Origin of the sequence: Hydrogenophaga sp. (assembly GCF_011772445.1) — a bacterium.
Classification (GTDB): Bacteria; Pseudomonadota; Gammaproteobacteria; order Burkholderiales; family Burkholderiaceae_C; genus Hydrogenophaga.
The window spans coordinates 166359-224029 of sequence record NZ_WVZN01000017.1 but is presented as its reverse complement, the minus strand read 5'-3'; the positions used below and the strand labels follow the sequence as shown (position 1 = coordinate 224029).

The 57671-nt window shown below is 68.1% G+C and carries 51 protein-coding genes, 1 tRNA gene and 1 riboswitch (1 of these 53 only partly in view); of the genes, 29 read left to right on the top strand and 23 right to left on the bottom strand.

Translation table 11 applies throughout. The features are described from left to right. The first annotated feature begins 41 nt into the window (after positions 1-41). From GTO19_RS07895 to GTO19_RS07875, 5 genes are all read left to right on the top strand, one after another. A complete protein-coding gene (locus GTO19_RS07895; RefSeq protein ID WP_291025857.1) occupies positions 42-2087 on the top strand; it encodes a hypothetical protein in 2046 nt (681 codons plus the stop codon). A gap of 63 nt (positions 2088-2150) precedes the next feature. Beyond that, on the top strand, positions 2151-3473 hold the full coding sequence (locus GTO19_RS07890) for a hypothetical protein (RefSeq protein WP_291020051.1): 1323 nt from the start codon (positions 2151-2153) through the stop codon (positions 3471-3473). 113 nt (positions 3474-3586) lie between these two features. Beyond that, positions 3587-4453, top strand: a complete 867-nt coding sequence (gene hpnD, locus GTO19_RS07885; protein ID WP_291020048.1) for a presqualene diphosphate synthase HpnD — start codon at positions 3587-3589, stop codon at positions 4451-4453. Beyond that, positions 4450-5763 carry a hydroxysqualene dehydroxylase HpnE gene (gene hpnE, locus GTO19_RS07880; RefSeq protein ID WP_291020045.1) on the top strand — a complete coding sequence of 438 codons (1314 nt, stop codon included), beginning with the start codon at positions 4450-4452 and terminating at the stop codon, positions 5761-5763. The genes hpnD and hpnE overlap by 4 nt, the downstream gene beginning before the upstream one ends. A 160-nt stretch (positions 5764-5923) precedes the next feature. Further along, entirely contained in the window at positions 5924-6385 is a 462-nt protein-coding gene (locus GTO19_RS07875; protein WP_291020042.1) for an SH3 domain-containing protein, read from the top strand. Between the two features lie 19 nt (positions 6386-6404). On the opposite strand, the gene GTO19_RS07870 is transcribed toward GTO19_RS07875, so the two are convergent. Genes GTO19_RS07870 through GTO19_RS07860 form a run of 3 tightly spaced genes read right to left on the bottom strand, consistent with a single transcriptional unit; the run spans position 6405 to position 8259 of the window. After that, on the bottom strand, positions 6405-6836 hold the full coding sequence (locus GTO19_RS07870) for a GNAT family N-acetyltransferase (RefSeq protein ID WP_291020039.1): 432 nt from the start codon (positions 6834-6836) through the stop codon (positions 6405-6407). Between the two features lie 21 nt (positions 6837-6857). Next, on the bottom strand, positions 6858-7508 hold the full coding sequence (locus tag GTO19_RS07865) for a glutathione S-transferase family protein (protein ID WP_291020036.1): 651 nt from the start codon (positions 7506-7508) through the stop codon (positions 6858-6860). 13 nt (positions 7509-7521) lie between these two features. After that, positions 7522-8259: an HAD family hydrolase gene (locus GTO19_RS07860; RefSeq protein ID WP_291020033.1), complete on the bottom strand. Its 738-nt coding sequence runs from the start codon at positions 8257-8259 to the stop codon at positions 7522-7524. A 19-nt stretch (positions 8260-8278) separates the two neighbouring features. Between GTO19_RS07860 and hemH the strand changes: the two genes are divergently transcribed. Next, positions 8279-9367, top strand: a complete 1089-nt coding sequence (gene hemH / locus GTO19_RS07855; protein ID WP_291020030.1) for a ferrochelatase — start codon at positions 8279-8281, stop codon at positions 9365-9367. Positions 9368-9376: 9 nt separating this feature from the next. Here hemH and GTO19_RS07850 read toward each other — a convergent pair whose 3' ends face one another. From GTO19_RS07850 to GTO19_RS07805, 10 genes are all read right to left on the bottom strand, one after another. Continuing rightward, positions 9377-10240, bottom strand: coding sequence for an alpha/beta hydrolase (locus GTO19_RS07850; protein ID WP_291020027.1), 864 nt, complete (start codon positions 10238-10240; stop codon positions 9377-9379). Next, positions 10237-11334 (bottom strand): branched-chain amino acid ABC transporter permease, encoded by a 1098-nt coding sequence (locus GTO19_RS07845; RefSeq protein WP_291020025.1) that lies wholly within the window; start codon positions 11332-11334, stop codon positions 10237-10239. The genes GTO19_RS07850 and GTO19_RS07845 overlap by 4 nt, the downstream gene beginning before the upstream one ends. A 140-nt stretch (positions 11335-11474) precedes the next feature. Then, positions 11475-12452 (bottom strand): branched-chain amino acid ABC transporter permease, encoded by a 978-nt coding sequence (locus tag GTO19_RS07840; RefSeq protein ID WP_291020141.1) that lies wholly within the window; start codon positions 12450-12452, stop codon positions 11475-11477. A gap of 53 nt (positions 12453-12505) precedes the next feature. Then, complete coding sequence (locus tag GTO19_RS07835) at positions 12506-13243, bottom strand: ABC transporter ATP-binding protein (protein ID WP_291020023.1); 738 nt, start codon at positions 13241-13243, stop codon at positions 12506-12508. Continuing rightward, complete coding sequence (locus tag GTO19_RS07830) at positions 13240-14001, bottom strand: ABC transporter ATP-binding protein (RefSeq protein WP_291020022.1); 762 nt, start codon at positions 13999-14001, stop codon at positions 13240-13242. Before GTO19_RS07830 ends, GTO19_RS07835 begins: the two co-directional genes overlap by 4 nt. A gap of 34 nt (positions 14002-14035) precedes the next feature. Further along, positions 14036-15232: a substrate-binding domain-containing protein gene (locus GTO19_RS07825; protein ID WP_291020020.1), complete on the bottom strand. Its 1197-nt coding sequence runs from the start codon at positions 15230-15232 to the stop codon at positions 14036-14038. Positions 15233-15395: 163 nt separating this feature from the next. Then, complete coding sequence (locus tag GTO19_RS07820; RefSeq protein ID WP_291020019.1) at positions 15396-16883, bottom strand: sigma 54-interacting transcriptional regulator; 1488 nt, start codon at positions 16881-16883, stop codon at positions 15396-15398. 264 nt (positions 16884-17147) lie between these two features. After that, positions 17148-18656: a tripartite tricarboxylate transporter permease gene (locus GTO19_RS07815; protein ID WP_291020017.1), complete on the bottom strand. Its 1509-nt coding sequence runs from the start codon at positions 18654-18656 to the stop codon at positions 17148-17150. 1 nt (position 18657) lies between these two features. After that, entirely contained in the window at positions 18658-19179 is a 522-nt protein-coding gene (locus GTO19_RS07810) for a tripartite tricarboxylate transporter TctB family protein (protein ID WP_291020015.1), read from the bottom strand. 13 nt (positions 19180-19192) lie between these two features. Continuing rightward, the gene (locus GTO19_RS07805; protein ID WP_291020013.1) at positions 19193-20152 is read right to left on the bottom strand and encodes a tripartite tricarboxylate transporter substrate binding protein; all 960 of its coding nucleotides are present in this window, start codon (positions 20150-20152) and stop codon (positions 19193-19195) included. Between the two features lie 121 nt (positions 20153-20273). On the opposite strand from GTO19_RS07805, the gene GTO19_RS07800 reads away from it, so the two are divergent. The 3 genes from GTO19_RS07800 to GTO19_RS07790 are packed head-to-tail and all read left to right on the top strand — an operon-like array spanning position 20274 to position 22800. Beyond that, complete coding sequence (locus tag GTO19_RS07800) at positions 20274-20945, top strand: response regulator transcription factor (RefSeq protein ID WP_291020010.1); 672 nt, start codon at positions 20274-20276, stop codon at positions 20943-20945. Then, positions 20942-22372, top strand: a complete 1431-nt coding sequence (locus GTO19_RS07795; protein ID WP_291020007.1) for a sensor histidine kinase — start codon at positions 20942-20944, stop codon at positions 22370-22372. Before GTO19_RS07800 ends, GTO19_RS07795 begins: the two co-directional genes overlap by 4 nt. After that, on the top strand, positions 22369-22800 hold the full coding sequence (locus tag GTO19_RS07790; protein WP_291020005.1) for an RNA-binding S4 domain-containing protein: 432 nt from the start codon (positions 22369-22371) through the stop codon (positions 22798-22800). Before GTO19_RS07795 ends, GTO19_RS07790 begins: the two co-directional genes overlap by 4 nt. 25 nt (positions 22801-22825) lie before the next feature. Here GTO19_RS07790 and GTO19_RS07785 read toward each other — a convergent pair whose 3' ends face one another. From GTO19_RS07785 to cysS, 8 genes are all read right to left on the bottom strand, one after another. Next, the gene (locus GTO19_RS07785) at positions 22826-23464 is read right to left on the bottom strand and encodes a tetratricopeptide repeat protein (RefSeq protein WP_291020003.1); all 639 of its coding nucleotides are present in this window, start codon (positions 23462-23464) and stop codon (positions 22826-22828) included. A 146-nt stretch (positions 23465-23610) separates the two neighbouring features. Then, complete coding sequence (locus tag GTO19_RS07780; protein WP_291020001.1) at positions 23611-24507, bottom strand: EamA family transporter; 897 nt, start codon at positions 24505-24507, stop codon at positions 23611-23613. A gap of 80 nt (positions 24508-24587) precedes the next feature. Further along, positions 24588-24680 (bottom strand) — tRNA-Ser (locus GTO19_RS07775). A 45-nt stretch (positions 24681-24725) separates the two neighbouring features. After that, complete coding sequence (locus GTO19_RS07770) at positions 24726-26006, bottom strand: aspartate kinase (protein ID WP_291019999.1); 1281 nt, start codon at positions 26004-26006, stop codon at positions 24726-24728. Positions 26007-26099: 93 nt separating this feature from the next. Beyond that, positions 26100-27131, bottom strand: a complete 1032-nt coding sequence (gene tilS / locus GTO19_RS07765) for a tRNA lysidine(34) synthetase TilS (protein WP_291019997.1) — start codon at positions 27129-27131, stop codon at positions 26100-26102. Next, positions 27067-28053 carry an acetyl-CoA carboxylase carboxyltransferase subunit alpha gene (locus tag GTO19_RS07760; RefSeq protein ID WP_291019994.1) on the bottom strand — a complete coding sequence of 329 codons (987 nt, stop codon included), beginning with the start codon at positions 28051-28053 and terminating at the stop codon, positions 27067-27069. Before GTO19_RS07760 ends, tilS begins: the two co-directional genes overlap by 65 nt. 126 nt (positions 28054-28179) lie before the next feature. Then, complete coding sequence (locus tag GTO19_RS07755) at positions 28180-28809, bottom strand: DNA-3-methyladenine glycosylase 2 family protein (protein WP_291020138.1); 630 nt, start codon at positions 28807-28809, stop codon at positions 28180-28182. A gap of 8 nt (positions 28810-28817) precedes the next feature. Continuing rightward, complete coding sequence (cysS, locus tag GTO19_RS07750) at positions 28818-30200, bottom strand: cysteine--tRNA ligase (RefSeq protein ID WP_291019991.1); 1383 nt, start codon at positions 30198-30200, stop codon at positions 28818-28820. Positions 30201-30422: 222 nt separating this feature from the next. On the opposite strand from cysS, the gene GTO19_RS07745 reads away from it, so the two are divergent. Genes GTO19_RS07745 through GTO19_RS07725 form a run of 5 tightly spaced genes read left to right on the top strand, consistent with a single transcriptional unit; the run spans position 30423 to position 33777 of the window. Beyond that, a complete protein-coding gene (locus tag GTO19_RS07745; protein ID WP_291019989.1) occupies positions 30423-31004 on the top strand; it encodes a tetratricopeptide repeat protein in 582 nt (193 codons plus the stop codon). A gap of 10 nt (positions 31005-31014) precedes the next feature. Then, positions 31015-31605, top strand: coding sequence for a peptidylprolyl isomerase (locus GTO19_RS07740; protein ID WP_291019986.1), 591 nt, complete (start codon positions 31015-31017; stop codon positions 31603-31605). 2 nt (positions 31606-31607) lie between these two features. Next, positions 31608-32114: a peptidylprolyl isomerase gene (locus GTO19_RS07735; protein WP_291019983.1), complete on the top strand. Its 507-nt coding sequence runs from the start codon at positions 31608-31610 to the stop codon at positions 32112-32114. A gap of 17 nt (positions 32115-32131) precedes the next feature. Next, the gene (locus GTO19_RS07730) at positions 32132-32932 is read left to right on the top strand and encodes a UDP-2,3-diacylglucosamine diphosphatase (protein ID WP_291019981.1); all 801 of its coding nucleotides are present in this window, start codon (positions 32132-32134) and stop codon (positions 32930-32932) included. Next, positions 32929-33777 (top strand): zinc-dependent peptidase, encoded by an 849-nt coding sequence (locus GTO19_RS07725; RefSeq protein ID WP_291019978.1) that lies wholly within the window; start codon positions 32929-32931, stop codon positions 33775-33777. The genes GTO19_RS07730 and GTO19_RS07725 overlap by 4 nt, the downstream gene beginning before the upstream one ends. Here the strand turns inward: GTO19_RS07725 and GTO19_RS07720 are convergent. Further along, positions 33755-36391, bottom strand: coding sequence for a DUF349 domain-containing protein (locus GTO19_RS07720; protein ID WP_291019976.1), 2637 nt, complete (start codon positions 36389-36391; stop codon positions 33755-33757). The two genes, GTO19_RS07725 and GTO19_RS07720, sit on opposite strands and share 23 nt — an antisense overlap. Positions 36392-36483: 92 nt before the next feature. Then, the gene (locus GTO19_RS07715; RefSeq protein WP_291019973.1) at positions 36484-40113 is read right to left on the bottom strand and encodes a DUF748 domain-containing protein; all 3630 of its coding nucleotides are present in this window, start codon (positions 40111-40113) and stop codon (positions 36484-36486) included. Between the two features lie 727 nt (positions 40114-40840). On the opposite strand from GTO19_RS07715, the gene GTO19_RS07710 reads away from it, so the two are divergent. The 15 genes from GTO19_RS07710 to GTO19_RS07640 all read left to right on the top strand — a co-directional run. Continuing rightward, on the top strand, positions 40841-41722 hold the full coding sequence (locus GTO19_RS07710) for a lytic transglycosylase domain-containing protein (protein WP_291019970.1): 882 nt from the start codon (positions 40841-40843) through the stop codon (positions 41720-41722). A gap of 55 nt (positions 41723-41777) precedes the next feature. Then, positions 41778-41939: riboswitch (ZMP/ZTP riboswitch) on the top strand. 35 nt (positions 41940-41974) lie between these two features. Further along, positions 41975-43219 (top strand): serine hydroxymethyltransferase, encoded by a 1245-nt coding sequence (gene glyA, locus GTO19_RS07705; RefSeq protein ID WP_291019966.1) that lies wholly within the window; start codon positions 41975-41977, stop codon positions 43217-43219. Between the two features lie 16 nt (positions 43220-43235). Continuing rightward, positions 43236-43685 (top strand): transcriptional regulator NrdR, encoded by a 450-nt coding sequence (gene nrdR / locus GTO19_RS07700; protein ID WP_291019963.1) that lies wholly within the window; start codon positions 43236-43238, stop codon positions 43683-43685. 34 nt (positions 43686-43719) lie between these two features. Continuing rightward, positions 43720-44469, top strand: a complete 750-nt coding sequence (locus GTO19_RS07695) for a GspH/FimT family pseudopilin (protein ID WP_367243804.1) — start codon at positions 43720-43722, stop codon at positions 44467-44469. 17 nt (positions 44470-44486) lie between these two features. Beyond that, positions 44487-44978: a type IV pilus modification protein PilV gene (gene pilV / locus GTO19_RS07690; RefSeq protein WP_291025855.1), complete on the top strand. Its 492-nt coding sequence runs from the start codon at positions 44487-44489 to the stop codon at positions 44976-44978. Beyond that, on the top strand, positions 44975-46003 hold the full coding sequence (locus GTO19_RS07685; protein WP_291019952.1) for a PilW family protein: 1029 nt from the start codon (positions 44975-44977) through the stop codon (positions 46001-46003). The genes pilV (GTO19_RS07690) and GTO19_RS07685 overlap by 4 nt, the downstream gene beginning before the upstream one ends. Further along, the gene (locus tag GTO19_RS07680; protein ID WP_291019949.1) at positions 46003-46530 is read left to right on the top strand and encodes a PilX N-terminal domain-containing pilus assembly protein; all 528 of its coding nucleotides are present in this window, start codon (positions 46003-46005) and stop codon (positions 46528-46530) included. The genes GTO19_RS07685 and GTO19_RS07680 overlap by 1 nt, the downstream gene beginning before the upstream one ends. Before the next feature lie 23 nt (positions 46531-46553). Next, positions 46554-50990 carry a PilC/PilY family type IV pilus protein gene (locus GTO19_RS07675; protein ID WP_291019946.1) on the top strand — a complete coding sequence of 1479 codons (4437 nt, stop codon included), beginning with the start codon at positions 46554-46556 and terminating at the stop codon, positions 50988-50990. Positions 50991-50995: 5 nt separating this feature from the next. Further along, the gene (locus GTO19_RS07670) at positions 50996-51454 is read left to right on the top strand and encodes a type IV pilin protein (protein WP_291019943.1); all 459 of its coding nucleotides are present in this window, start codon (positions 50996-50998) and stop codon (positions 51452-51454) included. 10 nt (positions 51455-51464) lie between these two features. After that, on the top strand, positions 51465-52601 hold the full coding sequence (ribD, locus tag GTO19_RS07665; RefSeq protein ID WP_291019942.1) for a bifunctional diaminohydroxyphosphoribosylaminopyrimidine deaminase/5-amino-6-(5-phosphoribosylamino)uracil reductase RibD: 1137 nt from the start codon (positions 51465-51467) through the stop codon (positions 52599-52601). 130 nt (positions 52602-52731) lie between these two features. Further along, positions 52732-53301 carry a GspH/FimT family pseudopilin gene (locus GTO19_RS07660; protein ID WP_291019940.1) on the top strand — a complete coding sequence of 190 codons (570 nt, stop codon included), beginning with the start codon at positions 52732-52734 and terminating at the stop codon, positions 53299-53301. Between the two features lie 28 nt (positions 53302-53329). Next, positions 53330-53851, top strand: coding sequence for a type IV pilus modification protein PilV (pilV, locus tag GTO19_RS07655; protein ID WP_291019938.1), 522 nt, complete (start codon positions 53330-53332; stop codon positions 53849-53851). 59 nt (positions 53852-53910) lie between these two features. Next, complete coding sequence (locus tag GTO19_RS07650) at positions 53911-54840, top strand: PilW family protein (protein ID WP_291019936.1); 930 nt, start codon at positions 53911-53913, stop codon at positions 54838-54840. Further along, complete coding sequence (locus tag GTO19_RS07645; protein ID WP_291019934.1) at positions 54837-55400, top strand: hypothetical protein; 564 nt, start codon at positions 54837-54839, stop codon at positions 55398-55400. Before GTO19_RS07650 ends, GTO19_RS07645 begins: the two co-directional genes overlap by 4 nt. Beyond that, a protein-coding gene (locus tag GTO19_RS07640; protein ID WP_291019931.1) for a PilC/PilY family type IV pilus protein crosses the window boundary here: on the top strand, positions 55393-57671 show its 5' portion. Its footprint extends 1591 nt past the window's final position; the window shows 2279 of its 3870 coding nt (coding positions 1-2279); it begins with the start codon at positions 55393-55395; its stop codon lies off the right edge, out of view. The genes GTO19_RS07645 and GTO19_RS07640 overlap by 8 nt, the downstream gene beginning before the upstream one ends.

The window sequence follows — 57671 nt, the reverse complement described above, 5'->3', positions numbered from 1 at the left end:
TCCGGCCTCGGCAGACCCCGTCCCCGGGATTCATCGAGACCTTGAGCGGCCTTTTCGGCACCACGCAGCCGCCACCCGAGACAGGGCGCCAGGCCCACACCATCCAGCTCAACGACCAGTGGCTGCAGCAACTCGGCGCCGACACCGAGTCGCGCGCCATCGCATCGCAGCACCCACAACTGCAGCAAGCCATCTCCGCGTTGCGCGCTGCCGATCCCCCCGTGGTCGAGCTGCACACGGAGGACGGCGAAACCTCATGCACCTTCCTGGCACCTGGCCCCACGCGTGACACCCTGGAGCGCGTGGCCTGGATCGGCCAGACGCTGCTCCAGCTCAACGACCCCGCCGCCGCCCGACTGCTGGCCGCCGCCAGCGGCGCTGCCCGGCAAGGCTTCCCCGCGCGGGAAGTGGCCCTGCTGCGCGATTGCGGCCGGGCACTGCAGAACAGCAAGGCGAGCCTGCCGTTCAACGCCCTGATGGCGCTGTGCATGCGCACCGCCGAACTCATCGATCTGGGCTTCATGGACAAGGACGATGGACTGCTGTTCGAAGCGGCCGCCTGCCGCTCGCCGCAGGGCGCGGCCTATGGCCGCAACCTGTGCCTGCGGCGCCTGCGCTCGGAAGTCAAGGCGCTGTCGGAGCAACCCGCCGGCGAACGCCAGGCCGACACCATCGACCGCCTGGGCCGTGAGATCGATGAGCTGCACCGCCAATGCCGCACCCTGAACCAGCGGGAGCCGGCGCAAGCCGCCATCGAGCTCCTGACGGACCTCGTTGCGCTGGCGAAGGGCACGCCGGCGCAAGCCACGCTGTCCGCCACATGGGACCGCCTGATCGACACCCAGGCCCGGTTCTTCGACGCGCCCCTGGACGTCGCCTCCTGGTACCCGGACCTGCTCGGAGGCGGCGACCCCCAACTGGCCGCGCAGGCCTACCAGCAGCGCCTCGACGCATCTGCCGATCCCGCGGGACGCCACAAGGGGTTGTGCAACTGCCTGACCACCCTCGTGCAGCACGGACCCGATCGGCCCTGGTCGACCTGGGCGGCGCACCTGGCGTTCGCGGCGCAGGCCTTCCCGCAGCAGCACGACGCCCGCGTCGACGTCAGCCTCTGCCTGAACTGGGTGTGCGCCCAACCGGGTGACGCGGCCCAGCGGTTGGAGCGCCTGTGGGCCTGCATGGCCGCCGCGCCCAAGCCACACAAGACCCTGCGCCGCCAGGACACGGAACGCCTGCTGAAACTCATGCTGGACCTGCCGGCCGAGGCCTCCACCCAAGCCTTCACGACCTACATGGCCCTGGTCCACCCCAAGCTGAAAACGCGGGCGGAGCCCTTGTGGACGCTGCTGGACGCCCACCGGCAACTGACGGCAGGCGCCGCCCCCGGGAAGGTCCTGGAGACGCTGGTGACCCGCCTGAGCCAAGGCCAGCACCCCATGGCCCCCATGCCCGAGTGGGACTTCGTGGTGCGGCGCCTGATGGGCCGCCTGCTCGCGCGCGACAAAGGCATCGGCATGGCCAACTCCCCGGCCCTGCGCACCTTGCTCGTGCGCCACGCCGTGGCCTCGAAGGACCCACTGGCGGCGCTGGACAGCACCATCGAGCTGATGCGCACCCTGTGGAAATCGGTGCGAGACACGCCCGCGTCGGCCGGTGCCGGCACCGATGACACGCCCGGTTTTTGCATGGTGCTGCGCAGCCACCTGCAACATCGATTCGGCTTCGGCGGCCAGGACCCCGAAACGGCGGACGGCGAGAAACGGCATGCCGAGCAGTTGATGGACGCCTGCCTCCGCGTGTTCGAGGAGCCCTCGCATCCGGTGTCGGCAGTGCCCGCCGTCGATTCGACGCCGGCGTTTGCGGACGTCTATTCGGGCCTGGTGCGGGCTCGCCTCGCCCAGCGAACCCAGGGCAACAGCGCTCGCCAGTCCGTGGAACAGACCGTTGCACTGCTCAAAGCCACCCTCGGAGGCAAGGCGCTTCTGCAGATGCTCGACCGCCGCGACCCCGCCTGGCGCGACTACAGCGCGCGACTGCAGGACATGGTCGAAGCCCTGCAGGACGCGCAGGGCAACGACCAGCGCTGAGCCGTACGGGCTACCCGCTTGACGGCGGGGCCCCTGATCTTCTTCTTGATTTCCCTTACCCCCATGTGGCGTCCCAGTACATCCAAAACCATCCCCCCGGAAAGCAAATCGCTCCTCCCTCAAACGCCCCCCCGGAACCCATCGAAGGCCACGAAGGCCACGCCGCTGGGCGAAGTCGAACGCGTACGGCGCAACAACGAGTTCCTGAAAAAGGAACTGCGCGTCGAGGACGCCGACACGCTCGCCCTGGCGTCACAGGCCATGGAGCCGGTGCTCAGCGCGCTGCTCGACCCGGAACGGCCGGTCCTGCACGTGACATGCGAGGGGGACAATCGCTTCTACAGCGTCCTGGAAACGCAGCCCGAGGACCTGGACAGGCTGATGGCGCTGGGCCGATTCCTGCTCGAGCACAAGCAGCGGGCGGCCTTCTACGTGCTGACAACGAGCGTGATGCAGTTGCAGACTCGCCTCGACCACCCGCGCATGGGTGAACTCCTGCAGGTCTGTGGCGAGGCGATCCAACAGAGCGCACAGCCCAACGAATCCATTGTGCGAGCCGTCCGCGCCGTCGCCGTGCGGTGCGCGCAACGCAAGCTGGTGTCGCACGACGTGCTCGCCCTGTTCTTCCCCGGCATGCTGGCCGCTCGCAACAAGCTGCTGAGCGCACTCGGGGCGTCCGAGCAGCAATGCGAGCACGTGCAAGCTCACCTCGAACTGTGCAACGCGCTCGACGACCTGCTGTCCGCCAATCCGCCGCTTCTGGGGGTGTCCACGAACGACACGGGCGGGCAGGACTACGCCGTCCCGCGGGGCTCGGACACCAGCGGGTGCTTCGACCAGGCCATCTGGATCGCCTATCAGCTGCTGGACATGAAGCTGCCGAAGGCCGTCCACCTGTTCGCTGCCTTGAGCTGCGCCGCCATCAACCAGGGGGGCAGGGAAACCGACCTGCTCAAAGGCTTCGTCAAGGCGCTGCGGCAGGCGCCGGCCGGGTTCGCGCCCGAGCTGCTGATGCAATTGAGCCAGCGCGCGTGCGAACTGGCCGCCAGCGGAGCGCTGGACGCCGGGTGCCTGAGCGATTTCGAAGCCGCGGCCCAACACCAGGGCGCGCTCGATTGCCAGGTTCTCCTGTGCCGACGGCGCATCGAATTGGACCTTCATCGCCTGCAACGGCTGAAAGACCCGCAGCAACGCAACCAGCTCGCCAGCCGGCTCATGAGCGAGATCCTGGAAGCCCACGCGCTGATGCACCGGCACGACGCGACGAACCACGACGCCGTCAAGCTCATGGCGAGCCTGCTGGGCATCGGCGTGGAGCACCAGGCCCCGTGGCTGCACGTCGTGAACAACGCCCTCAAGGACTTGACCCAGCCCACACCCCATTGACGCGCCATGAGCGGCGCCGGGCAACGCGCATGCGTACACTCCCTGCACCCCATGAGCTCCGCACGGCCGCCCGAAGGAGCTCGCACCGCAGCGCGCTGCGCGAAGGTCCCACAGTGAGCCCGCAAGACTACGTCCAGCAGAAGGCCGCCGCCTCCGGCAGCAGCTTCTACTACGCCTTCCTCTTCCTGCCGCCCGAGCGGCGCGCCGCCATCACGGCGTTCTACGCCTTCTGCCGCGAGGTGGACGACGTGGTGGACGAGGTGAGCGACGCCGGGGTGGCGCAGACCAAACTGGCCTGGTGGCGCGGCGAGGTGGCGCAGGCCTGGGCGGGCCAGCCCAGCCACCCCGTCACGCAGGCGCTCATGCCGCTGGCCGGTGCCTACGGCATCGAGGCGCGCCACCTGCTGGGCGTCATCGACGGCTGCCAGATGGACCTGGAGCAGAGCCGCTACCTCGACTTCGCCAACCTGCAACGCTACTGCCACCTGGTGGCCGGCCTGGTGGGCGAAGTCGCCGCGCGCATCTTCGGCCAGACGCAGGAGCAGACCACCGCCTACGCCCACCGCATGGGCCTGGCCTTCCAGCTCACCAACATCATCCGCGACGTCGGCGAGGACGCGGTGCGTGGGCGCATCTACCTGCCCATCGACGAGCTGCAACGCTTCGACGTAAAGGCCCACGAGCTGCTGCGCCGCGGCACCGCGCCCGGCACCGACGCGGCCGACTTCGAGCGCCGCTTCACTGCGCTGATGGCCTTCCAGTGCGAACGCGCCCTGACCACCTACGACGAAGCCCTGGCCCTGCTGCCCGACGCCGACCGCCGCAGCCAGAAGCCCGGCCTGATGATGGCCAGCATCTACCGCACGCTGCTGCGCGAGATCGCCGCCGAACCGCTGCTGGTGCTCACCCGCCGCGTGAGCCTGACGCCGCTGCGCAAGTTCTGGCTCGCCTGGAAGGTGCAGGCGCTGGGGCGTTTGTGAACACCGCCCCGAGCGTCGCCATCGTCGGCGGCGGCTGGGCCGGCTGCGCCGCCGCCGTGGCCGCCGCGCAAGGCGGCGCGCGGGTCACGCTGGTCGAGATCACGCACACCCTGGGCGGGCGCGCGCGGCGCGTCGACATCGCCCACCCCGACGGCGCCCCGATGCCGCTGGACAACGGGCAACACATCCTCATCGGCGCCTACACCGCCACGCTGGCCTTCATGCGCGCCGTGGGCGTGGAGCCGCATGAGGCGCTGCTCGCCACGCCGCTGACGCTGCGCTTCGCCGACGGCCAGGGACTGGCCGTGCCGCCCTGGGCGGCGCGCTGGCCCGCGCCGCTGGACGCGCTGGCCGCCATGCTCACGGCGCGCGGCTGGCGGTGGGCCGATCGGCTCGCCCTGCTGCGCCGGTCGCTGCGATGGCGCGCGCGCGGCTTCGCCTGCGCTCCCGCCGACACGGTGGCCCAAGTCTGCGCCGGCCTGCCACCGCGCGTGATGGACGAACTGATCGAGCCGCTGTGCGTGTCGGCCCTGAACCTGCCGGCCGCACAGGCCAGCGGTGCCGTGTTCCTGCGCGTGCTGCGCGACGCGCTGTTCGGGCGCGGTGCGCCCGGCTATGCGCCGTCGGCGCTGCTGCTGCCGCGGCACGACCTGTCGGCCCTGGGCCCCGAGCCGGCCGCGCAATGGCTGCGCGAGCGCGGCCACACCGTTCAACCGGGCCGGCGCATCGAAGGCATCGAACGCCTCGACGACGGCGGCTGGCGCCTCAGCGGCGAGGGCCAGACGGCACGCTTCGACCGCGTGGTCTGGGCCACGCACCCGAGCGCCGCGGCCCAGGCGCTGCGCGAGATCGCCCCCACCTGGGCCCAGGCCGCGGCGGCGCTCGGCCACACCGCCATCACCACGGTCTACGCCCTCGGGCCACGCCACCACCCCCTGGCCGCGCCCATGCTCGCGCTGCGTGGCGGCCCCGCGCAATTCGTGTTCGACCGGGGCCAGCTGCGCGCGGCCGACGCCGGCGTGCTGGCCTTCGTGCTGAGCCACAGCGAGGGCGAACGCGAGGACCTGCAAGCCGCCACACTGGAGCAGGCGCGCGAGCAGCTCGGCCTGACGGGCCTGATCCCGCTGCGCAGCATCACCGAGCGACGCGCCACCTTCGCCTGCACGCCGGGGCTCACGCGCCCCCCGGGCGCGGTGGCGCCGGACCTGTGGGCCGCGGGCGATTTCATCGACGGCCCTTACCCCGCCACCATCGAAGGCGCGGTGCGCAGCGGGCAGGCCGCGGGTCTGGCCGCTGCGCAGCGCCGCTGAAATCGCGTGATTCTTGACGCAGGTCGGCCTCGCGGGCCGCCGCGCCCCTCGGCACACGGCGACGAGGCTGTTAACCTCTGACCTTCGGGGGAACCTGGGCCGCGCGAACGGCTCCCATCCCCTTTCGTTTTTCATGACCCGAGGAAAGGAGCCCATCGCCATGCCGGTCACCACCGTTGCACGATCCCTGTTCCGCGGCCTGTTCGCCCTGAGTCTGGGTGTGGCCGCCATCAGCGCCAATGCCCAGAACATGGTCAGCATCAGCGGCAGCACCGTGAACATGCGCGACGGTCCGGGCCTGAAAAGCACGGTGCTCTGGGAACTGCGGCGCGGCTTTCCGCTGCAGGTGACGGAGCGGCGTGGCGACTGGCTCGCGGTGAAGGACTTCGAAGGCGATACCGGCTGGGTGGCGCGCTCGCTCACCTCCGACGAGCCGTATCACATCGTGACCAGCAAGATCCTCAACGTGCGCAGCGGCCCCGGCACGAACAATGAGGTGGTGACGCAGGCCCAGTACGGCGAGTTGCTCAAGACCCTGGAGAAGCGCGACGACTGGGTGCGCGTGGAGCGCGAGACCGGCGAATCCGGCTGGGTGGCCGAGCGCCTGGTCTGGGGCTGGTGAGCCGCGCGCGGCCGAACGCTCAGTCCTCGCTGAGGTAACCGCGCTCCAGCTGCTGCTGCTGGTTGTCGAAGATGGCCATCGCCGTCTTCATGCGCAGGAAGCCGAACTGGCGGTAGAACGGCTCCTTGCCGGGCACGGCATAGAGAATGATCTTCTTGTGCCCGCGCGAGCGCTCCACCAGGTGCGCCACGATCTGCTTGCCCAGGCCCGTGCCCTGGTGGCCGGGCAGCACGGCGATGTCGCAGATGTAGGAGCAGTCCGCGCCGTCCGCCAGCGCGCGGCCGGCACCCACGAGGCGGCCGTCCTCGAACACGAAGCACTTGAACAGGCTGTTGCCGAACACCGTGCGCAACCGCTCGGGCGGCTTGTCGCCCAGCGGCGCCGCGCGGTAGAGCGCGGACAGCTCGTCCCAGTCGATGCCGTCGGTGCCTTCTCGCCAGTCGAGTGCCATGCCCGCCTCCTTGCGGTGGAATCAGCCGTTCTCGCGCAGCCGCAGGTAAGCCGGGCGCTCCATGCAGCGCCGCAGCCACTCGTGCATCACCGGGTGGGCGCCCAGCAAGGGCCGCGACACCCGCACCCAGTTGAGCACACTGGCCACGCAGAGGTCGGCGATGGTGAAGCGCCCCGCCGCGATCCAGGCATGGCCCGCCGCCCGTTGCTGCTTCAGGTGCGCCTCCAGCACGCGCAGCGGCACCGCCAGGCGCCGCTCGGCCGCCAGGGCCAGCTCGGGCTTGCGGCGCTCCTCGGGCATGGCGTGCAGGTGGGCCAGCACGGTGAGGGCGTCGCGCTCCACCTCGTTGACCACCCAGAACGACCAGCGCAGGGCCTCGGCCTCTTCGCGCGCGTTGGCGGGTGCGATGCCGCGCCCGTCGGGCCGGCCGTGCACGCGCGCCAGGTAAAGCGCGCAGGCCATGCTCTCCCACACCACGACCTCGCCCTCCGGGCGGCGGTCGATCAGCACGGGGATGTGGCCGTTGGGGTTGAGCTCGAGGAACCCCGGCGTGCGCGTGCTGCCGTCCAGGTAAGGCGTGGGCACGTGCTCGAAATCGAGGTCCAGCTCGACGGCCGCCCACAGCGCCCGCACGGCGCGTGAAGCGGGGATGCCGTGGATGGTGAGGCTCATGCGCCGTGCACCCTCAGGCCAGCTGGTTGCACAGCGTCATGAGGTCGGCCACGGTGGTCTGCGGCACCAGCGGTGCGTGGTCCCAGCCGTGGCCCTCTCGGTTGAGCCAGGCCACCTGCAGGCCGGCCACCAGCGCGCCCAGGGCGTCGAGCTGCTGGTCGTCGCCGATGTGCAGCACCTCGCCCGGGCGCACGCCGGCCGCGCTGGCGGCGGCGTGAAAGATGCGCGCGTCGGGCTTGGCCACACCGAACTCGCGCGCGCTGATGGCCGCGCGAAAGTGCTGGCCGAGGCCGATGCGGTGCACGTCCGCGTTGCCGTTGGACAAGGCCACCACCGGGTAGCGGCCAGCCAGCCATTCCAGTGCGGGCAAGGCGTCGTCGAACAGCTCCACGCGCTGGCGTTCGGCGAAGAAGACGTCGAAGGCCTCTTCCGCGAGTTCGGGGTTGTCGCCGCCCTTGATCAGCACGAAACGGATCGATTCGCGCCGCAGCGCGCTCAGGTCGTGCGAGAGGTCGGGTCGCTTGATCTGCAGGAAATGCCGCGCCTCACGCAGCGACTGCGGGTTGGCCGCGAGGATGGCGGCGGCGGGCGCGTGCTCGCGAAACCAGGCGAGCAGCGCGGCCTCGGCGCGTTCGATGGTGGGCCCGATCGGCCAGAGCGTGTCGTCGAGGTCGATGCTGATGGCGCGCACACGCGATGGGTCCAGCGTGGCGGCGCCGGACACGGGGTCCGAGCTCGGTGAGTCTTTCATGCTTGCGAGAGAATAGCGCATGCCCTTCGCCACCGAACCGCCCCACGTCCATGGCCGCACCGAGCGCACGGCGGTGATCTGGTGCAACCTGGGGACGCCCGACGAACCCAGCCCCGCCGCGCTGCGCCGCTACCTCGCCGAATTCCTCGGCGACCCACGCGTGGTCGAGATCCCGCGCCTGCTGTGGTGGCCCATCCTGCACGGCGTGATCCTGCGCGTGCGCCCGGCGAAGTCGGCCGCGAAATACAGAAGCGTGTGGATGCCCGAAGGCTCGCCACTGAAGGTGTGGACCGAGCGGCAGGCCAAGCGCCTGCTGGGTCACCTGGGCGAGCGCGGGCATTCGCTGCTGGTGCGATACGCCATGCGCTATGGCAACCCATCCATCGCCTCGGTGCTGGACGAGCTGAAGGCACAAGGCGCCACGCGCGTGCTGGTGCTGCCGGCCTACCCGCAATACAGCGGCACCACCACAGCCAGTGTGGTCGACGCCGTGAACGCCTGGAGCGCCAGGCAGCGCGCGCTGCCCGAACTGCGCTTCGTCAACCGCTACCACGACGACCCGGGCTACATCGAGGCGCTGGCCCGTTCGGTGCGCGAACACTGGCAAGCCCATGGCCAGGCCGAGCGGCTGGTGATGAGTTTCCACGGCGTGCCCGAGCGCACCTTGCACCTGGGCGACCCGTACCACTGCGAATGCCACAAGACCGGGCGCCTGCTGGCGCAGGCCCTGGGCCTGCCGCCCGATCGCTTCGTCCTCACCTTCCAAAGCCGCTTCGGCAAGGCGAAGTGGCTCGAGCCCTACACCGAGCCCACGCTGGTGAGACTCGCGGGCGATGGCGTGAAGAGCGTGGACCTCATCTGCCCCGGCTTCACCGGCGACTGCATCGAGACGCTGGAGGAGATCGACATGGAGGCGCGCGCGGCCTTCCTGAAGGCCGGCGGCGAGCGCTTCTCGTACATCCCCTGCCTCAACGACCGCGAAGAGTGGATCCGGGCGCTGGGCGACATCACGCTGCGGCACCTGCAGGGCTGGCCCACGGCGCCGGCCGACGAGGCCGGGCGCGCCGCCAGCCGCGAACGCGCGCTGGCCCTGGGCGCCAGGGACTGAGCCGCGCGTTCAGTGCCCCGCCAGGAAACGCTGCACCAGCTCCAATTGGTCCGGCACGTTGAGCGCGGGCGCGTGCCCGCAGCCGGGAATCGTCACCACCAGCGCGCGCGGGCCGCGGTCGCGCATGGCCTCGGCGGTCTCGGCCAGCAGCAGGTCGGAGTCGGCCCCGCGCAGGCACAGCACCGGCACGTCGATGCTGTCGAACACCGGCCACAGATCGTAGTCATGCGGGTGGTGCTCGAACTGCTGCGCCATGGCCGGGTCGTAGTGCGGCGTCACGCGGCCGTCGGGCAGGCGGCGCATGGAGCTTTCGCTGAGCAGGCGCCATTGCTTGTCGGGCAGGTGACCGTAGGGCTTGTAGACCTCGCGGAAGTACTGTTCCAGCTCGCGCATGGTGTCGAAGGCCGAGGGGCTGCCAGCGTAGCTGCGGATGCGCTGCACCGCCGCCGGCGCGAGCTGCGGGCCGATGTCGTTGAGCACGAGGCGCTCGATGCGCCCGCGCAGCGGCCCCGCCGCGCACACCATGCCGATAGCGCCGCCCATGGACGTGCCCACCCAGTGGAAGCGGTCCAGCGCGAGCTGATCGACCAGCGACTTCGCCAGCTTCGAATAGAAGTCGAGGCAGTACTCCGCCTTCGGATCGCGGCTCCACTGCGAGAGACCGCGCCCGATGGTGTCGGGGCAGATCACGCGCCAGCCCTGGGCGCACAGGTGCGCGGCCAGCGGGTCCATGTCGCGCCCGGTGCGCGCCAGACCGTGCCAGGCCACCACCACCGGGCCGCCGGCCTGCGCGGGCACCCAGTCCATGAAGTGGATCTCGCGCTCCTCGCAGGTGATGTAGCGCGAGCGCGGTTCGAGCGCGGCGAAGTTCATGTGGACTCCTTCGTGGCCCTGGCCAGTGCGCGCTCGCGCAGCTTGCCGACGACGCCCGTGGGGAAGTGGTAGACCGAGAGCACGAACAGCAGGCCCAGCCAGAGCAGCCAGCGATCGGGCGTGAGCAGCGCGGGCAGCAGCGGCAGGCCTTCGAACAGGCCGCCGAGCCAGCGCAGCAGGTCCTGCAGGTAGCTCTGCGCCACCAGGAAGACCACGCTGCCGATGATGGCGCCGTAGAGCGTACCCATGCCGCCGATGACGACGATGAGCAGGATGTCCAGCATGATCTCGAAGGACAGCGAGGTGTCCGGCCCGTTGTAGCGCAGCCAGAGCGCGAGCAGGCAGCCCGCCAGCGTGGCGAAGGACGCGGCGATCACGTTCGACAGCGTGCGGTACACCACCACGCGATAGCCCAGGGCCTCGGCGCGGAAGTCGTTCTCGCGAATGGCCTGCAGCACGCGGCCGAAGGGAGAGTTCACGATGCGCAGCATCACCAGGAACATGGCCACCACGCTGGTAAACAGCAGGTAGTAGGTGATGAAGCGGCCGTTGAGCGAGACCGGGCCGAAGGGGCCCTCGAAATCCTCCTCCATCAGCGCGAAGCCGGGCGACAGCAGCTCGGGCAGGCGGAAGGTCAGGCCGTCCTCGCCGCCGGTGATGTCGGACAGCTGCGAGGCCAGTGTGAGAAAGGCCGAGGCCACGGCCAGCGTGATCATGGCGAAGAAGATCGCCCGCACGCGCAGCGAGAACAGGCCGATGAGCAGCGACAGCAGCAACGAGAGCAGCAGCGCACCGACCGCGCCCACCACCAGCGCCCACCAGGTGGGGCCCATGGCATTGGCCGAGATGGCGATGCCGTACGCGCCGATGCCGAAGAACATGGTGTGCGCGAAGCTCACGATGCCGGTGTAGCCCAGCAGCAGGTCGAAGCTGACCACCAGCGCGATGAAGATCAGCACCTTGGCCGCGACGTTGAGCGCCTTCACGCCCGGAAACAGGAAGGGCGCGAAGGCCAGGCCCAGCACCAGCAGCACGAGCAGGATGGCGAGCCAGCGGCTGCGCGGGAGATCATGGGAGAGCAGACGGGACAACATGGTGGATCGAGCCTCTCAGGACCGAAGAACGGGGGCGAGTGCCAGGCCCGCCAGGCGCGGCAGCCGTGGAACCGGCTTTGCCGGGCCACAGGCTGCGCCCCCCTTCAGGGGGGTGACGCCGACGGCGGCGCGGGGGGTGTTCATCTGTTCGCGACGGGGTAGACACCCTGCGGCCGCCACAGCAGGATGGCGACCATGAGCGCGATGTTCGAGAACAGCGCCACCTTGGGCATGAGAAAGCCCGTGTAGTTGGCCATCAGGCCCACCAGCAGCGCGCCCACCAGCGCGCCCAGCGTGGAGCCCAGGCCGCCGATGATGATGACGATGAAGATCAGCACATTGACCTGCGCGCCCATCTGCGGCAGCACGGTCTGCTGGTACAGGCCCCACATCACGCCGCCCAGGCCGGCCAGTGCGCTGCCAGCCACGAACACGCCCACGAACAGGCGCTGGATGCGGTAGCCCAGGGACTCGACCATCTCGCGGTCCTGCACGCCGGCGCGAATGAGCAGGCCGACCTTGGTGCGGTTGAGCGTCCAGACCATGACGGCGAACACCGCGATGCCCACGGCCATGGCCAGCAGGCGGTACTTCTCGATCGACGCATCGCCGATGATGAAACTGCCGCGCAGGGTTTCGGGCAGCGGCAGCGCGAGCTGGCCCGGGCCCCAGATCACCTTGATCAGTTCCTCGCCGATGATCATGCCGCCCATGGTGATGAGGATCTGCTTCAGGTGCTGGCCGTAGACCGGGCGCACGATGAAGCGCTCGAACACCAGGCCGATGGCTCCGGCCACCAGCATGGCCACCAGCATCGCGGGCACCAGGGCCAGCAGGTTGAGCCAGAAGCTGTCGGCGATGGCGTAGGCGTTGAGGCCGCCGAACACACTGACGGCGACGAAGGCGCCCAGCGCGATGAACACGCCGTGGCCGAAGTTGAGCACGTCCATCAGGCCGAACACGAGCGTGAGGCCCGAGGCGATGATGAAGACGATGAGGCCCATGGCCAGGCCGGCCACGGTGAGCGTGAGCCAGGTCGAGCCGCTGCCCACGGCCGGCAGCGCCAGCGCGGCCAGCAACGGCACCAGGGCCACGGGCTTCCAGTCGAAGTCTTTCAGGGCCTGCCAGCGGGCGACGCTGCCGGTGGCGGGGGTGTTGATCACCGAGGTGTTCACTGATGCGCTCCCAGCGAGAGACCGAGCAGGCGCGACTGCAGCGCGACGTCCTCGGCGAGTTCGGCCATCGCGCCGCTGTGCACCACGCGGCCGTCGTCCATCACGGCCACCGTGTCGCCCAACTGGCGCGCGAAGTTGAAGTTCTGCTCGACGAGCAGGAGGGTCGTCTGCGCGGCCTTGAGCTCGCGGAAGGCCGCGATCATGTTCTGGATGATGGCCGGGGCCAGGCCCTTGCTCGGCTCGTCGATGAGCAGCAGCTGGCGCGGCTCGACGATGGCGCGCGAGACCGCGAGCATCTGCTTCTGCCCGCCCGAGAGCTTGCCCGCCGGGTGCAGCCAGAACTTCTTCATCGCGGGGAACATGTCGAAGATCCATTCCAGGCGCTTCGTGTCCACGTCGTCGATGGTGCGAGCGCCACGCGCGGCCAGCAGCATGTTTTCCTTCACGCTCAGGTCCGCGAAGATGCCCATGTTCTCGGGCACGTAGGCCACGCCGCTCTGCGCGATGTCCGGCGTCGCCCTGGCGGTGATGTCCTGGCCCGCGAGCGTGATGCGGCCCTGGCTGGCGTGCCACAGGCCCATGATGGTGCGCAGCGTCGTCGTCTTGCCGGCGCCATTGCGGCCCAGCAGCATGGTGAGCTGGTTGGCGGGCACCTGCAGGTCCACGCCGTGCAGGATGTGGTACGCGCCGATGTGCGTGTGCACGCCATCGAGCTGCAGCAGCGGCGCCGTCATGCCGTGGCCTCCTCTTCCGGGTTCACGCCCAGGTAGGCCTGCTGCACCACGGGCGAGGCAATCACCACGTCGGGTTCGCCGTCGGCCACCAGCTCGCCGTTGTGCAGCACGATGATGCGGTCCGAGAGCTCGCGCACCACGTCCATCTTGTGCTCCACCAGCAGGATGGTCTTGCTTTTGTCGGCCTTGAGGCCCCGGATCAGGTTGAGGATCACCGGCACCTCGTCCACGCTCATGCCGGCGGTGGGCTCGTCGAACATGTAGACCTTGGGGTCCAGGGCCATCAGGATGCCGACCTCCAGCTTGCGCTGGTCGCCGTGCGGCAGGCTGGCCGCGCGCGCCTCGGCCTTGTCGGCCAGGGCCACGGTCTCCAGGATGCGGTCGGCCTGCTCGATCAGGTCCTTGCGGTCGCTCCAGATGCGAAAGAAGTCCATGCCCGCGCCGGCGCGGGCCTGCACCGCCATGCGCACGTTCTCGCGCACGCTCAGTTGCGGAAACAGGTTGGTGAGCTGGAAGGCGCGCCCCAGGCCCGCACGCGTGCGCAGCGGTGCGCTCAGGTTCGTCAGTTCGCGCCCGTCCAGCGTCACCGTACCGGCGCTGGCCTTGATCTGCCCGGAGATCAGGTTGAAGTAGGTCGTCTTGCCCGCACCATTGGGGCCGACGATGGCGGTGAGCGTGCCCGGCGCAAACGCGCAGGAGACAGCGTTCACCGCCACGTGCCCGCCGAAGCGGACCGTGAGGTTCGAGGTTTGCAGCATGGGGGTTCGTGCGCCCGGCGGGCGCACGCCAGGTTCAGCGCTTGTTGCGGATCGGGATGTTCATGTCCGACGGCTTGATCTCTCGAACAAGCTCGGGCACGCCCCAGGCGAAGGCCGGGTCGGCCTTGATCCGGAAGTGGTACATGCTCTGCATGGCCTGGTGGTCTTCCTTGCGGAAGGTCATGGTGCCCTTGGGCGTGTCGAAGCTCATGCCCTCCATGGTCTGGATGAGCTTGTTGGTGTTGGTGTCGCCGTTGGTTTTCTTGAGCGCGGTCACCACGGCCATCGCGGCGCTGAAGCCACCGGCCGTGAAGAAGTCCGGCGGCTGCTTGAACTGGCGGTAGTGCTCCGACACCATGGCCTCGTTGATCGGGTTCTTGGGAATGCCGAAGTAGTAGTACAGCGCGCCCTCCATGCCCGGGAACTGCTTGTAGGCGACCATGGCCGGCAGGATGTTGCCGCCCGTGGCGAGCTTGATGCCGTAGCGCTTGTCCAGCTCCATCTCGGCGATCTTGGCGAAGGGCGTGGGTGCGCCCGACCACACGACCGAAATGAACTTGTTGCCGGGCTGGTCCTTGAGTTTGTCGACCAGGCGCAGCAGGCCGGCGGTGAAGTCCGTCGTGCCCACGGGCAGGTACTCCTCGTGGACGATCTTGGCCTTGGTGGTGAAGTCCTTGGCGGCCTTTACCGCGTCGCGGCCGAAGGCGTTGTCGTTGGCGAGCACGCCGATCACGTTGTTGGGAGCGTCCAGCGCCACGGCGTTCGCGGCGGCGTCCTGGCTGCTGTTGCGGCCGGTGCGGAAGATGTACTTGTTCCACTTGTCGCCGGTGATGGAGTCGGCCACGGCGGGCTCCACCAGCAGGATCTTGCGGTACTCCTCGGCCACGGGGAGCATGGCCAGGGCCACCGGGGAGGCGGTGGGGCCGATGGCGAGGTCGACCTTGTCGTCGGCGTAGGCCGCGGCCAGCAGGCTCTTGCCCACGTCGGGCTTGCCCTGATCGTCCTTCTCGATCACCACGATCTTCTTGCCCGCGACCGTCATGGTGCCGCCCGTGGCGTAGTTCAGGCCCATCATCAGGCCCGTGTGGGTCTGCTTGGCGTAGGCCTCCAGCGGGCCGGTCTTGCTGTGGATGTGGGCGATGCGGATCTCACCCTTGTTGGCTTGGGCAAAACCCAGGGTGGCCGTGCAGGCCAGGGCGATCACCGCCAGGCGGCGGGTGGTGTCGAACATGCTTGTCTCCTGATGGTTGCTGGCACAGCGCGTGGCGCCGTGCCACAGTGGTGCACATGCCGTGCCAGCTTGACAAGCCGTTGATCTGAAACGGTTTTCCTTTCCGGCGGGGGGCTATATGTCTGAATTTCAGACGCGCCCAAGCGATCCGACTGCCTGAAAATCAGGCAGTTGTCGGAAATTCCGACAAGCCCTCAAAAGACGCCAGGCGGTCGTACAGGCTCGCCCGCGAGATGCCCAGGAGTTTCGCCGCCGCGCTGCGGTTGCCGCCGGTGCGCGCCAGTGCCTGCGCGATGGCGCGGCGCTCGAGTTCGGCCACCTGCTCGGCCAGTGGGCGGGGGTCGATGTCGGGCGCGGGCGCGGGCGCGGTGGCGCGCGGCGCCTCGCGCACCGGCGCCAGCGCGGGCAGGCCCGCCTCGCGCAGCACCTCGTCCACCTGCGCGGGATCGATCAGCGGCGAGTCGCTGCGCAGCGCCAGTTGCTCCAGCACGTTGCGCAGCTCGCGGATGTTGCCGCGCCAGGGCTGGGCCGCGAGCAGTGCCTGGGCCTCGGCGCCGAACTCCAGCTGCGGCCCGCCGCCGCGCGCGGCGATGTCCTCGCACAGCGCTTCGATGAGCAGGGGCACGTCGCTCTGGCGTTCGCGCAGGGGCGGCACGCGGATGGGCAGCACGTTGAGGCGGTAGTACAGGTCCTCGCGGAAGCGCCCTTCCCTCACCATCTGCGGCAGGTCGCGCGAGGTGGCCGCCACCACGCGAACGTCGAAGGGCACGAGCTGGTTCGAGCCGAGCGGCTCGATCTCGCCTTCCTGCAGGGCGCGCAACAGCTTGACCTGCATGGCCATGGGCATGTCGCCCAGTTCGTCGAGGAACAGCGTGCCGCCATCGGCCAGCTTGAACTTGCCGTCGCGGCCTTTCTTGTCGGCGCCGGTGTAGGCGCCGGGCGCCACGCCGAAGAACTCGGCCTCCAGCAGGGTCTCCGGCACGGCGGCCATGTTCACGCTGACGAAGGGCCGGCCGGCGCGCGGCGAGGCGGCGTGAATGGCGTGCGCGAGCAGTTCCTTGCCGGTGCCGGTTTCGCCGAGCAGCAGCACCGGGCTGCCGGACTGCGCCGCGCGGCGCGCCTGCCGCTTGACCTCCACCGCGGCCGTGCTGGTGCCGACGAAGCTGGCGAAGGTGTATTTGCTGCGGCGCTGGTGCGCGAGTTCGCGGCGCGCGTCGTGCAGGTCCTGCTCGAGCCGGGCGAACTTGGTGATGAGGGGTTGCAGCGTGGTCTCGGGGTGGTCGAAGAGCACGATGCCGAGCACGCCGATGACCTCGCCGGCGTCGTCGCGCAGGGGAATGCGGGTGACGACGAAGGTGCCGGCGCGGTTGGTGAGCAGGTCGATGAGGATGGGCTTGCCGGTTTCCAGCACGCGGTGCATCTGGGTGTGCTGCACGACCTGGCTGACGGGCTGGCCGACGAAGTCTTCCTCGCGCTCGAAGCCCAGGGCGGGGAGGAAGCGGCGGTACTGGTCGTTGATCCAGACGACGCGGGCGTGCCGGTCCACCAGCAGCATGCCTTCGCTGGCGTTGGCGAAGAGGTCGAACATGGAGCGCGCGGCGAGCTCCAGGATGCTCTGCGCGTCGCGGGGCAGGCGGTCGTCGCGGGTCATGGGCGGGATGGTACCCGGGTGGGGTATGTTTTTTTGTCCCCCCGGGGGGCTTCTTCTCCGGAGGCTCCGGTCATCGGCGCTTGGGTGTCCGGCTCCGCGAATGTCCCCCGGAACGGATCGCTGACGCGCTCCGCTCCTCCTCCTTTATTTCGCTACGCCGGACACCCAATCACCGACGACCTCGTTGGCACTCGTCTGTTGGCACTCGAACCATGCCTTCGGCTCGCGGACGCTGGGTGCCCTGCGTAGCGAAATAANNNNAGCTCACGCGGAAGCCAACGCACGCCGTTGCCGCCGCGCCAGCAGCCTCGGCACCACCACCACCCCCATCACCGCGATCAGCAGCACCAGCGACATCGGCCGCTGCACGAAGATCAGCCAGTTGCCCTCGCCGATCGACAGCGCGTTGCGCAACTGCGCCTCCGCCAGCGGCCCCAGGATCAGGCCCACGATCACCGGCGCGGCGGGGAAGTCGAATCGGCGCATCAGCACCCCCAGCAGGCCGATCGCCAGCATCAGGTACAGGTCGAACGCGCTCTGGCGCATGCCGTACACGCCCACTGTCGCGAAGATCAGGATGCCCGCGTACAGCTGCGGACGCGGGATCTTCAGCAGCTTCACCCACAGGCCCACCAGCGGCAGGTTCAGCACCAGCAGCATCACGTTGCCGATGTAGAGCGAGGCGATCAGCGCCCACACCAGGGCGGACGAGGTCTGGAACAGCTGCGGTCCGGCGTTGATGCCGTAGTTCTGCAAGGCGGACAGCAGGATCGCCGCCGTCACCGAGGTGGGGATGCCCAGCGTCAGCAGCGGCACCAGCGTGGCCGTCACGGCCGCGTTGTTGGCCGCCTCAGGCCCCGCCACGCCCTCGATGGCACCTGTGGTGCCGAAGCTGGCCTTTTCGTCGTCCCTGGCCAGCTTGCGCTCCGTGGCGTAGCTCAGGAAGGTGGGGATTTCCGACCCGCCCGCCGGGATGGTGCCGAAGGGGAAACCGATCGCCGTGCCGCGCAGCCAGGCCGGCCAGGAACGGCGCCACTCGCCGCGCGTCATGTGCACCTTGGTCAGGCGGTTCATCGACGACTGCAGGCGGCCTTCGTAGAGCGCGTTGTAGAGCGCCTCGGTCACGGCGAACAGGCCCACCGCCACCAGCACCACCTCCACGCCGTCCATGAACTCCAGGATGCCCGCGGTGTAGCGCACCTGCGCGCTGATCTGGTCGATGCCGACGAGGCCGAACGAGAGGCCGAGGAAGAGCGCGGTGAGGCCACGCAGCGCGCTCTTTCCCAGCACCGCGCTCACGGTGGTGAAGGCCAGCAGCATGAGGCAGAAGTACTCGGGCGGGCCCAGGCGCACGGCGTATTCCGCCAGCGCGGGCGCGAACAGGGTGACGAGCACCGTACCGATGGTGCCGGCCACGAAGGAGCCGATGGCCGCCGTGGCCAGCGCGGCACCCGCGCGGCCGTTCTTGGCCATCTTGAAGCCTTCGAGCGCGGTCACCATGGTGCCGGTTTCACCGGGGGTGTTGAGCAGGATGGAGGTGGTGGACCCGCCGTACATCGCGCCGTAGTAGATGCCCGCGAAGAAGATCATCGAGGCCGTGGGCTCGACCTGCCCCGTGATGGGCAGCAGCATGGCCACCGTGACCGCGGGCCCCAGCCCCGGCAGAACGCCGATGGCGGTGCCCAAAGCGCAGCCGGCCAGCGCCCACAGCAGGTTGATCGGCGTGGCGGCGGTGGCGAAGCCGCCCATGAGTTGCGTCAGGATGTCGCCCATGTCAGATCCAGCCGCTGGCGCTGATGCCGGGCAAATTGACCGCCAGCACCTTGGTGAACACCCAGAACACAGGCGCCGAAATCAGCACGCCGGTGACGAGGTCGGTGAGCGTGGTGCGCGCGCCGCCGCCGGCGCGGCCCTCGCTCAGGCGCAGGCCGCGCACGGCCAGCGCGTAACACAGCGTGCAGCTCAGCACGAAGCCGATGGTGGTGATGAGCGCGGCGTTGGCGACGACGCCGCCCGCCACCCAGGCCAGCGCGCGCCAGTCACCGCGCTCGGCACCCGACGGCGGCTCCACGTCGCGCCAGCCGCCGTGCAGCGCCTGCCACAGCAGCAGGGCGCCGCAGGCGGCCATGGCCACGCACATCACCCAGGGCAGCACGTTCGGCCCCACGCCCGAGTAGCCGGTCGACGCGGGCAACTGCCAGGCGCCGACGGCCAGCACCACGGCCACGCCGAGCGCGCCCAGGGCGATGGCCACCTGCCCCGCGTCCACCGGCGCGGGCTGCTGAGAATCGCTCATGGCCGGGCCTGGCTCAGACCATGCCGGCGCGAACCATGGTCGCGCGCAGGCTGGAGAAGTCGCGGTCCACGAATTCCTCGAAGGCCTTGCCGGTCAGCAGCGCGGGCGTCCAGTTGTTCTTCTTCACCGACGCCGCCCAGGATTTGCTTTGCGTGGCCTTGACGACCATGGCGACCAGCGCATCGCGCTGCGCGGGCGTGATGCCGGCGGCACCGTACACACCGCGCCAGTTGCCGATCACCACGTCGATACCCTGCTCTTTCAGCGTGGGCACGTTGATGCCGTCCAGGCGCTTGTCCGAGGTGACGGCGATGGCGCGCATCTTGCCGCTTTCGATGTAGGGCTGGAACTCGCTGTAGCCGCTGCCGCCGACGGTGACGTTACCGCCGAGGATGGCCGCCACCGCTTCGCCGCCTCCACGGAACGGCACGTAGTTGATCTTGGCGGCGGGCACGCCCACGGCCTGCGCGATCTGCGCCGCCGCGATGTGTTCGGTGGCGCCGCGCGAGCCGCCGCCCCACTTGACGCTGCCGGGGTCCTTCTTGAGCTGCTCGACCACGTCCTTCATGGTCTTAAGCGGCGAGTCGGCCGGCAGCACGAAGACGTTGTATTCGGTGGTGAGGCGCGCGACGGGCGTGACCTGGGTGATGGACACCGGCGGCTTGCCGGTGATGATGCCGCCGAGCATGACGGCGCCCATCACCATGAGGGCGTTCGGGTCGCCCTTGCTGGCGTTGAAGAACTGGGCCAGTCCGATGGCGCCGGCCGCGCCGCCCTTGTTCTCATAGGTCACCGAAGATGCCACGCCCGCGTCGCGCAGGGCATCGCCGAGCGCGCGGCCGGTGCCATCCCAGCCGCCACCGGGGTTGGCGGGGATCATCATCTTGATGTTGGCGTTGGCCCATGCCGCGTTGGGCAGGGCGCCGGTGGCGGCGAGCGCGGCCAGGGATTTGATGAAGGTGTCGCGGCGCATGGACTTGTCTCCGTGGTTGTGGAATCGACGGAGCGAATGGTCGGCGCCCGGGCTGTCAGTTGGCTGTCGGTCGCCCTGGGAGAAACCCTGAGGCGCGAGCGTACCCATAATCGATGCCCCCATGAAGCTCCTGCTCGTCGAAGACAACACCACCATGCAGGCCACGCTGAGGCGTGCCTTCGAGCGGCGCGGCATCCAGGTGGTGACCTGCGACGACGGCGAGCGCGCGCTGCCGGTGTGGCGCGACACCCAGCCTGACGCCGTGCTGCTCGACCTGTCGCTGCCTGGCAAGGACGGGCTGGAGGTGCTCGCGCAGGCGCGAAGCAGCGGCCTCAAGACGCCGGTGATCATCCTCACCGCGCGTGGCACGGTAGGTGACCGCATCCTCGGCCTGAACACCGGCGCCGATGACTACCTGCCCAAGCCTTTCGACCTGGACGAGCTGGAGGCACGCGTGCGCGCCCTGGTGCGCCGCGCGGGCGACGCCGAGGCCTCCCCCGCCAGCGCCTGGTGCGGCATGGCCGTGGACCGTGAGAGCGGCGCCGTGTACCACCTGGGCCAGGCCCTGGAACTGCCGCCGCGCGAGCTCGCCCTGCTGCGCGCCGTGCTCGCGCGCCCGGGCCACGCCATCGCCAAGGAGCGCTTGTTCGAACTCGTCTTCCCCGGCGAGACCGACGTGCAGCCCGAGGCCATCGAGGTGGTGGCCTACCGCCTGCGCAAGAAGATCGCGCACACCGGCGCGCAGCTCGTCACGCTGCGCGGCCTGGGCTACCTCATCAAGGCCACCCCATGAAGCCGCGCGCGCTCTCGTTGCGCCGCACGCTGCTGCTGGGCATCCTGCTGCCAGTGTTCGGCTACGTGGTGTTCAACACCGTGGTGCTGTACCGTCAGGCCCTCGCCGCTGCCGACACGGCCTACGACCGCACCCTGCTGGCCACGGCCAAGTCGCTGGGCGAGCAGTTGCAGGTCACCGCGCAGAACGGCGAGGTGCACGTGCAGGCCACGGTGCTGTACTCCGCGCTGGAGGCCTTCGAAGCCGACAACCGCAGCCGACTCTTCTACCGCGTGAGCGGCTTCCGGGGCGAAATGGTCTCGGGCTTCGCCGACATGCCACCGCCTCGGCGCGACCTACCCTCGGACAACATCTACGCCGCGCTGGTGAGCTTCTACGACGACCGCTACCGCGACGTGCCCGTGCGCATGGCCGTGCTGCTGCAACCCGTGGCCGGCGTGCAGGGCCAGGGCATGGCCACCATCCAGGTGGCCGAGACGCTGGAGCTGCGCGAGACGCTCGCGCGCCAGATCCTGATCGACACGCTGTGGCGCCAGGCCGCGCTGCTGGCGGTGATCGCCTTCGTGGTGGTGCTGGTGGTGCAGCGCGCCACGCGCCCCGTGCGCGACATCAGCCGCGCGCTCGCCTCGCGCAGCGAGAACGACCTCTCGCCCCTGCCCGCGCAGGACGCGCCACGCGAACTGCTGCCGCTGCTGGACGCGACCAACCAGCACATGCAGCGGCTGTCGCAACTGCTGGAGCACCAGAAGCGTTTCGTGCGGGACACCTCGCACCAGTTGCGCACGCCGCTGGCGGTGCTGAAGACGCAGTTGCAGTCGGCGCGACGCGGCGACGTGGAGCCGCGGCAGGCGCTCGACGAGATCGCCCACACCGTGGACCGCGCGACCGAGCTGGCCAATCAGATGCTGGCCTTGGCCAAGGTCGAGCAGTTGCGCCAGGACCGCGACGTGCCCGTGAGCGACTGGGCCGCGGTGGTGCGCGCGGTGGCGCTGGACCTGTCGGCACTGATCGCGGAACGCTCGCTGGACTTCGCGCTCGACGTCAACGAGGCGGCGCCGGTGCGCGCGCACGAGTGGGCCCTGCGCGAGCTCACGCGCAACCTGCTGCACAACGCCATCAAGCACTCACCGCCCGGCGGTGCCTTACGCGTGGGGCTTTTGCACGACGAGCGCACGGCCGCACTGATCGTGCGCGACAGTGGCCCGGGCATCGCGCCCGCCTTGCGCGAGCGGCTGTTCCAGCCCTTCGCCACCGATCACCGCGCCGGCCCCAGCCTCTCGGGCTCGGGCCTCGGGCTTGCCATTTGCCGGGAGGTGGTGCAATCGCTGGACGGACAGATCGAACTGGACAACCGCATGGACGGCAGCAGCGTGCGCGGACTCGACGCCACGGTGCGCCTGCCCTTGGCCTCCACCACGACGACATGACGACGACCAAGACCGGACCCGAGCGCGTGCGCCTGGACAAATGGCTTTGGGCCGCGCGCTTCTTCAAGACCCGCGCCTTGAGCGCCGAGGCCATCGACAAGGGCCGCGTGAACGTCAACGGCCAAGCGGCCAAGGCCTCGCGCGAGCCGCGTGTGGGCGACACCATCGAGTTTCGCCAAGGCAAGGACCTGCGCGCGGTGATCGTGCGCGGATTGAGTTCGGTGCGCGGGCCGGCGCCGGTGGCGCAACAGCTTTACGAGGAAACGCCCGAGTCGGTGGCGCGCCGGCTGGCCAGCGCCGAGCAGCGCCGTCTGGCGCCTGAGCCTGCCTTGAGCCAGACGCAAGGACGGCCGACCAAACGCGACCGGCGCACGCTCAAGGACTGGGGCGACCGCTGGAGCGCGTCATTGGACGACGAGGCGAACTGAGCGGACCCGCGCAGGTGATCACGCGTCACTGAAACCAGATGCGCGCGCCGTCGGCGGGGTTCACGCTGGCCGCAGTCGGCCGGGCGAAGGACAACAGCATCGACAACTGCGCCGCCTCCGTGCAGTAGCGCTGGGCGGTTTCGCTGCGGCCTTGCGCGGCCATGCAGTACTCCAGCAACCTGAGCGTATGAACCCTCGCCTCAGGCTCCTCCAGGCGTTCCTGAATGTCCAGGGCTTGCTGCAGCATGGCCTCGGCCGAGTCGAACCGGCCGCGCCGAATGTCGACGACGGCGTGGGCCGACAGCGTGGCGCTCAGGTGCCGGATGTCGCCACACGCCTGCTGGATTCGTTGAGCCGTCGAGAGGGCGGCGAGCCCGCCTTCGACGTCCCCCTGCGCAATTCTCGCCAGGCCGAGGTGGAACTCGACATACGAAAGTCCCGGCGTCTCGACCTCGTCCTTCAGCAGGCTGCGCGCTCGCTCCAGCAAGGGCAAGGCGCGGGACAGCTCCCCTTGACCTACCAGGAGACCCCCCATGTTGCACAGCGCGGCGGCCAGGAGGCCCGGATCATCGGGCGGCGTCCCGCAAGCCGCGATGACGCCTTCGTAGTGTGCCGCCGCGCGCGCGAAGTCGCCTTGCTGTTCATGCAGGAGGCCGGCGCGCAACTCGGCGATCGCCTGCCGGGTCTTGTGAGGGAGCGACGCGGCGTCGGGATCGAGGTTCTGCTAGGGGTCGGACATGTGCGGCGGGCCTGCTGGCCGGTGGTTGCCACGTCCCGTGGCAGCACCCCACGCCGCGGTTCCCCGCGCCCTCAAGCCTTGCGCAGGCCCAGCCACATCACCGTGGCCACCACGATCAGGCCACCGGCCACCTGTATCGCCGCGATCGACTGCCCCAGGAACACCCAGGCCAGCACCAGCGCGAAGATGGGTTCGATGTTCATGATGGCCGAGTTGCCCACCACGCCCAGGCGCGGCAGCACGGTGAACATGATGGTGAAGGCCGTGCCGTAGAGGAAGGTCAGGCCCAACAGGCCCCACCAGCCCGGCAGGGCGTCCGGGAAATGCAGCCCGCCTTGCGTGGCGCTCGCGGCCAGCGCGATCACGGCGACGATGCCCATGGTGGTGGCCGTGCGCAGGCGGCCGTCGAGGTCCCCCGCCTCGTGCTGCGTGAGCACCAATGCCAGACCGAAGCTGGCCGCCGCCGCGAGCGCGAAGCCCACGCCCACGCCGATGCGCGCCCAGTGCCCGCCCGCGCCCAGGCCCGAGGCCGCGCCCGACACGTCGAGCGCCAAGGCCAGGCCCAGCAGCATCAGGGGCATGGCCTTCAACAGGTGCGGCGCGGGCCTCTGGCCGTACACGATGCGCGCCCACATCGCCGTCCACAGCGGGTAGGTGTTGAAGGCCAGCAGCGCCAGCGCCACCGGCAGGCGCGCCACGGCGGCGTACAGGCACAGACTCTGCACGCCCACCAGCAGGCCAATCGCGGGCAGGGCCTTGCGATGGCGCGCCGTGAGCTGGAAGGGCACGCGGTAAAAGAGCAGGATGGCCGTCACCACCAGCGCCGTGACGCCGCTGCGGAAGGTCACGGCAGTGGCCACGGTGACGCCGTGGTCGAAGGCCAGGCGCGCGGCCACGTGGTTGGCGCCCATCATGAAGGCAATGAGCAACAGGGTGGCGAACGCGGTGCGCGACAGGCTTTTCGACATGTGAAGGTCCGGCGAATCGGCCAAACGAATCGGCAAAAACAAAAGGCGCCCCGCGGGGCGCCTTTGTCGATGGAAACATCTGGCGGAGTGAGAGGGATTCGAACCCTCGATGAGGCTCTACACCCCATACTCCCTTAGCAGGGGAGCACCTTCGGCCACTCGGTCATCACTCCGCGAAACCCGCATTATGCCCCAAAGCATGTGCGGGCCAGCCCCTCTCAGGCGCTGATCGTGTCGGCGGTCTGGTCGAGATCGAACTCGCGGTGCAGGGCGCGCACGGCCAGCTCCATGTACTTCTCGTCGATGACCACCGAGATCTTGATCTCGGAGGTGGAGATCATCTGGATGTTGATGCCCTCGTTGCTGAGGCAGCGGAACATGCGGCTGGCCACGCCCACGTGGCTGCGCATGCCGATGCCCACGATGCTGACCTTGCAGATGCGGTTGTCGCCCACCACGTCGGCCGCGCCGAGCGCGGGCACCACCTGCGCCTTGAGCAGATCGAGCGTCTTCTGGTAGTCGTTGCGGTGCACCGTGAAGCTGAAGTCGGTCTTGCCGTCCTTGCTCAGGTTCTGGATGATGACGTCGACCTCGATGTTGGCGTCGGCCACCGCGCCCAGGATCTGCGCGGCGATGCCGGGCTTGTCGGGCACGCCGAGCACCGAGACCTTGGCCTCGTCGCGGTTGAACGCAATGCCGGAAACGACGGCTTGTTCCATTTGTTCGTCTTCCTCAAAAGTGATCAGGGTGCCGGAGGCGGCTTCTTCGGCGAGGTCGATGTCCCAGGGCGTGAAGCTCGAGAGCACGCGAAGCGGCACCTGGTACTTGCCGGCGAATTCCACCGAGCGGATCTGCAGCACCTTGGAGCCCAGGCTGGCCATCTCCAGCATCTCCTCGAAGCTCACGCGCAGCAGGCGGCGCGCCTCGGGCACCACGCGCGGGTCGGTGGTGTAGACGCCATCGACGTCGGTGTAGATCTGGCACTCGTCGGCTTTGAGCGCCGCGGCCACGGCCACGGCCGAGGTGTCGGTGCCGCCGCGACCCAGCGTGGTGATGTTGCCGTCGTCGTCGATGCCCTGGAAGCCGGTGACGATGACCACCTTGCCGGCGTTCAGGTCGGCGCGCACGCGGGCGTCGTCGATGGATTCGATGCGGGCCTTGGTGTAGGCGTCATTGGTCTTGATGGGCACCTGCCAGCCGGCGTAGCTCACGGCTTCCATGCCTTCGGCCTGCAGCGCAATGGCCAGCAACGCGGACGAGGCCTGCTCACCGGTGGCGGCCAGCATGTCGAGCTCGCGGCCGTAGGCCTTGCCTTGCTTCGACGGCGCCAGTTCCTTGGCGAGGCCCAGCAGGCGGTTGGTTTCGCCGCTCATGGCGCTGGGCACCACCACCATCTGGTGACCGGCCTTGTGCCATTTGGCGACGCGACGCGCGACGTTGCGGATGCGTTCGGTCGACCCCATGGAGGTGCCGCCGTACTTGTGAACGATGAGGGCCATTTGGAATGGAGAAGGGACGCGGCGCGTCGGGTCCTTCAGGGCTTCATCGGGGCGCGCGCCGCACAGCCACCGGGGCCGGGCAAAACCGCGGGATTATACCGAGGGGGTGTAGGCCAGGCACCCGCCCTCGCGCAGCACGAAGCCGCCGGCCACCTTGAGGCGGATGGCGTGGCCGCGCGTGCGGCAGGCCTGGACCTGATCGAGCAGTTCGTCGAGCTGCGCGGTGCTGGGCGCCACGCCGTGCGCGCGGCGCAACCAGTGCCGCAGCGCGTTGGCCTGCCGGTCGCGCGAGAGGGCCTGCAGCGCGGCGATGCGCGGCGGCTCGCCGGTGGCGAGCAGGTCGATCGCGGCCAGTTCGTCGAGCAATCGCTGCGCCTGCGCGGCGTGCGCGGCGCTGCGCGCGAGCGCGGCGCGGTAGCCCGGGAAAGCGCGCGCCCAGGCTGGCATCAACTGCGCGCGGATGCGGTTGCGTGTGAAGCGCTCGTCGCCGTTGCTGGGGTCGTCGACGAAGCGCTGGTCGCGCGCGATCAGGGCTTCGCGCAGGCTGTGCGCGGGCACGCCGAGCCACGGGCGGCCAAAGCGCTGACCGTGGCGCTCGAAGGCCTCGGGCATGGCGGCCAGGCCGGGCAGGCCCGCGCCGCGCGAGAGCGCAAGCAGCACGGTCTCGGCCTGGTCGTCGCCGTGTTGCGCCACCAGCACCCAGCCGATGCCCTGCCCTTTCGCCAGTTCGGCCAGTGCGGCGTAGCGCGCGAGCCGGGCCGCATCTTCGGGGCTCTGGCCGGTGCCGTGCCGGGCGTTCACCCGCGCCACGCACATGGGCAGGCCCAACGAAGACGCGAGTTCGCGCACGCAGGCCTCGAAATCGTCGGCGGCGTCCTGCAGGCCGTGGTGCACATGCAGCGCCACGCAGCGCCCCGGCCAGCGCGCGTGCGCGGCCAGCAGCAAGGCCACCGAGTCGGCCCCGCCGCTGCAGGCGATGCCGATCGGTGCGCTGTCCTGATCGGTGAAATGCCGCGCCGCCCAGCCGCCGAGCTCATCGGCACCGGGCCATCCGTTCGCCTCAGCGACGGTCTTTGACGTCGGCCTTGGTGTCGGTGAAGCGGCCATAGCCGTCGAGGCGCGCATGGCGGCGCTCCAGCAGTTCCTTCACCTTGAGGTCGGCCACCTGGCGGTAGGCGTCGGCCAGGGCGCGCTTGAGGAAGGCGGCCATCTGCTTGTGGTCGCGGTGCGCGCCGCCCACGGGCTCGTTGACGATCTTGTCGACCAGGCCCAGGGCCTTGAGTCGGTGCGCGGTGATGCCCAGGGCCTCGGCCGCATCGCTCGCACGCTCGCTGGTCTTCCAGAGGATGGAGGCGCAGCCCTCGGGGCTGATCACCGAATAGACCGAGTACTGCAGCATCAGCACCTGGTCGGCCACGGCGATGGCCAGGGCGCCACCGGAGCCGCCCTCGCCGATGATGGTGGAGATGATGGGCACCTCGAGTTGCGCCATCTCGAAGATGTTGCGGCCAATGGCCTCGGACTGGCCGCGCTCCTCGGCATCGATGCCGGGGTAGGCGCCGGGCGTGTCGACGAAGGTGAACACCGGCAGCTTGAACTTCTCGGCCAGCTTCATCAGGCGCAATGCCTTGCGGTAGCCCTCGGGCTTGGTCATGCCGAAGTTGCGCAGACCGCGCTCCTTCGTGTCGCGGCCCTTCTGGTGGCCGATGACCATGCAGGGCTGGCCATTGAAGCGCGCCATGCCTCCCACGATGGAGAGGTCGTCCGCGAAGTGGCGGTCACCGTGCAGCTCGACGAAGTGCGTGAAGATCTCGCGCACGTAGTCCAGCGTATAAGGCCTGTCGGCGTGGCGCGCGATCTTGGTGATCTGCCAGGGCGACAGGCTGCTGTAGATGTCCTTGGTGAGCTGAAGGCTCTTGGAGGCCAGCTTGTCGATCTCTTCCGAGATGTCGACCGCGGACTCGGTCTGCACGTAACGCAGTTCCTCGATCTTGGATTCGAGTTCCGCGATCGGTTGCTCGAAGTCGAGAAAGTTCTTCTTGGCCAAGACAGGCTCCTTAACTGAGATCCGCTGCGCGCTCCAGGGACTGGCCCAGGGCGCCGCGGATCCGGCTTTGCCGGTCCGCTGACGCCGCCCCCTTGAGGGGGTCGCGCGCAGCGCGGCGGGGGTGACTCAATAACTGACGGGGAGCGGATCGAGCGACCGCCAAATATACCAAGTGGCCACGCTGCAGAACGGGGCCCAGGACCCGGCAACTTCCCGGATCTCGCTGCGGCTGACGGGTTCACCCGAAAAGTAAGCCTGACTGATGCCCGTCTGCAAGCCGATGTCGTCCAGCGGTAGCACATTGGGCCTCATCAGATGGAAGATGAGGAACATCTCTGCCGTCCAGCGGCCGATGCCGCGGATCGCTACGAGCTCGGCAATGATGGCCTCGTCGTCCATGCCGGGCCAGTCGCTCACGCGCACGCGCTTGTCGGCGAAGTGCAGTGCCAGATCAACCAGGTACTCGACCTTGCGCGCGGACAGGCCGGATGCGCGCATGTCGTCCACCTTGAGCTTGAGCACCTGTGCAGGCGTCATCTTGCGCGTGAGGCTTTCGAAGCGGTCCCACACGGACTGCGCGGCCTTCACCGAGATCTGCTGGCCCACGATGCTGCGCGCCAGCGTGACGAAGGCGTCACCGCGCGACTGCAGGCACACGTCGGGGTGGCGCGGGATGAGTTTCTTCATCACGCGGTCGCGCTTCATCAGGTGCTTGCAGGCGTCCTGCCAATACTCGGGTTCGACGGCAGGCGGCATCTCGCTCATCACGCGCGCTCCCACGTGGTGCCGGCGGCGCTGTCCTTGAGCACGACGCCCAGGGACTGAAGCTCCTGGCGAATGCGATCGGCTTCGGCGAAGTCCTTCGCGCGCTTGGCCGCAGCACGCGCCTCGATGCGCTCGGCGATGGCGGGTTCGTCGAGCGCATCGCCCGCGCCACCGCCCTGCAGGTAACTGGCCGGGTCGCTCTGCAGCAGACCCAGCACACCGCCCAGCGCGCGCAGAAGACCGGCCTGGCGCGGGTCCTTGCCGCGGTTGAGTTCACTCGCCAGATCGAACAGCACGCTCAGGGCCACCGGCGTGTTGAAGTCGTCGTCCATCGCGGCCCTGAAGCGCGCGGCGAAGGGTTCGCTCCAGTCGATGGCGACGTCCGCCGCCTGCACCGCCGACAGCGCGGTGTACAGCCGCTTGAGCGCGGCGCGCGCGTCGTCCAGGTGCGCGTCGCTGTGGTTGAGCGGGCTGCGGTAGTGGGCCCGCAGCATGAAGAAGCGCACCGTCTCGGCGTCGTACTTCTGCAGCACCTCGCGAATGGTGAAGAAGTTGCCCAGGCTCTTGGACATCTTCTCGTTGTCGACGTTGACGAAGCCGTTGTGCATCCACACCCGGGCCAGCGGCACGCCGTTGGCGCCTTCGCTCTGCGCGATCTCGTTCTCGTGGTGCGGGAACTGCAGGTCGGCGCCGCCGCCGTGGATGTCGAAGGTCTCGCCCAGCAGCGCGCACGACATGGCCGAGCACTCGATGTGCCAGCCCGGGCGGCCACGGCCGTAGGGCGAATCCCACTGCGCGTCGGCGGGCTCTTCGGGCTTGGCGGCCTTCCACAGCACGAAGTCCAGCGGGTCGTCCTTGCCCTGGGCCACGGCCACGCGCTCGCCCGCGTGCAGCTCATCGATCGTCTTGCCGGAGAGCTTGCCGTAACCGGGGAAGCGCCGCACCGCGTAGTTCACGTCGCCGTCGCCGCTGCGGTAGGCCAGGCCCTTGCCTTCCAGCGTGCGCACGATGTCGAGCATCTGCGGCACGTAGTCGGTGGCGCGCGGGTCGTGCGTGGGCCGCGCGATGCCCAGCGCGTCGAAGTCCTCGTACATCGCGGCGATCATGCGGTCGGTAAGCGCGCGAACCGACTCGCCGTTCTGCACGGCGCGACGGATGATCTTGTCGTCGATGTCGGTGATGTTGCGCACGTAGGTGACGCGGTACCCACTGGCTTCGAGCCAGCGGCGGGCGACGTCGAAGGCGATGTTGGAGCGCGCGTGGCCCACGTGGCACAGGTCGTAGACCGTGATGCCGCAGACATACATGCGCACGTGGCCGGGCTCGATGGGCGCGAAAGGCTCGAGCCGGCGCGTCAGGGTGTTGTGGATATTCAGGGTCATCGCAAGGCGCAGGACGGGTGCGGTGCCGACCGCCTCGAGCCGCGTCCACAAGCGCGGCGCCTCGCGGGTCCGGCGCCCCGCAGGCACGGTCTGATGCGACCGGCTCGCCGGTACCCCTCAGATACAATGCGCCAGTATATCGACGCCCATCCCGCGCTCGCACGCGCCAGTGGGCGCCACTGGTCGGGCACCCGCTTCGCCCGGCGCATCCCATGAGGTTCCATGTCCCACCGAGCTTCACCGCCGGACCGCGCCGTCCTCGTCTTTTCCCGCTTCCTCGCCCGCGCCCTGCTGGCCGGCCTGGTGGTGGCGTCACCCGGGCTGGCGCAGGCCCAGTCGCCCAGCATCCCTTCGCCCTCGGCCTACGATGAGGTCTCGCGCCTCATGCGCGCCAACCAGCTCGATCAGGCGCTCGCTCGCGCACAGGACTACCTGCGCACCAACCCGCGCGATCCGCAGATGCGCTTCCTGATGGGCGTGGCGCAGAACCAGAAGGGCGACAGCGCCGCCGCGCTGGAAACCTTCACGAGCCTCACGCAAGAGAACCCCGAACTGCCCGAGCCGCACAACAACCTGGCCGTGCTGCACGCCGCAGCCGGCCGATACGACGAGGCCCGCGTGGCGCTGGAGGCGGCGCTGCGCGCCAACCCGGCCTATGCGGTCGCGCTCGAGAACCTGGGCGACGTGTACGCGCGCCTGGCGGAACGCGCGTGGCAACGCGCCCAGTCGCTCGACGCCCGAAACCCGCGCCTCGCCCCCAAACTCAAGGCCGTGCAAGGCCTGCTCGACACCCCCACCCGCTGAGGATCTCTCCATGACGCTGCAACGCCGCGCCCTCGCCCGCCTGGCCACTGGCCTCGCCACTTCCCTGGCACTTTCCCTCCCGTTGGCCGCGCATGCGCAAGACAAGGCGCCGCGTGTGCGCCTGGCCACCTCGCTCGGCGACATCGTGGTCGAACTCGACGCCGCCAAGGCACCGAAGACGGTCGAGAACTTCCTGCAGTACGTCAACGACAGGCATTACGACGGCACGGTGTTCCACCGCGTGATCGGCAACTTCATGATCCAGGGCGGCGGCTTCGGCGCCGACATGCAGCAGAAGGCCACGCGCGCACCCATTCCGCTCGAGGCCTCGAACGGCCTGAAGAACGACCGCGGCACCATCGCCATGGCGCGCACGACCGACCCGAACTCCGCCACCGCGCAGTTCTTCATCAACGTGGTCGACAACGCGGGGCTGAACGCCCCCTCGCCGGATGGCCACGGCTACACCGTGTTCGGCAAGGTCGTTGCCGGCATGGACGTCGTCGACAAGATCCGCGCGGTGCCGGTCGGCAACCGCGGCATGCACCAGAACGTCCCCCAGACCCCCGTCACCATCGTCAAAGCCAGCCTGGAGAAATGAACATGGCCAATCCGCAAGTCGAACTGCACATCGCCGGCATGGGCGTCATCACGCTCGAACTCGATGCCGAGAAAGCGCCGCAGTCCACCGCCAACTTCCTGGCCTACGTGAACAAGGGTCACTACAACAACACCGTGTTCCACCGCGTGATCCCCGGCTTCATGGTCCAGGGCGGCGGCTTCGAGCCGGGGATGAACCAGAAGCCCACCGACGCGCCGATCCAGAACGAGGCCAACAACGGCCTGAAGAACGACGTGTACACCGTTGCCATGGCCCGCACCAGCGACCCGCACTCGGCCACCGCGCAGTTCTTCATCAACGTCGCCAACAACGGCTTTCTCAACCACACCGCGCCCAGCGCGCAGGGCTGGGGCTACGCGGTGTTCGGCAAGGTGGTCGCGGGCACCGAAGTCGTCAAGCAGATCGAGGGCCTGCCCACGGGCCGCCGCGGCTTCCACGACGACGTGCCGAAGACCGACGTCGTGATCGAAAAAGCCGTGGCCCTCTGACCCACGCTCCGCCACGCATGACCGAGCGCTTCCCCGAGCTGGTGGCGCCCGCGCCGTGGCGCTCGGTCGAGCTGATCTCTGACCTGCACCTGCAAGCGGGCGACGCCGCCACCCATGGCGCGTGGCTCGCCTACCTGGCGCGCACGCCGCGCCCCGACGCGCTCTTCATCCTGGGCGACCTGTTCGAGGTCTGGGTCGGTGACGACCTGCTCGCCGACGGCGGCGACGACGACCCCGACCGCCATTTCTGGCGCGGTTGCGCGCGAGCGCTGCGCAACTTCTCCGCGCACACGCCCACCTTCTTCATCGCCGGCAACCGGGATTTCCTGCTCGGCCCCGAGGGCCTGAGCGCCTGCGGCATGACCGGACTGCACGACCCGACCGTGCTGGTGTTCGGTGGCCGGCGCTGGCTGCTGAGCCACGGCGACGCGCTGTGCCTGGCGGACACCGACTACCAGGCCTTTCGCGCCCAGGTGCGCAGCACCGACTGGCAACGCGACTTCCTCTCGCGCCCCCTGGCAGAGCGCCAGGACATGGCGCGCGAGCTTCGCGCGCGCAGCGAAGCACGCAAGCGCACGCTCGGCCCCGACCCCAGCCTGTGGGCCGACGTTGACGGCGCGGCCGCGAGCGACTGGCTTGCGCGCGCCGACGCCGCCACGCTCATCCACGGCCACACCCACCGCCCCGGCGAACACGCACTGGGTCAGGGGCGCCAACGCATCGTGCTCAGCGACTGGCACGCCGGCGCCCGGCCGCCGCGTGCCGAGGCGCTGCGCCTGAGCGCTGACGGCGGCGCGCGACGGGTCGCTCTGGCATGAGCTGGTTCGCCTCCCTGCGGCGCCGCTGGCGCCGCCCCGCCGTCGTGCCGGACACCCTGTGGCGGGACACACTCGCGGCATTGCCCTTCCTCGCCTCACTGGACGGCGCCGAACTCACCCGCTTGCGCGTTCTCTGCCAGCACTTCCTGGCCGAGAAGGAGTTCAGTGGCGCCAACGGACTCGCGGTCACCGACGCCATGGCCCTGTCCATCGCCGCCCAGGCCTGCCGGCCGCTGCTGCGGATGCACGGGCCGCACGGTCGTGCGGTGCGGCACTTGCCCGACCTGCTCGACTGGTACGACGATTTCGTCGGCATCGTGCTGCAACCGGGCGCGGTGCTCGCCCGCCGCGAGGTGCGCGACCACGCGGGCGTGGTGCACGAATACACCGAAGCCCTGGCCGGCGAGGCCATGGACGGCGGCCCGCTGATGCTGAGCTGGGAGGACGTGGCCAGTGCGGGCGAACGCGCCGCGATCGGCCACAACGTGGTGATCCACGAGTTCGTGCACAAGATGGACATGCGCGAACTGCAGGTGGGCGAACACCCCCAGGGCGCGCCCACCCTGCCCGCTGGCTTCCTGGGCACCCGCGATCCGCGGGAGGCGCGAGCGCACTGGCAACGCGTGATGAAAGGCGCCTACGAAGGCTTTCGAGAGGCCGTGGCCATGGCCGAGCGCTTTGGCGGCGAGCCGCCCTGGCTGGACGACTACGCGGCCAAGGACCCGGCCGAGTTCTTCGCTGTGACCTGCGAGGCCTACTTCGTCAGCCGCGAGCGCTTCGGGCAGGAGTTCCCCGCCCTCCTCGCGCTCTACGACGGCTTCTTCAACGCTTCAGCAGCGCCTTGAGCGTGGCCTGCAGGCGCCGCGCCGATTTCTCGTCGTGCGCGCCCGCGAACACCTGGGCCACGTCTTGCGCCCACGTCTCGGCCGGCGACGGCGCGTTGCGGCGCGTGAGCAACTGCAGTTGCAGCAGGCGACGCTCGCTGAGGTGCTCGGCTGGCGTGGGAGCCTCGGCGGCGATCTCCAGGCGCAGCAGCGCCTCGGCGGACGGCTGGCCCGCGGGCTGCCCCAGCGCCGCGGCCCAGGCCGAGCGCTGAGCGGGCGCGACGCGTCCACCCAGGGCCTGCGCGGCGGGCAGTTGCCCGGCGTCGCGCGCCTGCCAGGCCTCGAGCAACTGCGTGAGCACCTCGCCATGGGCCTGCTCGGCCAGGCGGCGCAGGCTGGCCTGCGCCGCTTCCAGGGCCTGGCGCTGGGCACGGAAAGCGGTGTCGCCCAGGCGGGGACCGCGCGGCTCGCGGTCGTCGCGGAAATCGCGGCGATCCCGTCCGCCATCGCGACCATCGCGCCCACCCCGGGCGTCGGGACGGCCGGGTCGGCCATCGCGCCGGGCGTCGCGGGGCGCGGGTTCGCTCTTCTTCGCGCCGGGGCGGTCGTCGCCGCGCATGGCGACGAGCTTGCGCGGCGCGGCCGCGGGAGCGGGTGCGGCCGGCGCAGCCTCGCTGCCTTCGGCCGCGGCCGGCGCACCTTCGGCACCCTCCGCAACCGTGGGCGCAGGTGCCGCAGCGGGCGGCGCCGCGCGCCCCGCCGCTTCCAGCGCGGCCATGGCCGCGCGGATGCGCTGCGCATCGCCCGACTGCGTGGCCGCCTCGAGTTCACGCGACGCGTCCAGCACGCGCTGATCGACCGCGCTGACGGCGCTGGCCTGCTGCTGGCGCTCGTTCGTCTTGCGTTCGAACGCGGCGTCGATGGGCGAGCGGAAGGCTTCCCACAACTTCTGTTCCTGTTTGCGATCGAGCGGCACGGCGTGCGCCTCGGCCTGCCAGCGCTGCTGCAGGGCCTTGACGGCGTCGATGCGCAGCGGCTGCGCCTGAGACAGCGCGCCCGCCTCGTCGATCAGTGCCTTGCGGCGCGCCACGCTCTCGGCCTGCGCAGCCTCCAGGCGCGCATGCGCCTGGTGCATCGCGTCCTTCCAGATCGGCTGCACCTCGGCAAAGGCCTTTTCGCTCAGGTGGCCCGCCTGACGCCAGCGCTCGGAAAAAGCGTGCAGTTCGCGCAACTGGGCTTTCCAGTCGCTGCTCTGGGCGTGCGCCTCGGTCCAGGCCTTCAGCTCGTCGATGATGGCCTGGCGCTGGGCGCGCGTGGCCTCACTTTGCTGACGCACCTGCGCGAGCCAGGCCTCCACACCCTTGTGCGCCTCGGTGCATGCCTCGTCGAAGCGCTTCCACAGGGCATGGTTCGGCGCGCCGCCCTGGTCGGTGGTCTTCCACTGTTCGCGCAACTGGCGGATGGCTTCCTGCAGCTTGCGCCCCGTGGGCCGCTGGCCCTCGGGCGCCTGAGTGAGCGCCTCGGCCCTGGCCACGAGTTCCTCACGCAGTTGATCGGCGCGCCAGCGCTGCCAGCCTTCGAGTTCGCCGGCTTGCGACAGCACGGCGTGCGCACGCGCCTCCAGGGCCTGACCGATGAGGCGGCCATGCTGCTTGAGCAGTTGACGCAACTCGGCCGCTGCCTTGGGCGTGGCCTTGCCGTGGCCCTGGGCCACCTCCGCCTCCAGCGCCGCCACGGCCTTCTCGATGTCGGCGCCTGCGCGCTCACGGCGCGCCTGCTGCGCGTGCTGCGCCTGCTCATTGGCAGCCTGCTGCTCGGCGGGAGGCACCCCGCGCGCGGTGCGCAGCTCGTCGGCCCACACGGGCACGGCCGGCAGGGGCGCGCTGGCGTCGGTGTCCGCCGCCACGGCCTGGGCCAGCGCGGCCTCGAACGCGTCCCACACCAGTTGCAGTTGCTGGCGCGAGGCCTCGAGCATGGGCGGGAACTTGGCTTCGACGCTGGCCCATTGCGCGTCTTGCGTAAGCCCGCCGATCTGCTGCTGCCACTGCGCCACATCGGCACGCAGCGCGTCGGCGGCCTGCTGGGCGTCGCGCCAGGGTTTGGTGGAGAGCACCTCGATGCGCTGGGCGATGAGCACCGCGGCCTCGCGCTCGACCTGCACCGCGTGCTGCAGGTCTTCGATGGCCTTGATGCGCTCGGCCAGTTGCTGGCGCAGCGTGGCCAGCGGTTCGCGCGACAGCGGTGCACCCGCGCGGGCGGCATCGCGCTGCCAGGCCAGGGCGTCGGCCAGGTTCAGGCGTGAGGCGCTGAGCAGGGCTTCGGCCTTGGCGGCCCACTCGGCTCCCGCCTGCTCCTGCGACTTCTGGCGCTTCAGTTCGTCGAGTTTCTCTTTCAGCGGCTTGGCCGCGCCGCGGTCGCGTTGGCTCAGTTCCTTGAACACCTCGCTCATGTGCTCGGCCGAGGGGCTGGTGGCGAGCCAGTCACGCACGCGCGCGGCGCGCTCGCCGGCGTTCGTGGCGGAGAAGACGCCGCCGGTGAGCGCGTCCAGGGGATGGGCGTTGGCGGATTTGGGGCTGGATGGGGTGTTCACGGCGGGCTGGGGGGCAGGCGTCTGACGCGGAGGAAACAGCGACATGTGGATGGGCAGCGGCAGCGCGGCGTGGCGCGCGGCAAAACGCGTATTGTCGCCGCAGCCACGCGGGAATGTGCGCCCTCGGGTCCGTCGCCCTATCGCGGTGCGAGCTGAAGCTCCGCCTGCGGTTGCCAATTCCCGCCGCTGCGTGCGGTCTTGGGCGCTCCCAGGAACAGGCGGTCCTCGGGCAGACGTTGGCTCGCCAGAAAGTCCTTCACCGCCATGGCGCGCGCCACGGCAAGGTCGCGCATGGTGTCGGCCGTGGGCGCCTGGGCGGCCAGCAGCAGCGATTCCATTTCCTCCTGGGGAATGTCCTTGGCCAGGCCGACGAAGTTGCGCGGTTTGGGAATGTCGGCGCGGCGGTAGACCTCGCGCAGCAGCTCGGGCCGCTCCTGAGCGCTCACGTTCACCTGCTGGGGTACCTCGCCACCGGCGCGCGCCAGGCGGCGGCGCTTTTCGGCCTGCAGCAACGCGTCCAGACGCGCGCGCTGCCAGCCGGCGCGCTCGGCTTCGAGGTCGCTGTGCCCCACGATGGTGACGCGCAACGCCGGCCGGTTCTCCAGCGCCTTGGCCAGCGATTCCAGCTTCGTCCGCTGCGCGTCGGCCAGCTCGACGCGACCAGGCGCGAAGTCCACCTGGCTGGCGTCGGCGCCGCCACCGGAAAAGGCGCTGGCGATGAGCGAGAACGGCGCGGTGATGGCCTTGCCGATGAGGTTGACGATGACCCTCACGATCACAGGACCGAGGCGAAACTGCGGGTCATTGAGCGAACCGCTGATGGGCAGGTTGATGTCGATGACGCCCGAGCGGTCGGCCAGCAGGGCCACCGCGAGCTTGACCGGCAGGTTGGCCGGGCTGTCAGGCACGCGCTCGCCGAAAGCGAGCTGGTTGAGGACGATCTGGTTGTTGGCCGTGAGTTGGCCATTGGGTTCGACGCGGTACGCCACGTCCACGCTGAGCTTGCCGCGTTCGATGCCGTAGCCCGCGTACTTCACGCTGTAGGGCGACAGCGGCGGCAGCTCCAGGTCGCGCACCACGCCCTTGATGTCCAGCGCCAGCGGCTGGGCCAGTGGGTTGATCTGGCCATTGACGTCCAGCGTGGCGGTGCCTTCCGCACGGCCCTTGAGCGAAAGGGTGGCCATCTCGGGCGGCTGGCCTGGCGCGGCCGGCGCGCTGGAGAAGGCGCTGAGCGAGCCCGTGACCTCGCTGAGGTTGGCGCTGTAATTGGGGCGCACGAAGCGGTCGGAGAACAGCACGCGGCCGTTGACCAGGCTGATGGGGCCGACGCGGATGTCGGGCGCGGGGCCGGAGGCCGGCGTGATCGCAGCGGTGGTGGTAGCGGGCGCGGCGGTGGGGCCGGCGGCTGGCGCGGCGCCGGTCTCGGCCGCCTCGCCCGGCGCGGGCCTGATCAAATCCTGCAGGTTGAAACGGCCGTTCTCGTCAATGGCGATGCGCGCGTAGTAATCACTCAGCACCGTTTCGGCCACGTTCACCGACAGCGCCTGGTTGGGCGCGCTGCGCACCCGCAGGCCACGCACCTGCAGCGATTCCCACTGCAGCAGTTCCTCTCCGGGGGCCAGCGTGTTGGCGCGGAAGTCCTCCACCGCCACGTCGACGGCGGCCTCCACGCGTGGGCCGTTGGCGGACAGCCCCAGATCGATGTCACCGCGCACGCTGGTGTCGGCGCGCAGCAGCTCCAGGTTGAGCCGGTCGGCGAGGTAAGGCTCCAGCGCGTGCACGGGAAAGCGCTCCACCCGCACGCGGCTGCGCCAGCGCAGATCCGGACCGGCCCCTCCGGCACCCGGCAGGCGCAGGCGCCCATCGGCCGATACGGTGCCGCTGACCGGCGTTTCGCCATCGGACACGCGCAGTTTCAGGCTCAGCGGCATCTCGGGCGCGCGCTCGCCCGGCGCCTGCAGGTCCTGCAGGCGGACGTCGAAACGGTCGAGATTGAGCCGCACCGGGCGCACGCCGGCTTCGTCGAGGAAGCGCACGCCTCCACCTTGCAGGCGCAGGTCGGCGACTCGCCAGTTCCAGGGCGCCGCCTCGGTGTCGGCGGACGCCTCGGTCGCCGACGATTTCATCCAGCGCTGCGCCATCCATTGACCGCGCGCATCGCGGTGCACGTCGAGCTGGGGCTTGTCCAGGGCCACCAGACCCAGGTCGGCGCTGCGCTTCGCCAGGTCCACGTTCAGGTCGGTCAAGCGCAGGCTGTCCAGCCGGGCCAGTGGGCGTTTCGCCGGGCCAAGGCGCAACTTGTCCACCACCAGTTCGGTCGCCTGCAGGCTGAGCCGGTCGGCCTCTCCCGAGGCGCCGCGTGCCCAGTCCAGCACCAGCGCGGCGCGAGCCGTGCCATCGAGTTCCGGTTCGAGCACCGACGCCAGGTAAGGCGCGGCCAGCCGCAAGCCCCAGGCGTCGAGCGCCGCACGCAGCTGGGCGCGCTCGCCCGCGAATTCGCCCTCGGCCTTGAACGTGGCGTCTCCCACCGCGGCCGCGAGCCGGATGCGCGCGGGCTCGGTAACCGGCCAGGCGATCGGCGCCACCGTGAGCGAGTCGATGCGCAGATCCTGCTCGGCCCGCGGCTTGACCGAGTCGTCGCGCCAGCGCACGACCGCGTCGCTCAGGTCGACACCCTGCACGGTCACTTGCCAAGCCGCCTGCGGGGTTGACGGCGCAGGCGGCGCGGTGTCGCTCGGGCTGGCGGGCGGGGTTTGCACACGCGCGGCCAGACGCTGGAGGTTGATCAGCCCCTGCGCGTCGCGCCGCAGGTCCAGCTCGGGCCCCTGCCAGCGCACCGCGCCCAGGGCGACGCGCCGGCGCAGCGGATCCACGCGCTGCAGGGCGACGTCCAGGCGCGGCGACGACAGCAGGGGCGGCCCATCGGTTTCGTCGAGCCGCAGGTTCGACACACCCGCGCTGCCCGACACCACCAGGGTCGGTTCGGCCTGCTGCTCAAAGTCGAGCGTGAGGTCGAGGTGCAAGGCGCCAGTGGCCGGCCGCACCGGCAAGGCCTTCGGCCAATACGGCAGGTAAGGGGCCAGGTCCAGCGCGGGAATCCGCACGCGTGCGCGCGTCTGGCGATCCTCGGCGAAGGGGGTCGTGGCCGCCTGGCTGTCAAAGGCGCTCCCGTTGAGCGTGAAGGCCAGCCGCGGCTCCGTCACCACCTCCCGACGCGAGCCCAGGCTGCTCAGGAACGGCACCGTCAGTTGCAGCGCGTCGAGCCGGTGGGTGACGCCCACCGGCTCGTCCACCACGCTGGCCTGCCCGTTCACGAGCTCGATATTGAACACGGCGAAGCGCGCCGGGCCCTCGTCCGGCTCGGCCCGGGCCTCGGTCGGCGCCAGGCGGGCCACGATGTCATCGAAGTCCCATCGGCCTTCGCCTTGGTGACGCAGCGCGAGTTGCGGCGTGTCGACGCGCAAGGCATCGATCACCGGCGCCAGCCGCAAGAGGGATTGCAGCTCTGCATCTATATAGAGCTGCCGCACGGACAGCAGCGCGCCGCTGCCGGTGGCATCGGCGACCCGCAAGCCGTCGACCCACAATTCCAGCGACCAGGGGTGCAGTCGCACCTGCTCCACCGTCACGGCGCGGCCCAAGCGCTCGCTGCCCTGCTTCTCCAGTTGCCACTTGAGCAGGGGCGGTATGCCCAGCCAGGCCAGACCCCAGAGCACCACCAGGCCACCCAGTGCCCACGCCAGCCACCGCCCGAGGCGGGAACGCAAGGCCCTGTGGGGCGCGGAAGGCGGTGTGTCCGTTGCCGTATCGACCATGCGCGCAGTGTCGCGCAAGCCAGGTCGAGTCGCGTGACAGGCCCCCAGAAACAAGAAACCCCGGCAGGAAGACCTGCCGGGGTTGACGGCGGGCAATGAAGCACTTGCCGTCGGGGTGGGTGGTGGGAGGGTGATGTCCCGCCAGCCAGGGAGCAAGAGATTGCCCCCAAGGGAGGCCGTTCGATGGATCGCCACCGAGTCGGCTGATGCCGGACTTCAAGACCGGCGGGATGGAGCGTACGACGCGCCCGCAATCGAATCAAGGCGCAGACGTCGCCCCACCATGGAACTTTTCAATCGGGGTCCACCACCCCATTCCGGGGCCTCAAAACCCCGTTTTGCAGCATGAAAGGCGGCAAGATGCCGACAAACGGCAGACCAGGGCCCACCACGCGCAAACCCGCGTGGCCATTGGGGCGCCTCGGCGGCGCGTCGATTTCGACACACTTGCTCACAGTTTTATATTACTAATTATTCTGCAAACAGCGTTCAAAACCATTGACTGGCTATTAACGTCTCCCTACCATCCGCCCACTTTTGCCCATGCGAGGGTAAACCCGACGCTGCCCACCCGGGCTCACTCAAGGCACCAAGCGCTCCGCGCTGCCATCGAGAGCAACCCCAACGAGCGTCTGCGCCGATCCCACGAACGGCGCCGACGAACAGCAAGGAGCGATCCATGAGGACCAACTCGCCGACGCCGCAGAAGAGCACGACCAGTGCCCTGGCCTCGTCCCTGAACAACGCCGCGAACGACGTGTACCGCGGCTTCATCCACACCACGCAAAACAGCCTCGCCCTGCTGGGCACGCTGGCGGCGGTGGTGCTGCTCGTCTTCGGCATGCGTGCCGACCTGCGCGCCAGCGGCGAGGAACGCCTGCTGAGTTGGCTGCTGCAGCGCCAGGAAGCGCAGCAGCTGGTCGAGCGCGAGGTGGACGTAGAACCCACCGCGATCGACCGGGTGACCGTGGCCAACCTGCGCGACCTGACCGACCAGCAGGCCAAGGTGACGCAGTGGCTCAGCCGCAAGTACCGCGTGGCGCCCGAGCCCTTGGGTGCGCTGGTGGCCGAGGCCTATCTGATCGGCGAGCGCACCCGCCTCGACCCGACCCTGCTGCTGGCCGTGATGGCCATCGAATCGCGCTTCAACCCCTTCGCGCAGAGTCCCGTGGGCGCCCAGGGCCTGATGCAGGTGCTGACCCGTGTCCACACCGACAAGTACGAGGACTTCGGCGGCGAACTCGCGGCCTTCGACCCGCTGTCGAACCTGCGCGTGGGCGCGCGCGTGCTGGAAGACGCCGTCAAGCGCTCCGGCTCGCTCGAAGGTGGCCTGCGCCTGTACGTGGGCGCCGTCTCCACGGACGGCAGTTGGTACATCAACCGCGTGATGGCCGAGCACCTGCGCATCCAGCGCGTGGCCCAGGGCAAGCCGCTCAAGCACTTCGACACGCCGCCGCCGGTGCGCGCCATCCCGGTCAACGCCCCGGCACCGGGCAGCGAGGTCGAGGCCGAGGTGCGGCCCAACGCCGCCACGCCGCCGGTCACGGCCATCCCGTCCTGACAGTCTGCCGCGCACGGCAGCGAGGGGGCTCCGGCGGCCACCGCTCGGCTAAACTAACGCGGTGCGCGACTGGCGATAGGCGGCCATCCGATCGAGGAATCGGCCGCTGACGTGGACACCCGACCGCCCTTTCCGGGCGGCTGCCGGGACAACCACTGGGAAGCGCACCGCCCGTGCCGGCAGGCCGGGCGTTCAGCCGTTCGCCTGGGCAGCCCTTGTCACGCGCAAGGTTCCTCGTCATTCAGGACTGCCATGTACGACCGCCGCACCCTCATCGAACAGACCGACCCCGAGCTGTTCGCCGCCATCCAGGCCGAGAACGCCCGCCAGGAACACCACATCGAGCTCATCGCGAGCGAGAACTACGCCAGCCCGGCCGTGATGGAGGCGCAGGGCACCCTGCTCACCAACAAGTACGCCGAGGGCTACCCCGGCAAGCGCTACTACGGCGGCTGCGAGTTCGTCGACGTGGCCGAGCAGCTCGCCATCGACCGCGCCAAGCAGCTCTTCGGTGCCGACGCCGCCAACGTACAGCCGCACTGCGGCGCCTCCGCCAACGAAGGCGTCTTCCTCGCGTTCCTCAAGCCGGGCGACACCATCATGGGCATGAGCCTGGCCGAGGGCGGACACCTTACCCACGGCATGGCGCTCAACATGAGCGGCAAGTGGTTCAACGTCGTCTCGTACGGCCTCAACGCCCGGGAAGAGATCGACTACGACGCGATGGAGCGCAAGGCCCACGAGACCAAGCCCAAGCTGATCATCGCCGGCGCCTCCGCCTACAGCCTGCGCATCGACTTCGCGCGCTTCGCCAAGGTGGCCAAAGACGTGGGCGCCATCTTCATGGTGGACATGGCGCACTACGCCGGCCTGATCGCAGCGGGCGTCTATCCCAATCCGGTGCCGCACGCCGACGTCGTGACCTCCACCACCCACAAGACCCTGCGCGGCCCGCGCGGCGGCTTCATCCTGATGAAGGCAGAGCACGAGAAGGCCATCAACAGCGCCATCTTCCCGGGCCTGCAGGGCGGCCCGCTGATGCACGTGATCGCCGCCAAGGCGGTGGCCTTCAAGGAGGCGCTCTCGCCCGAATTCAAGGTCTACCAGCAACAGGTGGCCAAGAATGCCCAGATCGTGGCCGAGACGCTCACTCAGCGTGGCCTGCGCATCGTCAGCGGGCGCACCGAGAGCCACGTCATGCTGGTCGACCTGCGCGCCAAGGGCATCACCGGCAAGGAAGCTGAGGCCGTGCTGGGCCAGGCGCACATGACGATCAACAAGAACGCCATCCCCAACGACCCCGAGAAGCCGATGGTGACCAGCGGTGTGCGCATCGGCACCCCGGCCATGACCACGCGCGGCTTCAAGGATGAAGAAGCACGCCTCACCGCCAACCTCGTGGCAGACGTGCTCGACAACCCGCGCGACCCGGCCAACATCGCAGCTGTGCGCGAGAAGGTCAACGCCCTGACCGCGCGCTTCCCGGTCTACCGCTGAACCAGGAGCGGCGGCGATGCGGTGCCCCTTCTGCGGCCATCTCGAGACCCAGGTCGTCGAGACCCGCGTCTCGGAAGACGCCGACTTCATCCGCCGCCGCCGCCGCTGCGGTCACTGCGAGAAGCGCTTCACCACCTACGAGCGGCCTGACGTCAGCTTCCCCATGGTGGTGAAGAAGGATGGTCGCCGCGTGGAGTTCGTGCCCGACAAGCTGCGGGCCTCCATCGCGCTGGCGCTGCGCAAGCGCCCGGTGAGCATCGAGCAGGTCGATGCGGCGATCGAGCGCATCGAGGAAAAGCTGCTGAACCTGGGCGCGCGCGAGGTGCCGGCCAATCGCATCGGGGAGATGGTGATGCGCGAGTTGAAGAAGCTCGACAAGGTGGCGTATATCCGGTTTGCCAGCGTGTACCGGAGTTTTGAGGATATTGACGAGTTCAGGGCGTTGGTGGATGAGGTGAAGCGGTGACGACGAGGTGGTTCGCCCCTGCGCCGGTTGGTGGATGTGCCGATGCTTCCTTTTCGAGCGGAGCGGAAATACTAAAAATGGCGTATTGCTCTTCCTGAGGCTTGCAAACCGTTCGTCTCGCTTATTTGGCACTTCGGCGCCTTTGGCCAGTGGTTTGAAGCGCCCCGCCGACAATCCGGGCGTGAAACATTCGCTAACCAGACGCCCCCCGAACCGCCCCGAGGCGCGGGGTTTTTCGCTGATCGAGCTCATGGTCACCGTGGCCGTGCTGGCGATTATTTTGGCGATCGCCGTGCCAGGGTTTCAATCATTCATTGCCTCCAGTCGCTTAACGACAGTGACCAATGACTTCGTCGGGGCGCTGACGTTTACCCGCAGCGAAGCCATTCGCCGCGGCGGGCGGGTCACCCTGTGCAAGAGCACCGATGGCGCGACCTGTACCGACGCGGGGAGCTGGCAACAAGGCTGGATCGCTTTCGTCGACGTGACGCGGGCCGGCGCCAGCGCTGAGGTCGACGCCGGGGAAACCATCGTGGCCCACTTCAACGCAGCGCCCACCGGCATGAGCGTCGTGGGCGACGCTGCCTTGGCCAACTTCGTCTCGTTCGCCGCTGATGGCACGTCCCGGACCCTGGCGGGTGCCGCGCAGGGAGGCCGCATCCGGGTATGCACCTCGGCGACGGCACTGGGCAATGACCGTCGCGCGCGCGACATCACCATTACGCCGTCGGGCCGCATCAGTTCCACGACTCCGGCGAACGTCGACGCGGCTTGTCCTCTCTGATCACCATGACGAACCCCATGGCATCCTCTTCGCAATTGCGGCGGCGATCACAGTCGGGCGTAGGCCTGATCGAGGTCCTGGTGGCCGTGCTGATCCTGGCCCTTGGCCTGCTGGGCATGGCGGGGCTGCAAGCCAACGCGCTCAAGACCAACCAGAGCGCCTATGCGCGCAGCCAGGCAGTGATGCTGAGCTACTACATGCTCGACGCAATGAGGGCCGACCGCACCGCCGCCACTTCGCAGCAGTACAACACTGGGTCGGCCGGGGGCGACGGAGTCATCGAACCTGCTTGCAGCGCCGGTGTGTTCAATCAGCCCACCCTGGTTGACAACAATCGCCGTGAGTGGCTTTTGAGCCTGCGAGACAATCTGGGAGATGCCGACACAACCTGCGGCGCCATCTTCTGCGGTGCCGGTGCCGCCAATGAATGCATTATCCAGATCACCTGGGACGACTCGCGAGCGGGTGGCCTAGGCCAACAGCGCATTGAAACCAGGAGCCGGCTGTGAAGGGCCCAGCGTCTTTGCACCGGCGCGTCACCGGCTTCAGCCTCGTGGAGCTCATGGTCGCCCTGGCCCTGGGGCTGTTTCTCATCGGCGGCATCCTCAACATCTTCCTGACCAACCAGCAAACCTTCCGCACGAACGACAACCTCGCCAGACTTCAAGAAAACGCCCGGCTGGCGTTTGAGTTGACGGCACGCGAAATCCGGCTAGCGGGGGGCAATGTCTGCGGCGCCACGCCGATCGGCAACGTGCTGAACAACAGCGCCACTCAGTGGTCATCCAACTGGGACGCGGGGCCCATTCGGGGGTTCGACGGCAATCAGGTCGCCACGGATATCGTGGCGACGGGCAATGGCGCCACACAGCGCGTCGATGGCACCGACGCCATCGTGGTGCTGACAGGCGCGATGGACACCGGGGTGATGCTGGCCAACCACGATGCGGCGACCGCTGTCGTACAGGCAGGAACCGCCGACCACGGCCTGCAAACGGGTGAAATCGTGATGGTGTGCGATCCGCAGACCGCAGTAATCGCTCAGATCACCGCAGCCAACAGTGGCACAAATGCCAATTTGACGTTTGCCGCAGGCGCTCCCCCGCCCGCTCCGGGCAACTGCACCATCGGCCTGGGCTTCCCCACGGTCTGCGGCGGAACCGGCACCACCAAGACATTTTCGCCCGGGGGCTTCATCAATCGACTGACCGCGTCCTTCTGGTACGTGGGCAACAGGGCCGACGGCGGGCGCTCGCTGTACCGGATGAATGCCGCGGGCGCGTCCGAGGAAGTCGCCGAGGGCGTCACCGATATGCAGATCAACTATCTTCTGCGCAACACAGCGTCCGGCGCCCTGGGCACTGAGTGGGTGGATGCGAGCGCCATCACCGACTGGACCGTGTCGGCCCCTCAGCAGGTTGTCGCCGTCCGCGCGCGTTTGGTGTTCCAGACCGCTCAAAGCGTCGGAACCGATCAACAACCGCTTCAACGCGAACTCCTCCAGGTGATCAGCGTGCGTAACCGGAGCCTTTGATGAGGCAAGTCTTGCAACCACGTGCCTCCTTTCGCCCGGGCCGCAGGCGGCAGCAAGGCATTGCCCTGGTCATCGCGTTGGTGCTACTGGTCATCATGTCGCTGGTCGGCCTCAATGGACTGCGGTCGGTCACGCTGGAAGAACGGATGACCGCGCACACCTATGACCGCAGCCTGTCGTTCCAAGCCGCCGAGGCGGCCTTGCGCGACGCAGAAGCCTTTGTGGAAGCCAACAAGCCTTCCCCGGCCAGCGGCTGCAACAATGGCATATGCGCCGCCCCTGTGCCGACCGCAACGCCCCGTTGGCTCGACGCTTCCTTCAATAGCTGGCGCTCGGCGGGCGCCGTCGCCAGCGGCTCCGTCACCATCACGCCGCAGTATTTTGTGGAATACCTCGGAAACACCTTCGAGTGCTTCCCTGGCTCCAGCGTGCTAATGACCTGCCGCCGCTACCGCATCACGGCGCGCAGCAACGCGGGGGCCGACAGGGCCGCTGTCATGCTGCAGTCGATTTACGCGACAGATTGAAGTCCGCGCACAGGGAGAACCCCATGTCGACCCAGACCCATCTCAACCGAACCGCGAAGTGGTTGGCCCTCTCAGCCATCATAGGATCGCAACTCACCATAGCGGCCCACGCGCTCAACTGGCCCAACACCCCGCTCAGTGCCACGGTTGGCGCTACGCCCATGGCGATGCTGATCGCCGGGCGCGACCACAAGCTGTTCTACGAGGCCTACAACGACGCATCTGACATCGATGGCAATGGCGCCATTGATGTGCGTTTCAAGCCCTCTATCAATTACTACGGACTGTTCGACTCGACACTCTGCTACACCTACTTGGGCAACAGCAGCAGCTATTCCATCGGCAGCGCCGCCGAAGTCGCCACGGAAAACGCGGAAATGTTCCAGCCTACGTCCCAGGCCGGGGCAGTAGGCACCACCAACTTCGGCAAGTGCACCGGGGCGGCGGAATGGTCGGGCAACTGGCTGAACTACGTCACCACCAGCCGCATTGACGCCCTGCGCAAGGTGCTCTATGGCGGCTTCCGCGATGTCGACAGCACCACGCAGACCGTTCTGCGCCGCGCCTACATCCCACAAGACGCGCACAGCTGGGGCAAGGAATACCACAGCGTCTCGACCGACGGCTACGACATTCGGGAATACACGCCGCTGGATCTGCCCACGAGCAGCAACAGGCGGCATTTCTTCGGCAACCTGACGGGCAACATCGACCGCAGTTGCGCGACATTGAACAACTGCAGCAACCTGCCTCCTTTGCTGCGCATCCGTCGCAACGTCGGCGGCGACAAGCGCATCTGGGAATGGGCCTCGAAAGAGCGCCCGGTGCTGGCTGACGAACTGTCTTCGGGCAGCTTCCCCAATGGCACCGGAGCAGAAGAGAACTTTACCGTTCGTGCCGAGGTCTGCACCACGGCATTTCACAACGAGTGCAAACGCTATCCCAATGGGTCATACAAGCCCATTGGTCTCCTTCACGAATATGGCGAAAACAACGCCATGCTCTTCGGCTTGATGACAGGCAGCTACGACCGGCATATGTCGGGCGGGCGCCTTCGCAAGGTGGTGTCCTCTTTTGCCAACGAGGTCAATGCCAACACCGGCCAGCTCTTGAGCGGCTCGGCGCCGATCGTCGACACGTTCAACCGCTTGCGCATTCGTGGGTTCAACCAGAGCAGCAGCAGCAACGAGTACTGGAAGTCGAGCCCTTATACCGACTCGGCCAAGGCGCCGACGGAAGGACAATTGGTGGATTGGGGCAATCCGATCGGCGAAATGCTGTTGGAGAGCGCGCGTTACTTTGCCGGATCCGGGTCCCCGCTGCCCGCGTTCGATCCCAGCGGTAGCAGCAACCGCACGCACGACACCGCGGTGGGGCTGAGCAGTGCGACATGGGATGACCCCTATCAGAACCGCCCATATTGCTCTCGAGCAAACTTCCTCGTCATCTCGGACATCAACCCGTCTTTTGATTCGGACCAAATGTCCGGTTCGACGTTTGCCAACGCTGCGCCACCAAGCCTCGGCACCGCGGGCAATCTCGCCTCGCTGAACGCCGCGACCTACGCAGGCTTCATCACCGGCATCGAAGCGGCCAGCGCCACATCCAGCATCACGGGCTTGCGGTTCATCGGCGAATCGAACAGCGTCTACGACTCCGCCCCCACGGCCAAAAATGTGACTTCGATGGCCAACATCCGGGGCCTGGCCCCGGAGGAGCCCACCAAACAGGGCAGCTACTACTCGGCGGCGGTGGCCTACTGGGCAAAGACGTCCGGCGTACGCAACCTGCCCAAGCCGAACGACGTCAACCCCCACAAGGTCACTGTCGACTCGTACGTCATCGCGCTGAGTTCGCCGTTGCCAAACTTTGAAATTCCCCTGCCCAACGGGCGCAAGATCTCCTTTGTCCCGTTCGCCAAATCTGTCGGCGGCTCAGGCATCGTGGCGACCAAGGGCGCCTATCAACCCACAAACCAGATCGTGGACTTCTACGTGGAGCAGATCGCCAACTCCACCGGCACAAGTGGCAGCGACTACAACGCCGCAGTCAATGGAGGCCGCTTCCAAGCGACCTTCCAGATCAACTTTGAAGACGTCGAGCAGGGTGGTGACCACGACATGGACGCCATTGCCCGCTACGTCATCAGGGCCAATGCCGACAACACGCTGACCGTCACCGTGACCGCCACCTACCAAGCCGGTGGCATACAGCAGAACATGGGTTACGTCGTTTCTGGCACCACCAAGGACGGCGTCTACCTGGTGGTCCGGGATGAAACCAACTCGCCGGCCTATTTCCTCAACGTGCCGCCAGGTCGGGAACCGGGCTACTGCAACGTGAGCTCCATGCCCGCCGATTGCGGCTCTCTGCCGGGCCTGGGCGTCGCCAGCACCTTTACCTTCACTCCCGGGGCCTCCGGGGCAAGCCTGTTGAAGGGTCCGTTGTGGTACCTGGCCAAGTACGGAGGCTACACGCCCGAGGACGACTCCACCAACCTCGGCCCGAACCGACGGTCCGAGTGGACGAACAGTCCCACAAGCGACCTCAACCCGACACCCAAGACTTATTTCCTCGTACAGAACCCCGGCACGCTGAAGGACCAACTGCGCGTCGCACTGGAGAACATCGGTGCCAGCAAGGGGAGCGGCAGCGGCGTCATCGCAAACAGCACCTCGTTGTCACTGGATACGTTCGTGTTCCAGGCCACCTTCAACCCTGAAGGCTGGTCCGGCGATCTGGTGGCCTACCAGGCGTCGAACGATGGGGTAAGCAATCAAACGTCGTGGAATGCAGCGAGCAGGATTCCGCCTGCAAACAGCCGCCGCATCGTCTACAACTCCGACATTAGCGGTCCCAACAAAGGGAAAGTCTTCCTTTGGGCCAATCTTTCTCCGGCAGAGAAGGCACTGTTCAACAATTCTGAGAGCCTGTTCAACTTCGTACGCGGCGACCAGACGAATGAAATCGGAAGGGGCGGTGCAGCAATCTATCGCAGCCGCGGAACGACGGTTCTGGGTGACGTTGCGCACTCCTCCCCCGCCTACAGTTCGTCGACAGAAACCGTATTTGTCGGCGCCAATGACGGGATGTTGCACGCCTTCCACGCGCCCAAATCCATCGTAGGGGCCACGCCCCCGGCAGGCACGGAACTCTTCGGCTACATCCCCAGCTCCGTCATGCCGCGCCTCAAAGACCTGGCCAACACCTCCTACACCGCCAACCATCAATACTACGTCGACGGGGACATCGCCCTCACGCCCAAACGGCTGCCATCGGACCGCGTCTACCTCGTCGGATTGTTGGGCAGAGGCGGCAAAGGGCTGTTCGGTCTGGATGTCACCGATCCCGCAAACTTCGGCCCAGCGGACGTGAAGTGGGAGTACTTCAACGCGACAGACAACGACCTGGGTTACATGTTGGGACGGCCCATCGTGACCCGCACCAACAACGACCGCCTGGTGGCCCTGGTGGGCAATGGCTACAACAGCGCCAACGGCTCCGCCGCCCTGTATGCATTTGATGTGGCCACCGGCGAAGTCATCCGAAAGATCGTCACGCCCGTAACGGGCTCCAATGGCTTGGCGACCCCTGGCCTCTTTGACCAGAACAACGATGGCATCACCGACCTCGTCTACGCCGGCGACCTGTTCGGCAATGTGTGGAAGTTCGATCTGAGTTCGGCCAACCCCGCCGACTGGGGCGTGGCCAACAATTCAGCCCCGGTCTTTGTGGCGAGGGATTCCTCCAACCGACTCCAACCCATCACGGCGCCCATGACGGTCATGGTCAACCCCGTGCAATCGGACGCGAACTTCGGCCAGCGGTTCGTCTTCTTCGGCACCGGCAAATACATCGAAGGCGGGGACCCGGTCAATACCGACACCCAGACCTGGTACAGCTTCATCGATCGAGGCATGGCCGTTGGCGGGCGGGCCAACATGACGCAAAGAACGGTGCTCATCAGCAGCACGTTCAGCGGAAGGAAGGTGCGGGCCTTCAGTGCTTCGAGTGCGGGCGACATGACCAACCGGGATGGCTGCTACATCGATCTCCCCGAGCGCGGGGAACGCATGGTGTCGGCCTCGCAAGCCTACAAGCTGGCCGAATGGACGCTCGTCGGCAGCAGCATCATTCCGGACGCCAGCAACCTTTGCGAGCCCGGTGGCAATGGCTACCTGAACGCCATCAATCCGTTCACCTGCGCTCGCTTGAGCCTGCCATTCTTCGACATCAACGAATCCAACGGATTCAACGACGACGTCATCCGGTTGCCCGACGGCACCTCGGTGTATATCGGATCGGTTGACTTGGGCGTGGGCATGCCGGGGCAGGCGCTGCTGATCGGGGACCGCCTCGTGGTTGGGGGCTCCAAAGGCACCGTCGAAGACGTCAAGGTGAACACAGGCATCGTGGCTCAAAAAGGCCGCTTGTCATGGCGTGAAATCATCCGGGACTGAGCCGCATGAAACCGATACATCCCCTGCCTCGACGTGTCCGTGGCTTTACCTTGATTGAACTGATGATTGTGGTGGCGATCGTGGCCATTCTGGCCTCGGTCGCCTATCCCAGCTATCAGTCCTATGTGCAAAAGACCCGGCGTGCGGCGGCGGCAGGCTGCATGATGGAACTGGCGCAATGGATGGAGCGCAACTACACCACGTGCCTGCGGTACGACATGACCGGCGCGAATTGCGGCACGGCAGTGACGACGGCCCAGTTGCCCGCGCTCAGTTGTAGAACCGACCTGGGCACTACGTACACGCTGCAGTTCGCTCCGGGTTTTCCCACCACCACCGCTTTCACGCTGGAGGCGATCCCAGGCGCCGCCCAGGCCGGAGACACCCGATGTGGCACCCTGCGATTGGACCAAACGGGCGGCAAGACCGTCAGCGGAGCCGGAGGTCGGGCAGCCTGCTGGTAGGCTTGCCCACATGAATGCTCATTGGACGAAGAGCCTTTTTCTCTCGGAACGGAGTCTGCTCCTCTCGAACCCAAACCCGCGTGTCGGCTGTGTGTTGGTGGCCTCCGGGGACCGCGTAATTGGCGAGGGCCACACTCAGCAAGCCGGCGCCCCGCACGCTGAGGTGATGGCCTTGCGCGACGCCCGCGCTCGTGGCGAGTCCGTGGCGGGCGCCACCGCCTATGTCACGCTGGAACCTTGCTCCCACTTTGGCCGCACCCCGCCATGCTGCGATGCCTTGATCGCAGCGCAGGTGTCGCGCGTCGTCGTGGCGACGACCGACCCCAACCCCCGCGTGGCAGGCCAGGGGCTCGAGCGCCTGCGCGCCGCGGGCGTCCAGGTCGATCTGCTCCCCACCGACCACCCCGCCGCCATCCGCAGCCGCGAACTCAACATCGGTTTCTTCAGCCGCATGATCCGAGGCACGCCCTGGGTCCGCATGAAGGTCGCCGCCTCGCTCGACGGCATCACGGCCTTGCCCAACGGACAAAGCCAATGGATCACGAGCGAGGCCGCCCGCGAAGACGGGCATCGGTGGCGCGCGCGGGCCTGCGCCGTGTTGACGGGCGCAGGCACCGTGCTGGAAGACAATCCCCGCCTCGATGCACGACTGCCTGGTCTCGTGCGGCAACCGCATCTGGCCGTGATCGACAGTCGCCTGGATACGCCGCCCACGGCGCGGCTCTTTGAACCACCCCATGGAGGCCTGCCGCGCAACCTGTGGTTCTTCCATGCCGATCCTGCCGAATCGCGCGCCAAGGCGCTGCAACAGCGCGGCGCCCACACCATCCCCCTGCCCGGAGAGAAAGGCAAAGTCGACCTTGGCGCAGCGCTGCGCGAGCTGGCTCTGCGCGAGGTGAACGAGTTGCACGTCGAGGCCGGAGCCAAGCTCAATGCCTCGCTGCTGCGAGAAGCTTGGGTGGACGAACTCCTGGTGTACCTGGCGCCCCGCCTGCTCGGGCAGGGCGCGGGCATGGCACCCCTCGGCCCGCTGGAGCGCCTCGCCGATGGCGTCGCCCTCCGGTGGCTGGACAGCCAAGCGATTGGCGCGGACCTGCGGCTGCGCGCCAGGGTCGAAGGGCGCGACGCGTTTCTCACGAACCTCTGATTGCCCCAAGGCGACCGCTCAGGCCAGATCTACTTCAAACAGAGTAGGACTTTGTTCTACATCCGTTTGACCAAACAGCCCATCGCTGAGCAGGGGCGCTTGCCTCCCCAGGACTGAACCATCGCGGGCCATGACCCGCTCTCAGGGCGTCCTGCCCAACCATCCATCCGTTTCACACCACGCTCGCCACCGAGGTGCGACAGGCCACGGCCTCGCCCTGATCGAGCTGCTGACGGCTATCGCCCTCCTGGCCATCCTTCTCGGCATCGGCATACCTTCGTTCACTGGCTTGCTGCAGCGCTGGCGTACCGACGCCACCATCGAGAGTCTGACGGCGGACGTACGCCTGGCCCGCTCCACCGCCACCCGCACCTCCCGCCCGGTGGTGATGTGCCCCCGGGCCGCGGACGGCACGTGCAGCGCAGGGGACGACTGGTCCATGGGCTGGATGGTGTTCTCCGACACCAACGGCAACGACGCCCTGGACACTGGCGAGCCGGTGATCCGGGAGCGCCAGGCGCCGACAGGCATTGCGTCAATGGCGGACGACAACAGGCCCGCACTGCTGACGTTCAGGGCGAACGGCACCCTGCGCAAAGGCCGGACCTCAGTCGCCATCCGACCAAGTCATGCAGCAGAGGCCACCGCCTCCGTCGTCATCAACGCCATGGGACGCGTCTATGTACAGGCTGGCAACTGATTCGCGACGCCGGTCAGGGTGGTCCTGCATGAAGGGTGCGTCCCTCGTCGAGGTGCTCATCGCCATCCTCCTGCTCGGCATCGGCCTGCTGGCGATGGCGCGCTTGAGCAGCGCTGCCATCGTCCACCAGAAGTCGGCACAGGTTCGGCTGACCGCACAGGCGCTGGCCCAACAGTACGTCGATCTGGCGCGCCTCAATCTCTATGGATTCGATTTGGGGGAGTACGCCATCGAGGCGACGGACGACTCGCCCTCCGCCATTGCTTTGAGCGTGGACGAGCCGGATCCGAAGACGGCCGCCGAACAAGTGGCCAGCGAAGCCCGTCGCGAGTGGCTGACGGCTGTCGGCAACGCCCTGCCCGGCGGCCAAGGCGTGGTGGTCACGCGACCGGACGCCCCCTTGCGGGAAATCGATGTCTGGATTCTGTGGGCGGAGGCATCGGCAAACGATGAGGCTTTGCGCGCCTCCGTTCAGGACGCCTGCCCGGCACACCTTGACGAGGAAGCTCTGGCCGGCATGGCCTGCCTGCATTTCCGGAGCGGCTTGTGAACAGGCGCTGGCATGGCCGCCTCCGTCGCGCGCAAGGCCTCGGCCTCGTCGAGCTCCTGATGGCCATGGTCATCGGACTCGCCGTGGTGCTGGCCGTCACCGTGACCTATCTGCAAACGGCGAGCGGCACACGGCACGCCATCCTGCAGGCCCAAATGAATGAGGACGGTGCGATCGCCCTCGAGCTTCTGGCCAGCCATCTGCGATTGAGTGGCTATTCAGAGACCGGAACGGGTGGCATCCGCCTATTCAAAGGCTTGCCACTAAAGGGTTGCGATGGCGGCTTCACCGCCGCCACCGACAGCGCCAGCTTCGATCTGCTGGCCTGTACGGGCGGTTCCGGCAGCGACGCCATAGCGGTGCGGTACCACGCCACACGGCTGAACAGCCCGGTCGTGAATTCCTCTGGCTCACCCAACAATCCTCTGCCAGCAAACTGCGTCAACGAAGGCATTCGGGATATCGACACCGGGGGTGGCCAGATGGCCTCCATCGCCGACAACCGCTTCTATGTCCAGAACGACGCCACAAATGACGACACGCCCACATTGTTTTGCCGCGGCAGCAACGGCGCGGGCTTCAGCAACGCGGTCGCCCTGGTGCCCAACGTCGAGTCGCTGCAACTGCGCTATGCAGTGACACGCGTGCCCGTGCTGGGCGCCATACCGCCGCATCAAGTCACCGCGCTTGTGCCAGCCAGTGATGCGTCCCTGACGCCGCCGATGGGGGATTGGACCCGCGTCGCCGCCGTGGAGCTTTGCGTGCTCGTGCGTTCGCAGCGGCCAGCACCACACAACGAGCTGAGCAACAAGGACATCTCCCGCTACCTGGACTGCGGCGGCACGGCGATGTCGGCCAACGACGGGCGCCTGCGTCGCGCGTACCGAACGGTGGTGCACCTGGCGAACCTGCGTCCGGCCCAAGCGATGCCTTTCGAGACCGACGGCACCACCGCCCGCAACCCTTACCGGAACCTTGACCCGCAATGAATCATCGTGTCGGCCTCAACGGGGTGGTACTCCCGGTGGTGCTCATCATGCTGGTGGTACTGGCTTTCGCCGGCTTGCTGGCGGCCAGGCGCGGCGCAGGCCTGCAGGAAGTCAGCACCAACGCGAGAGTCCGCCAATCAGCCGAATTTTCTGCACAGACAGCGCTCCGCCAATGCGAAGCCATCGTGATCGACGTGGTGGACAACCATGGCGCGGTCCACGGCGAACAGCACAAGCGCTTTGGCAGCAAGGAACTCACCGATACGAACGATGCCGATGCGCTCTGGCGGAACCCAGACAACTGGATGGAGGGCGCAGCCCATCCCATCCGGGTGGATTCCACGAACACCGAGGTCAGCAGCGCCGCGCAGCGCTTGCCCCCGGCCCATTGCCTGATCGAGCCCATGCGAGGCGACCGATACCTCATCACGGCTCGCGGCCTGTCGGCAGGCGCGCGTTTCGACAAGGACGGGCGGCTCGAGGGCGGCTCCGAGATCTGGCTCCAGTCGGTGATTTCTCCCAAAGTACCGGTTCGATCCGGCGAAGGCGGCTATGAGTGACTTTTCTTCCCGGTTTCGCGGCCTGCTGGTGTGTGCGCCGCTGATGCGCACCCTCTTTGCCCTGGCGATTGGCGTGGCCGCCATGGCCCCCGAGGCCCACGCCAACCCGTCGCAACAGCCCCTGTTGGTGAACACCGCCGGCGCAAGGCCCAACCTCGTGGTGACGCTGGACAACTCCGGGTCAATGTCCTTCCCCTATGCCGACGGGTACTCGATGACCATCGACGGTGGCAAAGGAACGGACATCTTCGCTGCCCAGCGTTCGGCGGAATTCAACTCGCTCTACTACAACCCGCGCATTACCTACCGGCCCCGCGTCGACGCTCAAGGCAAGCCCCTCGTGCCTTCCGATGGTGTCGAGTTCATCTCCAACCAGGCGAGCACCAAGTTCAACTACGCCGTCTACTCCCCTGGCAACGAGGCGCCGAATGAATCCACCACCTTGCTGGTCAAGCACAGCAGCTTCGAAGCAGTCCCCGCAGAAACGCCTGCCGGGTACCAGCGGATCTACGAGTACCCCTGGGACCCGAAGTGGCCTGGCATTGACTACGTGCCGTATCACCGGACCTACATCAAGGGCCAGGTGCCCGATCCCAACCACCCCGCAGAACCCTTCACCTATTTCACTTGCTCTCCCAACCTGGGCATTGCAGGTTGCAGCAATGCCAAACCGGTGTCGATCGACAAAAACACCACGGGCATGATTCCGCTGCCGAAAACGGGCAGTCAACGAACCGACCCTGGCTGCAGCGAGACCCAATGCACGGCGGAGGCCGAGCGGGCCAACATCATGAACTGGTACCGCTACTACCTCACCCGCATGGCCGCCACCCAGACCGCCTTGGGTCTGGCGTTCAACGACGAACGCCTGAACAGCACGCTGCGCATCGGCTACATGCGCATCAATTTCCCGAGCCGGGCCATCGGTCTGCAGCTCGGCAGCGACGTATCGCAAGAGCGTGTGCTGCGCGGCGTGCGCCTGTGGTCTCCAGGATCCACCGCCAATCAACAGTTTTATGACTGGTTGTATGGCACCGTTGCGATGGGTGGCACACCGCTGCACAACAGCGTCGACAAGGTCGCCAGCTACCTGCGCGTCCCTTCTGGTGCCAAGGAGAATCCCTGGACAGGCCGCCCCAACCAGCCCGCAAGCCCCGACAACCCCGAGCTGGCGTGCCGCCGCTCCTATCACGTGCTCTTTTCGGACGGCGCCTGGTCTCCCGATGACGCCACAAAAAATCAGGTGGCCACGGACGACGACAACCGCACAGGCAAGGAATTCACCCGCGCACCAGGCGTCGACGCGAGACCTGAAAAATTCAGGTACGAACCCAAGGGCAACGACACGCAACGCAAGTGGTACACGCCCTACCCCGGCACAGGGACCCGAGGTCTGGCCGACCTCACGGCCAGGTACCACTGGCATGAGGATCTGCGCCCCGATCTGGCCAATCGTGTAACCACGCGCGTCGGCCAGCCCGTCTTCTGGCAGAACATGACCACCTACACCGTGGGCTACCTCATCAGCCCCTCCGGCGGCGATGCGGGTCTGAGCTTCGATCAGATCGACAAGTACCGATTCGACTACCTGATCAAGGGCTACGAAAAGAGCCTTCTACCCCGCTGGCCCAGCGACGATCTCAATTCAGCCATCGATGCCAAGCGCATCGACGATTTCCTCCACGCGGGCTACACCGGTGGTGGGCGAGGCTTCAGCGTGCGCAGTGCCGACGACGTCAGGACGGTGATCAACAACATCGTCTCGTCCATCCTGTCCGCCATGGGCAACGACGCAGGTGTGGCCGTCGGCGGCAGCGGCGATGTCCCGCAAGGACTTCAGGGGCAACTCAAGTATCACGTCGAGTACAGCACCGTCGACAACGAGGGGGACATCACCGCCTCGGTGATCGACGAGAACGGAAACACGAAAGCCCTCGCCGTGGACGCCAACGGTCAGCCGCTCACGGCACCTGACAACAAGGAGTACTGGTCGGCCAGCAAGCAGTTGCCCAAGCCAGCCGATCGGCGCATCTACAGCATCCGCCCCGACAACACGGGATTCGAGTTCAAGGGCGCCCTGAGCTCGCTGCCCATCGCAACCATCCTTGCACTCAAAAGCGACGACCTCGACAAGCGAATCCCCGACGACGATCGGTTCGTCGAGTACCTCCGAGGGGGTGATCCCGTGCTGGACGCCAAAGGCCAACCGTTCAGGCTGCGGCTGTCCGGCCTCGGCGCGGTCGTCAACAGCCCGCCGCTGCTGATCGACAA

Bases quoted from the DNA above. Each gene is read 5' to 3' on its own strand.
- glyA (WP_291019966.1), top strand. From the start codon at position 41,975: ATGTACGACCGCCGCACCCTCATCGAACAGACCGACCCCGAGCTGTTC.
- GTO19_RS07830 (WP_291020022.1), bottom strand. From the start codon at position 14,001: ATGCTGCAAACCTCGAACCTCACGGTCCGCTTCGGCGGGCACGTGGCG.
- GTO19_RS07735 (WP_291019983.1), top strand. From the start codon at position 31,608: ATGGCCAATCCGCAAGTCGAACTGCACATCGCCGGCATGGGCGTCATC.
- GTO19_RS07730 (WP_291019981.1), top strand. From the start codon at position 32,132: ATGACCGAGCGCTTCCCCGAGCTGGTGGCGCCCGCGCCGTGGCGCTCG.
- cysS (WP_291019991.1), bottom strand. From the start codon at position 30,200: ATGACCCTGAATATCCACAACACCCTGACGCGCCGGCTCGAGCCTTTC.
- GTO19_RS07805 (WP_291020013.1), bottom strand. From the start codon at position 20,152: ATGCGCCGCGACACCTTCATCAAATCCCTGGCCGCGCTCGCCGCCACC.
- GTO19_RS07695 (WP_367243804.1), top strand. From the start codon at position 43,720: ATGTGCCGATGCTTCCTTTTCGAGCGGAGCGGAAATACTAAAAATGGC.
- GTO19_RS07755 (WP_291020138.1), bottom strand. From the start codon at position 28,809: ATGCCGCCTGCCGTCGAACCCGAGTATTGGCAGGACGCCTGCAAGCAC.
- GTO19_RS07795 (WP_291020007.1), top strand. From the start codon at position 20,942: ATGAAGCCGCGCGCGCTCTCGTTGCGCCGCACGCTGCTGCTGGGCATC.
- GTO19_RS07835 (WP_291020023.1), bottom strand. From the start codon at position 13,243: ATGACGGCGCCGCTGCTGCAGCTCGATGGCGTGCACACGCACATCGGC.
- GTO19_RS07850 (WP_291020027.1), bottom strand. From the start codon at position 10,240: ATGAACTTCGCCGCGCTCGAACCGCGCTCGCGCTACATCACCTGCGAG.
- GTO19_RS07875 (WP_291020042.1), top strand. From the start codon at position 5,924: ATGCCGGTCACCACCGTTGCACGATCCCTGTTCCGCGGCCTGTTCGCC.
- GTO19_RS07770 (WP_291019999.1), bottom strand. From the start codon at position 26,006: ATGGCCCTCATCGTTCACAAGTACGGCGGCACCTCCATGGGGTCGACC.
- GTO19_RS07865 (WP_291020036.1), bottom strand. From the start codon at position 7,508: ATGAGCCTCACCATCCACGGCATCCCCGCTTCACGCGCCGTGCGGGCG.
- GTO19_RS07800 (WP_291020010.1), top strand. From the start codon at position 20,274: ATGAAGCTCCTGCTCGTCGAAGACAACACCACCATGCAGGCCACGCTG.
- GTO19_RS07710 (WP_291019970.1), top strand. From the start codon at position 40,841: ATGAGGACCAACTCGCCGACGCCGCAGAAGAGCACGACCAGTGCCCTG.
- GTO19_RS07670 (WP_291019943.1), top strand. From the start codon at position 50,996: ATGAAACCGATACATCCCCTGCCTCGACGTGTCCGTGGCTTTACCTTG.
- GTO19_RS07660 (WP_291019940.1), top strand. From the start codon at position 52,732: ATGACCCGCTCTCAGGGCGTCCTGCCCAACCATCCATCCGTTTCACAC.
- GTO19_RS07645 (WP_291019934.1), top strand. From the start codon at position 54,837: ATGAATCATCGTGTCGGCCTCAACGGGGTGGTACTCCCGGTGGTGCTC.
- GTO19_RS07745 (WP_291019989.1), top strand. From the start codon at position 30,423: ATGTCCCACCGAGCTTCACCGCCGGACCGCGCCGTCCTCGTCTTTTCC.
- tilS (WP_291019997.1), bottom strand. From the start codon at position 27,131: ATGCGCGCCTCGACGGCTATGGCCGCTTCACCGACACCAAGGCCGACG.
- GTO19_RS07890 (WP_291020051.1), top strand. From the start codon at position 2,151: ATGTGGCGTCCCAGTACATCCAAAACCATCCCCCCGGAAAGCAAATCG.
- GTO19_RS07780 (WP_291020001.1), bottom strand. From the start codon at position 24,507: ATGTCGAAAAGCCTGTCGCGCACCGCGTTCGCCACCCTGTTGCTCATT.
- GTO19_RS07720 (WP_291019976.1), bottom strand. From the start codon at position 36,391: ATGTCGCTGTTTCCTCCGCGTCAGACGCCTGCCCCCCAGCCCGCCGTG.
- ribD (WP_291019942.1), top strand. From the start codon at position 51,465: ATGAATGCTCATTGGACGAAGAGCCTTTTTCTCTCGGAACGGAGTCTG.
- GTO19_RS07820 (WP_291020019.1), bottom strand. From the start codon at position 16,883: ATGACCCGCGACGACCGCCTGCCCCGCGACGCGCAGAGCATCCTGGAG.
- pilV (WP_291025855.1), top strand. From the start codon at position 44,487: ATGGCATCCTCTTCGCAATTGCGGCGGCGATCACAGTCGGGCGTAGGC.
- GTO19_RS07675 (WP_291019946.1), top strand. From the start codon at position 46,554: ATGTCGACCCAGACCCATCTCAACCGAACCGCGAAGTGGTTGGCCCTC.
- GTO19_RS07815 (WP_291020017.1), bottom strand. From the start codon at position 18,656: ATGGGCGACATCCTGACGCAACTCATGGGCGGCTTCGCCACCGCCGCC.
- hemH (WP_291020030.1), top strand. From the start codon at position 8,279: ATGCCCTTCGCCACCGAACCGCCCCACGTCCATGGCCGCACCGAGCGC.
- GTO19_RS07680 (WP_291019949.1), top strand. From the start codon at position 46,003: ATGAGGCAAGTCTTGCAACCACGTGCCTCCTTTCGCCCGGGCCGCAGG.
- GTO19_RS07845 (WP_291020025.1), bottom strand. From the start codon at position 11,334: ATGTTGTCCCGTCTGCTCTCCCATGATCTCCCGCGCAGCCGCTGGCTC.
- GTO19_RS07870 (WP_291020039.1), bottom strand. From the start codon at position 6,836: ATGGCACTCGACTGGCGAGAAGGCACCGACGGCATCGACTGGGACGAG.
- GTO19_RS07650 (WP_291019936.1), top strand. From the start codon at position 53,911: ATGGCCATGGTCATCGGACTCGCCGTGGTGCTGGCCGTCACCGTGACC.
- GTO19_RS07810 (WP_291020015.1), bottom strand. From the start codon at position 19,179: ATGAGCGATTCTCAGCAGCCCGCGCCGGTGGACGCGGGGCAGGTGGCC.
- GTO19_RS07725 (WP_291019978.1), top strand. From the start codon at position 32,929: ATGAGCTGGTTCGCCTCCCTGCGGCGCCGCTGGCGCCGCCCCGCCGTC.
- nrdR (WP_291019963.1), top strand. From the start codon at position 43,236: ATGCGGTGCCCCTTCTGCGGCCATCTCGAGACCCAGGTCGTCGAGACC.
- GTO19_RS07740 (WP_291019986.1), top strand. From the start codon at position 31,015: ATGACGCTGCAACGCCGCGCCCTCGCCCGCCTGGCCACTGGCCTCGCC.
- GTO19_RS07860 (WP_291020033.1), bottom strand. From the start codon at position 8,259: ATGAAAGACTCACCGAGCTCGGACCCCGTGTCCGGCGCCGCCACGCTG.
- GTO19_RS07790 (WP_291020005.1), top strand. From the start codon at position 22,369: ATGACGACGACCAAGACCGGACCCGAGCGCGTGCGCCTGGACAAATGG.
- pilV (WP_291019938.1), top strand. From the start codon at position 53,330: ATGAAGGGTGCGTCCCTCGTCGAGGTGCTCATCGCCATCCTCCTGCTC.
- GTO19_RS07825 (WP_291020020.1), bottom strand. From the start codon at position 15,232: ATGTTCGACACCACCCGCCGCCTGGCGGTGATCGCCCTGGCCTGCACG.